53 protein-coding genes (2 of these 53 cut by a window edge) are annotated in these 57,487 nt (G+C 71.5%); 30 read left to right on the top strand and 23 right to left on the bottom strand.

The features are described from left to right. Both AB0878_RS19235 and AB0878_RS19230 read left to right on the top strand, forming a co-directional pair. Positions 1–232, top strand: the 3' end of a protein-coding gene (locus AB0878_RS19235; RefSeq protein WP_366581537.1) for a Na+/H+ antiporter. It extends 1,643 nt beyond the left edge of the window; the window shows 232 of its 1,875 coding nt (coding positions 1,644–1,875); its start codon lies beyond the left edge, outside the window; its stop codon occupies positions 230–232. A gap of 40 nt (positions 233–272) precedes the next feature. Then, on the top strand, positions 273–959 hold the full coding sequence (locus AB0878_RS19230) for a histidine phosphatase family protein (RefSeq protein ID WP_366581535.1): 687 nt from the start codon (positions 273–275) through the stop codon (positions 957–959). Here the strand turns inward: AB0878_RS19230 and AB0878_RS19225 are convergent. The 3 genes from AB0878_RS19225 to AB0878_RS19215 form a co-directional block, all read right to left on the bottom strand. Further along, a complete protein-coding gene (locus AB0878_RS19225) occupies positions 935–1,741 on the bottom strand; it encodes an ABC transporter permease (protein WP_366581533.1) in 807 nt (268 codons plus the stop codon). The genes AB0878_RS19230 and AB0878_RS19225 overlap by 25 nt on opposite strands. Positions 1,742–1,777: 36 nt before the next feature. Further along, positions 1,778–2,275 carry an MmpS family transport accessory protein gene (locus tag AB0878_RS19220; RefSeq protein WP_366581531.1) on the bottom strand — a complete coding sequence of 166 codons (498 nt, stop codon included), beginning with the start codon at positions 2,273–2,275 and terminating at the stop codon, positions 1,778–1,780. A gap of 194 nt (positions 2,276–2,469) precedes the next feature. Next, positions 2,470–2,868: an NUDIX domain-containing protein gene (locus tag AB0878_RS19215; RefSeq protein ID WP_366581529.1), complete on the bottom strand. Its 399-nt coding sequence runs from the start codon at positions 2,866–2,868 to the stop codon at positions 2,470–2,472. A gap of 39 nt (positions 2,869–2,907) precedes the next feature. Here AB0878_RS19215 and AB0878_RS19210 point away from each other — a divergent pair, with 39 nt between their 5' ends. Then, positions 2,908–3,573, top strand: coding sequence for a helix-turn-helix domain-containing protein (locus AB0878_RS19210; protein WP_366581527.1), 666 nt, complete (start codon positions 2,908–2,910; stop codon positions 3,571–3,573). Here AB0878_RS19210 and AB0878_RS19205 read toward each other — a convergent pair. Further along, positions 3,561–5,066 carry an FGGY-family carbohydrate kinase gene (locus AB0878_RS19205; protein ID WP_366581525.1) on the bottom strand — a complete coding sequence of 502 codons (1,506 nt, stop codon included), beginning with the start codon at positions 5,064–5,066 and terminating at the stop codon, positions 3,561–3,563. The two genes, AB0878_RS19210 and AB0878_RS19205, sit on opposite strands and share 13 nt — an antisense overlap. Before the next feature lie 90 nt (positions 5,067–5,156). On the opposite strand from AB0878_RS19205, the gene AB0878_RS19200 reads away from it, so the two are divergent. From AB0878_RS19200 to AB0878_RS19180, 5 genes are all read left to right on the top strand, one after another. Further along, positions 5,157–6,140: a LacI family DNA-binding transcriptional regulator gene (locus AB0878_RS19200; protein WP_366581524.1), complete on the top strand. Its 984-nt coding sequence runs from the start codon at positions 5,157–5,159 to the stop codon at positions 6,138–6,140. Positions 6,141–6,228: 88 nt separating this feature from the next. Continuing rightward, positions 6,229–6,678: a hypothetical protein gene (locus tag AB0878_RS19195; RefSeq protein ID WP_366581523.1), complete on the top strand. Its 450-nt coding sequence runs from the start codon at positions 6,229–6,231 to the stop codon at positions 6,676–6,678. Continuing rightward, positions 6,675–9,341, top strand: coding sequence for a hypothetical protein (locus tag AB0878_RS19190; protein ID WP_366581521.1), 2,667 nt, complete (start codon positions 6,675–6,677; stop codon positions 9,339–9,341). Before AB0878_RS19195 ends, AB0878_RS19190 begins: the two co-directional genes overlap by 4 nt. A 341-nt stretch (positions 9,342–9,682) precedes the next feature. Continuing rightward, a complete protein-coding gene (locus AB0878_RS19185) occupies positions 9,683–10,264 on the top strand; it encodes a DNA-binding protein (RefSeq protein ID WP_364185642.1) in 582 nt (193 codons plus the stop codon). A gap of 50 nt (positions 10,265–10,314) precedes the next feature. Then, complete coding sequence (locus AB0878_RS19180) at positions 10,315–10,971, top strand: RES family NAD+ phosphorylase (RefSeq protein ID WP_366581519.1); 657 nt, start codon at positions 10,315–10,317, stop codon at positions 10,969–10,971. Between the two features lie 4 nt (positions 10,972–10,975). On the opposite strand, the gene AB0878_RS19175 is transcribed toward AB0878_RS19180, so the two are convergent. Both AB0878_RS19175 and AB0878_RS19170 read right to left on the bottom strand, forming a co-directional pair. After that, a complete protein-coding gene (locus AB0878_RS19175; protein WP_366581517.1) occupies positions 10,976–12,934 on the bottom strand; it encodes a S9 family peptidase in 1,959 nt (652 codons plus the stop codon). A 38-nt stretch (positions 12,935–12,972) separates the two neighbouring features. After that, positions 12,973–13,938: a TerC family protein gene (locus AB0878_RS19170; protein WP_366581515.1), complete on the bottom strand. Its 966-nt coding sequence runs from the start codon at positions 13,936–13,938 to the stop codon at positions 12,973–12,975. Positions 13,939–14,355: 417 nt separating this feature from the next. Here AB0878_RS19170 and AB0878_RS19165 point away from each other — a divergent pair, with 417 nt between their 5' ends. The 5 genes from AB0878_RS19165 to AB0878_RS19145 all read left to right on the top strand — a co-directional run bounded on the left by AB0878_RS19165 (position 14,356) and on the right by AB0878_RS19145 (position 21,006). Next, positions 14,356–17,247, top strand: coding sequence for an alpha/beta fold hydrolase (locus tag AB0878_RS19165; protein ID WP_366581513.1), 2,892 nt, complete (start codon positions 14,356–14,358; stop codon positions 17,245–17,247). Next, the gene (locus AB0878_RS19160; protein WP_366581511.1) at positions 17,244–18,182 is read left to right on the top strand and encodes an ABC transporter permease subunit; all 939 of its coding nucleotides are present in this window, start codon (positions 17,244–17,246) and stop codon (positions 18,180–18,182) included. Before AB0878_RS19165 ends, AB0878_RS19160 begins: the two co-directional genes overlap by 4 nt. A gap of 58 nt (positions 18,183–18,240) precedes the next feature. Next, positions 18,241–18,993 carry an enoyl-CoA hydratase/isomerase family protein gene (locus AB0878_RS19155; RefSeq protein WP_366581509.1) on the top strand — a complete coding sequence of 251 codons (753 nt, stop codon included), beginning with the start codon at positions 18,241–18,243 and terminating at the stop codon, positions 18,991–18,993. A gap of 109 nt (positions 18,994–19,102) precedes the next feature. Beyond that, a complete protein-coding gene (locus AB0878_RS19150; RefSeq protein WP_366581508.1) occupies positions 19,103–20,506 on the top strand; it encodes a S28 family serine protease in 1,404 nt (467 codons plus the stop codon). Positions 20,507–20,604: 98 nt separating this feature from the next. After that, positions 20,605–21,006, top strand: a complete 402-nt coding sequence (locus AB0878_RS19145) for a VOC family protein (RefSeq protein WP_366581506.1) — start codon at positions 20,605–20,607, stop codon at positions 21,004–21,006. A gap of 4 nt (positions 21,007–21,010) precedes the next feature. On the opposite strand, the gene AB0878_RS19140 is transcribed toward AB0878_RS19145, so the two are convergent. The 3 genes from AB0878_RS19140 to AB0878_RS19130 all read right to left on the bottom strand — a co-directional run bounded on the left by AB0878_RS19140 (position 21,011) and on the right by AB0878_RS19130 (position 24,951). After that, the gene (locus tag AB0878_RS19140; RefSeq protein WP_366581504.1) at positions 21,011–21,370 is read right to left on the bottom strand and encodes an MmcQ/YjbR family DNA-binding protein; all 360 of its coding nucleotides are present in this window, start codon (positions 21,368–21,370) and stop codon (positions 21,011–21,013) included. Between the two features lie 123 nt (positions 21,371–21,493). Next, positions 21,494–23,653: an excinuclease ABC subunit UvrB gene (gene uvrB, locus AB0878_RS19135; RefSeq protein ID WP_366581503.1), complete on the bottom strand. Its 2,160-nt coding sequence runs from the start codon at positions 23,651–23,653 to the stop codon at positions 21,494–21,496. A gap of 80 nt (positions 23,654–23,733) precedes the next feature. Next, complete coding sequence (locus tag AB0878_RS19130; RefSeq protein WP_366581501.1) at positions 23,734–24,951, bottom strand: DUF5685 family protein; 1,218 nt, start codon at positions 24,949–24,951, stop codon at positions 23,734–23,736. 154 nt (positions 24,952–25,105) lie between these two features. On the opposite strand from AB0878_RS19130, the gene AB0878_RS19125 reads away from it, so the two are divergent. From AB0878_RS19125 to AB0878_RS19090, 8 genes are all read left to right on the top strand, one after another. Then, a complete protein-coding gene (locus AB0878_RS19125) occupies positions 25,106–25,624 on the top strand; it encodes a DUF402 domain-containing protein (protein ID WP_366581499.1) in 519 nt (172 codons plus the stop codon). A 141-nt stretch (positions 25,625–25,765) separates the two neighbouring features. Further along, a complete protein-coding gene (locus AB0878_RS19120; protein WP_366581497.1) occupies positions 25,766–26,671 on the top strand; it encodes an ABC transporter ATP-binding protein in 906 nt (301 codons plus the stop codon). A 26-nt stretch (positions 26,672–26,697) separates the two neighbouring features. After that, positions 26,698–27,423 carry an ABC transporter permease gene (locus tag AB0878_RS19115; protein ID WP_366581495.1) on the top strand — a complete coding sequence of 242 codons (726 nt, stop codon included), beginning with the start codon at positions 26,698–26,700 and terminating at the stop codon, positions 27,421–27,423. A gap of 2 nt (positions 27,424–27,425) precedes the next feature. Then, entirely contained in the window at positions 27,426–28,937 is a 1,512-nt protein-coding gene (locus AB0878_RS19110; protein WP_366581493.1) for a glycosyltransferase family 39 protein, read from the top strand. Positions 28,938–29,098: 161 nt separating this feature from the next. Beyond that, positions 29,099–30,634, top strand: coding sequence for a glycosyltransferase family 39 protein (locus AB0878_RS19105; RefSeq protein WP_366581491.1), 1,536 nt, complete (start codon positions 29,099–29,101; stop codon positions 30,632–30,634). Then, complete coding sequence (locus AB0878_RS19100; RefSeq protein ID WP_366581489.1) at positions 30,631–31,977, top strand: sensor histidine kinase; 1,347 nt, start codon at positions 30,631–30,633, stop codon at positions 31,975–31,977. Before AB0878_RS19105 ends, AB0878_RS19100 begins: the two co-directional genes overlap by 4 nt. Then, positions 31,974–32,600 (top strand): response regulator transcription factor, encoded by a 627-nt coding sequence (locus AB0878_RS19095; protein ID WP_366581488.1) that lies wholly within the window; start codon positions 31,974–31,976, stop codon positions 32,598–32,600. Before AB0878_RS19100 ends, AB0878_RS19095 begins: the two co-directional genes overlap by 4 nt. Positions 32,601–32,621: 21 nt before the next feature. Beyond that, a complete protein-coding gene (locus tag AB0878_RS19090) occupies positions 32,622–33,197 on the top strand; it encodes an HD domain-containing protein (protein WP_366581486.1) in 576 nt (191 codons plus the stop codon). A gap of 4 nt (positions 33,198–33,201) precedes the next feature. Here the strand turns inward: AB0878_RS19090 and thrS are convergent, their stop codons facing one another. Both thrS and coaE read right to left on the bottom strand, forming a co-directional pair. Then, positions 33,202–34,443, bottom strand: a complete 1,242-nt coding sequence (gene thrS, locus AB0878_RS19085; RefSeq protein ID WP_366581484.1) for a threonine--tRNA ligase — start codon at positions 34,441–34,443, stop codon at positions 33,202–33,204. Positions 34,444–34,594: 151 nt separating this feature from the next. Beyond that, entirely contained in the window at positions 34,595–35,782 is a 1,188-nt protein-coding gene (gene coaE / locus AB0878_RS19080) for a dephospho-CoA kinase (protein WP_366581482.1), read from the bottom strand. Between the two features lie 215 nt (positions 35,783–35,997). Here coaE and AB0878_RS19075 point away from each other — a divergent pair, with 215 nt between their 5' ends. Continuing rightward, on the top strand, positions 35,998–36,213 hold the full coding sequence (locus AB0878_RS19075; RefSeq protein ID WP_220242033.1) for a hypothetical protein: 216 nt from the start codon (positions 35,998–36,000) through the stop codon (positions 36,211–36,213). 16 nt (positions 36,214–36,229) lie between these two features. Here the strand turns inward: AB0878_RS19075 and AB0878_RS19070 are convergent, their stop codons facing one another. Together AB0878_RS19070 and AB0878_RS19065 are read right to left on the bottom strand one after the other, a co-directional pair. Continuing rightward, entirely contained in the window at positions 36,230–37,219 is a 990-nt protein-coding gene (locus AB0878_RS19070) for a DJ-1/PfpI family protein (RefSeq protein WP_366581480.1), read from the bottom strand. A gap of 17 nt (positions 37,220–37,236) precedes the next feature. Beyond that, entirely contained in the window at positions 37,237–37,677 is a 441-nt protein-coding gene (locus tag AB0878_RS19065; protein ID WP_366581478.1) for an OsmC family protein, read from the bottom strand. Positions 37,678–37,901: 224 nt separating this feature from the next. Here AB0878_RS19065 and AB0878_RS19060 point away from each other — a divergent pair, with 224 nt between their 5' ends. Beyond that, entirely contained in the window at positions 37,902–38,534 is a 633-nt protein-coding gene (locus AB0878_RS19060; protein WP_366581476.1) for a TetR/AcrR family transcriptional regulator, read from the top strand. Between the two features lie 157 nt (positions 38,535–38,691). On the opposite strand, the gene rpsA is transcribed toward AB0878_RS19060, so the two are convergent. Next, a complete protein-coding gene (gene rpsA, locus AB0878_RS19055; protein WP_364060441.1) occupies positions 38,692–40,194 on the bottom strand; it encodes a 30S ribosomal protein S1 in 1,503 nt (500 codons plus the stop codon). Between the two features lie 302 nt (positions 40,195–40,496). Here rpsA and AB0878_RS19050 point away from each other — a divergent pair, with 302 nt between their 5' ends. The 6 genes from AB0878_RS19050 (at position 40,497) to AB0878_RS19025 (ending at position 46,761) form a co-directional block, all read left to right on the top strand. After that, entirely contained in the window at positions 40,497–41,357 is an 861-nt protein-coding gene (locus tag AB0878_RS19050) for a class I SAM-dependent methyltransferase (protein WP_366581474.1), read from the top strand. A gap of 19 nt (positions 41,358–41,376) precedes the next feature. Beyond that, a complete protein-coding gene (locus AB0878_RS19045; protein WP_366581472.1) occupies positions 41,377–42,294 on the top strand; it encodes a GNAT family N-acetyltransferase in 918 nt (305 codons plus the stop codon). Between the two features lie 153 nt (positions 42,295–42,447). Then, on the top strand, positions 42,448–43,164 hold the full coding sequence (locus tag AB0878_RS19040) for an ABC transporter ATP-binding protein (protein ID WP_366581470.1): 717 nt from the start codon (positions 42,448–42,450) through the stop codon (positions 43,162–43,164). 26 nt (positions 43,165–43,190) lie between these two features. Next, positions 43,191–45,086, top strand: a complete 1,896-nt coding sequence (locus AB0878_RS19035; protein ID WP_366581648.1) for a YhgE/Pip domain-containing protein — start codon at positions 43,191–43,193, stop codon at positions 45,084–45,086. After that, positions 45,083–45,655, top strand: a complete 573-nt coding sequence (locus tag AB0878_RS19030) for a TetR/AcrR family transcriptional regulator (RefSeq protein ID WP_366581468.1) — start codon at positions 45,083–45,085, stop codon at positions 45,653–45,655. The genes AB0878_RS19035 and AB0878_RS19030 overlap by 4 nt, the downstream gene beginning before the upstream one ends. A 278-nt stretch (positions 45,656–45,933) precedes the next feature. Continuing rightward, entirely contained in the window at positions 45,934–46,761 is an 828-nt protein-coding gene (locus AB0878_RS19025) for a DUF72 domain-containing protein (protein WP_366581647.1), read from the top strand. 103 nt (positions 46,762–46,864) lie between these two features. Here the strand turns inward: AB0878_RS19025 and AB0878_RS19020 are convergent, their stop codons facing one another. The 3 genes from AB0878_RS19020 to polA form a co-directional block, all read right to left on the bottom strand. Beyond that, the gene (locus AB0878_RS19020) at positions 46,865–47,362 is read right to left on the bottom strand and encodes a MarR family transcriptional regulator (RefSeq protein WP_366581467.1); all 498 of its coding nucleotides are present in this window, start codon (positions 47,360–47,362) and stop codon (positions 46,865–46,867) included. Positions 47,363–47,419: 57 nt separating this feature from the next. Further along, positions 47,420–47,974, bottom strand: a complete 555-nt coding sequence (locus AB0878_RS19015; RefSeq protein ID WP_366581465.1) for an EF-hand domain-containing protein — start codon at positions 47,972–47,974, stop codon at positions 47,420–47,422. A 195-nt stretch (positions 47,975–48,169) separates the two neighbouring features. After that, the gene (polA, locus tag AB0878_RS19010) at positions 48,170–50,932 is read right to left on the bottom strand and encodes a DNA polymerase I (RefSeq protein ID WP_366581463.1); all 2,763 of its coding nucleotides are present in this window, start codon (positions 50,930–50,932) and stop codon (positions 48,170–48,172) included. A gap of 62 nt (positions 50,933–50,994) precedes the next feature. Here polA and AB0878_RS19005 point away from each other — a divergent pair, with 62 nt between their 5' ends. Then, positions 50,995–51,438, top strand: a complete 444-nt coding sequence (locus AB0878_RS19005) for a hotdog fold thioesterase (protein ID WP_366581461.1) — start codon at positions 50,995–50,997, stop codon at positions 51,436–51,438. A 58-nt stretch (positions 51,439–51,496) separates the two neighbouring features. Here the strand turns inward: AB0878_RS19005 and AB0878_RS19000 are convergent, their stop codons facing one another. The 6 genes from AB0878_RS19000 to AB0878_RS18975 form a co-directional block, all read right to left on the bottom strand. Further along, positions 51,497–52,210: an ABC transporter ATP-binding protein gene (locus tag AB0878_RS19000; RefSeq protein ID WP_366581459.1), complete on the bottom strand. Its 714-nt coding sequence runs from the start codon at positions 52,208–52,210 to the stop codon at positions 51,497–51,499. Then, a complete protein-coding gene (locus AB0878_RS18995; protein WP_366581457.1) occupies positions 52,197–53,126 on the bottom strand; it encodes an ABC transporter ATP-binding protein in 930 nt (309 codons plus the stop codon). The genes AB0878_RS19000 and AB0878_RS18995 overlap by 14 nt, the downstream gene beginning before the upstream one ends. Next, positions 53,123–54,271 carry a branched-chain amino acid ABC transporter permease gene (locus tag AB0878_RS18990; protein ID WP_366581455.1) on the bottom strand — a complete coding sequence of 383 codons (1,149 nt, stop codon included), beginning with the start codon at positions 54,269–54,271 and terminating at the stop codon, positions 53,123–53,125. The genes AB0878_RS18995 and AB0878_RS18990 overlap by 4 nt, the downstream gene beginning before the upstream one ends. Then, positions 54,268–55,278 carry a branched-chain amino acid ABC transporter permease gene (locus tag AB0878_RS18985; RefSeq protein ID WP_366581453.1) on the bottom strand — a complete coding sequence of 337 codons (1,011 nt, stop codon included), beginning with the start codon at positions 55,276–55,278 and terminating at the stop codon, positions 54,268–54,270. Before AB0878_RS18985 ends, AB0878_RS18990 begins: the two co-directional genes overlap by 4 nt. Before the next feature lie 93 nt (positions 55,279–55,371). After that, on the bottom strand, positions 55,372–56,550 hold the full coding sequence (locus tag AB0878_RS18980; RefSeq protein ID WP_366581646.1) for a branched-chain amino acid ABC transporter substrate-binding protein: 1,179 nt from the start codon (positions 56,548–56,550) through the stop codon (positions 55,372–55,374). Between the two features lie 449 nt (positions 56,551–56,999). Further along, on the bottom strand, positions 57,000–57,487 hold the 3' portion of the coding sequence (locus AB0878_RS18975) for a response regulator (RefSeq protein WP_220242049.1). 124 nt of this gene lie beyond the right edge of the window; the window shows 488 of its 612 coding nt (coding positions 125–612); the start codon falls outside the window, past its right edge; the stop codon is at positions 57,000–57,002.

Genomic DNA, 57,487 nt, shown 5'->3' with positions numbered 1-57,487 from the left:
GTGGCGCGACGTCGACCCGAGCTCTCCCGACGTCTGCGCCGCGTGCATCGCGGAAGGCACGACCTGGGTTCATCTGCGCATGTGCCTCAAATGCGGCAACGTCGCGTGCTGCGACTCCTCGCCGCGCAAGCACGCGACACTGCACTTCCACGACAGCCGCCACCCGGTGATGCGCAGCTTCGAACCGGGTGAGACGTGGCGCTGGTGTTTCGTGGACAAACAGCTGGGCTGAGGACCCCGGCTCGCAACCCGGCCCGGATAGGGTCGGGGCCATGAGCACGCCCGAGCAGGAAGTCGAATACCGCCAGCACCGGTTCAGCCCCCCGCCGGGAGCGACCGAGATCTTCCTGGTGCGCCACGGAGAATCCGCGCCCGCGCGGATCAGCGCACCGTTCGACCTCGTCGACGGCCAGGCCGACCCCGACCTCGCACCCGAAGGCCGCGACCACGCCCTCCGCATCGGCGAACGGCTCGTCGGCGAGCGCATCGACGCGCTCTACGTCACGACGCTGCGGCGCACCGTGCAGACCGCCGCGCCGCTCGCCGAGAAGCTCGGCCTCACGCCCGAGGTCGTGCCCGAACTGCGCGAAATCCACCTCGGCGACTGGGAGAACGGGCTCTTCCGCCAGTACACGACCGAGGGGCACCCGATCGTCGACCGGCTCTGGACCGAGCAGCGCTGGGAAGTGATCCCGGGCGCGGAGTCCGACGAGGCGTTCGGCCTGCGCATCCGCCGGGCACTCACGCGGATCGCCGAGGCGAACCCCGACCGCCGCGTCGCGGTGTTCACCCACGGCGGCGTGATCGGCGAGGTGTTCGCGCAGGCGAGCCGCGCGGTCGACCGCTTCGCGTTCCTGGGCGCGGACAACGGGTCCATCTCCCACCTCGTGGTGCACGGCGACCGGTGGCTCGTGCGGCGTTTCAACGACACCGCTCACCTGGCGGCGCCGCTCGGCTGACGCCGGGGCACCCACGCGAAGGTCCACCGGCGGCGCACCGGCTCGTCGCGGCGGATGAACCCCGCCGCGACGAGCTGCACGGTCGTCAGGACGGCAACGGATTCCGCGGCCAGCAGCCCGATCAGCACGAGCGCCTGCGCGATGCCGGCCTGAATCGGGCCCGCGCCGCCGAGCAGCAGACCGACATACGCGCCCGGCAGCGTGACCAGCCCGACCGTGCGCGTCTGGTCGAGCGCCGGGATCAGGGCCTGCCCGGCCGACGGACGGCAGATCTCCAGCGCGGCCAGCCGGGGCAGGAAACCCAGCGCCAGCGCGGCTTCGTACTCGCCGTGGCGCAGGGCGAGCTCGTCGAGCGCGCGGCGCGCCGACTGCGACGTGGCGGTCATCGTCCCGCCGATCACGATGCCGGCGATCGGCACGACCGTGATCGGTTCCGGCGGCACAACTCCCGATGCGAGCACCAGGGCCAGCACGGGCGCGACACCCGAGGCCAGCGCCAGCGCGACCCAGCCGATCCGGCGCGGCACCCCGATGCGAGAGGCCGACGTGACGACGGCGATCGCGAACATCAACAGCACGAACAGGCCGGTGAGCCAGCCCGACCGCAGGATCAGCGTGATCACCAGGGACACGAGCGCGAGCTGCGCGATCGCGCGGACCGCCGCCACCAGCACCGCCCGGCCCTGCCCCAGCCCGCCGAAGCGCACCACCGCGCCTCCGGCCAGCGTGAGCACCGCGAGGACGATCACCAGGGCGGGCCCGAACCCGATCGCACCGTTCACGCCCGTGATCCTGCCCCAGGCAGGCTCACCCGGACCTCATGCGGTGCAGCTGAGCTGCGCGCCCTCCCCCGACACGGACTTCTCGGCGACGACGGCGCCGTCCACGGTGATCCGGCAGGTCAGCGCGCCCGGCCCGGCGCTCTGCGCGGCGAGGCTCGCGAACTCGGCTTCGCCGGCGGGCGCGGTGCGCGTGACGGTGACCGACCACGGCGTGGTGACCTCGGTCTGCTGCTCGAGGCCCGCGTCGGCGGCCACGTAGGTGAGGTTGCGGGCGCCGCCTTCGCCTTCGAGCGCGTAGACGATGGTGCGGGTGACGTCCTGGACGGCCACGGGCTCGGCCTGCGCGACCTCGGTCGGGGACGCCTGGCCGGGTTCGCCGGCCCTCGGCGCCGCTTTGGGCGTGACGTACGAGGCCACGGCGATCGCGACGGCGATGACGCCGACCACGACGACCACGCTGCCGAGCGGCTTGAGCCGGCCCGGACCACCCGCACCCGGCGGCGATGCCGGAGGGGTCGCGGCAGGAACACTCATGGAGAGGTCTTCTCTCGTTCGAGCGCACTTCTGACGAGTACGATGCCTGGTTCTCGTCCGAACGTCACTCGGCGTTAGCCAACCGCGCAAAGTTGGTGAAACTTCACCCTTACGGGTGCCCCAGTGGACCAGTCACCGATGTGGTCACCACGGACGATGCCCATAACACCGTCGTGATAGCCGGTCACGGAGAGTCAGTCCACGACCCCCTGTTCGGCCAGCATCCGCAGCACGCGCTGCCCGGCGGGCGGGCACACCGCGGCGTCGGCGGAGCCCAGCCACGCCGCCTCGGCGATCTCGGCCGACGGCGCCGGCTCGCCCGTGTGTTCGGCCGTGTAGCAGGTCATGCGCACGCGGCGGCCGTCGGCGAACCCGTCGGCCTGCTCGTCGAGCAGCGCGAAGAACCGGAAGGTCAGCGGGTCGAGCTCCACGCCGAGCTCTTCGCGGATCTCGCGGCACAGCCCCGCGACGTCGCCCTCGCCCGGCTCGCGTTTGCCGCCGGGCAGGTAGAACTTCTCCTTGCCCCGCGTGCGCACCGACAGCAGCCGCCGGTCGCGGACGTGAACCCAGGCCAGCGCGTCGATCGGGGTCATGGGTCGCATTCTGTCGTATCCGGAGGGGAGAATCGGGGCGTGTACTCGGAGACGCTCGCGCCCGAGCCGGTGCGCGCCGTGGTCCGCTGCCTGTGGCGGTCGGTCCAGGCGGGCCCGAAGCGGATCGTGCCCGACGGCTGCGTGGATCTCGTCGCCGGCGACGGCGAAGTCTTCGTCGCGGGCCCGGACACCGCTGCGTGGTCGTCGGTCACCTCACCCGGCGCCACGCTGAACGGCCTGCGGTTCCACCCCGGCGCGGCGCCGGCGGTGCTCGGCGTCGCGGCCGACGAGCTGCGCGACCGGCGGCTCCCGCTGGCCGAGGTGTGGGGCCGCCGCGGCGAGCTGCTGACCGACGCGGTGCTCAGCGGCGCGCGCAGCCTCACCGACGTCGTCGCCGGCCGGGAAGCCGACCCCGACCCGACCGTGGCCGAGCTGCTGTCACACCTGCACACTGCGCCGGCCCGTGTGGGCGCCCCGGCGACGGCCGTGGGCGAACGGCAGCTGCGGCGCCGCTTCACCGTGGCGGTGGGCTACGGACCGGCGACCTACCTGCGCGTGCTGCGCTTGCAACGCGCCATCGCCCTCGCTCCGCGCGCGCCGGGGCTGGCCGACCTCGCCGCCAGTGCCGGGTACGCCGACCAGGCCCATCTGTCACGGGAGTGCCGGGCGCTGACCGGGCTCACGCCGAGGGCCTACTTCTCCTGAGTCTGAGCCTGGGCCGCGCGTTCCTGTTGCGCGGCAAGGAAATGCGCGATGTCGGCTGTCGCCGGGTACAGGGCGCGGTAGCGGGCGTAGAACTCGTCGTAGACGTCGGCGCGCGCCGGATCGGGCCGCACGACGGTGGCGACCGGGTTCCACGCGTCGATGTCGGGCTCCAGCCCCACGGCGAACGCGGCCAGCAGCGGGTCCCCGAAGGCGGCGCCGATCGTCTCGGTGGGCACGTGCTGCTCCGCACGCGTCACGTCGCTCACGATCTGCGTCCACACGCGACCCTGCGTGCCGCCGCCGACCGCGACGAGACGGCGGCCCTCTCCGGAGCCCATCGCCTCCAGGTTGTGCCGGACGCCGTACGCGGTGCCTTCCAGCGCGGCGCGGTAGAGGTCGGCCCTGGTGTGCGACAGCGTGAGCCCGGCAAGCACCCCGCGCGCGGCCGGGTCCGGCACCGGCGTGCGTTCGCCGGCGAAGTACGGCAGCATCAGCAGCCCGCAGCTGCCGGCGGGCACCTCGCCCGCCTCGGCGACCAGGTCGGCGAACTCGCCGCCGACGAGGTCGCGCAGCCAGTCGGTGATCGCACCGGACGTCGCCATCCCGGCGGCGAGCGAGTAGGTGCCCGCGAACGCGCCGCGCGTGGCCCACAGGCCCGGCACCGGCCGCGGCTGGGCGGCGGTCTGCACGAGGAACATCGTGGTGCCGTACATGAGCATCGTGTCGCCGGGCGCCCGCACCCCGGCGCTCGCCGCCTCGGCCCACGCGTCGACCGTGCCGCAGGTGACGGGCAGGCCCGCGGGCAGCCCGGTCGCCGCTGCCGCCGGGGCGGAAACCGTGCCGGCCACTTCCGTCGGCCACGCCAGCCGCGGCAGCTCCACGCCGGGCGCGACCAGCCGGGCCCAGTCCTCGGCCCACGCGCCGGCGCGCAGGTCGTACATCGGGTCGCACTGGCTCGCCGAGTGGTGGTCGAGCACGTACTCCCCGGTCAGCCGCAGCACGAGGTACGAGCTCGCCATGAGGAACAGCTTCGCGCGCTCGGCCACCTCGGGCTCGTGCCGGAACAGCCAGCGCCACTTGGGTCCCACGGCCTGACTGGACAGCGCGCTGCCACCACGCTCCACAATGGACTCCTCGCCCAGCTCCGCCGTGAGCTCGGCGATCTCCGCGCCCGCGCGCGTGTCCACACCGTAGAGGATCGCCGGGCGCAGGGGCCGGCCGTCGGCATCGGCGGGCAGCAGTACCGGCCCGATGCCGCTCACGGCCAGCCCGGCGAGTGGCCGGTCGCCGGCCGCCGCGGTGAGCTCGCGCACGAGCGCGGTGAAGTCGGCCCACCACACCGTTTCCGCGTCGTGCTCGAACCAGCCGGGCCGCGGGCGGGAGGTGGTGTGCGCGCGGCCGGCGCGCGCCAGTATCGTCCCGTCGGCACCGCCGAGGACGCCCTTGGAGCTGGACGTGCCGATGTCGATGCCGAGCAGCAGGCCCGGATCCACCGCGACTCCCCGTATGCGGACGGTAAACGATTACCCGGGACGCTATTCTTCGGGGGACGAGGGTGTCAAGGACAGCCGGAGGAGGTCACGGTGGCCACGATCAGCGACGTCGCCGCGCGCGCCGGCGTCTCCACCGCCACGGTGTCCCGGGCCCTCAACGGCAAGTCCACAGTGGACCCGGAGCTCGCGGCGCGGGTGCTCGTGGCGGCCGAGGAGCTGGGCTACCACCCCAACGGCCTGGCCCGGAACCTGCGCCGCCAGGAGACGGCCGTGCTGGCGCTGATCATCTCCGACGTCGAGAACCCGTTCTTCACGGCGATCGCCCGCGGCGTCGAGGATCTCGCGCAGATCTCGGGCTACTCCGTGGTGCTGTGCAACTCCGACGAGAACGAGGACAAGGAGCGCCGCTACATCGACGTCGCGCTCCAGGAACGCGTCGCCGGCGTGGTGCTCTCCCCCACGGGCCGCTCCACCAACGTCGACCGCCTGCGCCGCCAGGGCACGCCGGTGGTCGCGGTCGACCGGCCGCTCACCGGCCCGGACGGCGACCAGGTCCTCGTGGACACCCGCCGCGCCGCCCGCGACGCGACCCGCCACCTCGTGGCCGGCGGCTACCGCCGCATCGCGTGCCTGACCGGTCCCGCCGGCGTCCGCACGGCCGACGACCGCCTCTCCGGCTACCTCGACGCCGTCGGTGAGGAGAACGCGCTCTTCCGCCGCGCCGAGTACCGCGCCGAGGGCGCGCGCGTGGCCGCCACCGAACTGCTCGAACTGCCGGATCCCCCGGACGCGCTGCTGGTGGCCAACAGCACCATGACGATCGGCGTCCTCGAGACCCTCGCGAGCCGCGGCGTGCGCCCCGGTCGCGACGTCGGCATCGTCTCCTTCGACGACGCCCCCTGGACAACCCTGATCGACCCGCCGCTGACGGTCGTCGCCCAGCCCGCCTACGAGGTCGGCCGCGTCGCCGCGCAGCTTCTGCTCGCCCGCATCACCGACGGCACCCGCCGCCCCACCACGACGACGCTGGAAGCGCGGCTCATCGAACGGCAGAGCTCGCGCCGGCGGGGGTGACTTCCGCGGAGGTCACCCGGCCGCGGCCGCTTCGGTATAGATTTTTCGCGTTGGCCGAACGGGGAGGGGTCGTCCGAACATGGAACCCGTGTCACTGATCGTCGCGGCAGTGGTCGCCGGTGCGACGGCCGGGCTGAAGGAGCAGGCGCACTCGGCCGTGCGCGACGCCTACGGTGCGCTGAAGCAGTTGATCACGGGTCGCCACAAGGTCGACGTCACTCCGGTGGAGCGCCGGCCCGAATCCGCGGCGAAGCAGCAGTCGCTCGAGGAGGATCTCGCCGACGCCAGCGCCGCCGAGGACGCGGAGGTGCGCGAAGCGGCGCAGCGGGTGGTCACCGCGGTGCGGGAGCACGACGCCGCGGCCGCGCGCGCGGTCGGTGTCGACCTCGACGACGTGGCGGCCCAGCTGATCAGGATCAGCAATGTCTCCGTTCGCGGCAACGCCACCGGCGTCGAGCTCAGCCGCGTCGAGGCCCAGGGCAGCATCGTGATCGAGGGCATCCGGGTCGAAGAAGGTGACAACCGGGCCCGCCCTTGAGAGCGACCGGTCTTGCGACGCCCTCCTTCGGGCTCCGCGAGGTCCGGGCCGGTCGCGACATCAGCGTCACGGTCAACCAGCAGTTCGCCGCTCCTGAGCAGTCGCGGGACGAGTGGCCGAAGCTCGTCGGCTTCGTGCCCCCGCGCGCCGCGGGTCTCCGGCACCGCGGGATCGCCGGCGAACTCGGCACCGGCGGGACCGTGGTGCTCGCCGGGATGAGCGGTGCGGGCAAAACCCAACTGGCCGTGGGCCACGCCGGACAGCTGCTCGAACGGGGTGACCTCGACCTGCTCGTGTGGCTCACCGCCGAATCGCGCGAGGCGGTGCAGCTCGGCTACCTCGCGGCCGCCGCGGCCGTGTTCGGCGAGGAAGCCGTTGGCGAACAGGCGATCCGGCGGTTCCTGACGTGGCTGGCCGAGACGAGCCGAAGCTGGCTGGTCGTGCTCGACGGCCTGATCGAGGTCGAGGACCTGCGCGAGCTGTGGCCACCGCGGCACAAGACCGGGCAGACCGTCGTCACCACGCGGGAAGACGACGCCGTCTTCTCGCCCGGCGTCCGGCGCATCCGGGTGGACCCGTTCGACGAGACCGAAGCGGTGGCCTACCTGCGGTCGAGACAGGCCGGCAGCCCGGGCCGCGCCGCGGGCGCGGACGAGCTCGCGAACGCGCTGCTGGGGTTTCCCCCAACCCTCGCGCACGCCGCCTCGTGGGTCGCGATGCGCGATGCGACCTACGCCGAGTTCCTGCACTCGTGGTCGGCGCGCCGCGATCGGCTCCGCCCCGTGCACAGCGCGCTCGCGCACACGAACATGCCGTTGCAGAACGGCTTTTCGGAGACCGTGCACCTTGACGTGGTCGCCACCTGCGCGCTGATGCTCGACCTGGCCGACGGGCTCGTCAGGCCGGTGCTGGACCTCGCCGCGCGGGTGGCCGGCGGTCCCGTCCCGATGGCGTTCTTCGAATCGCCGGCGCTTTCCCGGTTCCTGGCCACGAGCACCGGCCGCGACGTGACGACCGACGACGTCCGGCACGCGGTGAACCAGGCGGCGCGCCTGGGGCTGGTCACCGTCGACGATCGGCGCTCGGTCCGCCTCGACGGCTGGGTGCGCCGGATCCTCCTGGAGCACCTGTACTTCGCCCGGGAACAGGCCCGCGAAGCACTGGTGGACCAGTGGTCACCGCCACCCGGCGTCAACGACGTGACGGCGGCCTGGCTGGCAGCGGCGAGCGCGCCCGACCCACCCGCCTTGGGCGAACGCGCCGCCGGCGACGCCCTGCTGGACGCGTGGCCGGAGCCTCGTGGCGAAGCCGGGCCGCACCAGGTGTTCTTCTCCGCCGCCCGCGCACTGCGTTCGTGGGCGGAGGAAGAGCTGTGGCGGGGCCGATGCCACCCGGTCCTGATCCGGGCGGGCACGGCCCTCAAGGACGCCGGCCTGACGCAGCCCGCGGCCCTCTACTTCCAGTACCTCCATCGCAAGGCGGTGCGCCGCCTCGGCCAGGACCATCCGGACACCCACGAGATCCGCGGTCACCTGCTCGTCGTGCGCGGCCTGCTGGTGCACGACGACGCCGACCCGTTGCGGGAGCTGCTGGCGGAGCAGACCCGGACGCTCGGTCCCCTCAACCGGGCGACGCTGTCCACCCGCGGCAAAGTCGCGTTCGCCCAAGCCTCCACCACGCCGGGTGATCGCGGCGGCGAGGAGGAACTCGCGAAGGTCCTCGACGACCAGCGCAGGATCCTGGGACGCACCGACGCCGACACCCTCCTCACCCGCTACTTCCTCGGCTGTCTGCGCTTCTGGTCGGGCGACCTCGATGGCGCGCTGCGCGAGCTCAAGAAGCTGGAGAAAGACCAGCGGCGAGCGCTCAAGCACGATCATCCGTACACGCTGTACACCCGGCAGCTGGTCCTCGAGACGCGCGCGGCGAAAGAGGAGACCGGCGTCCTCGGTGCGCTGGAAGAACTGATCGCGGACCAGCGGCGGGTGCTCGGCCGGGACAGCGAAAAAACACTGGTGACGCGCCACAACCTCGCGGTGCTCCGGCTTCCGGGCAACGATCCGCTCGACGGCGCGGACGAACTGGGCTCCGTGCTCGCGGATTTCACGAGGGTGTTCGGCCCCGATCACCGAGAGACCTTGGCCGTCCGGCGCAACCTCGCCGCGACGTGGGCCGAAGCCGGTGACGAAGTCGGCGCGCTGGCGCAGCTCGAGGGCGTGCTCCGGGACGCGGTCAGGGTGTTCACGCCGGACGACCGCGACCTCGAAGGCCTCCGCCGCCTGCACGACGAACGCCGGCACAGCGCCTGCTGGGAAGTCTTCGACGAGTTCGAACGGATCTGGGGTCCCGGTTGGCACCTGTCGCAGCGGAAGGCGGCCGTCAGCTCGGCCTCCTCCGCCGGCGACGCCCTGGCGATGGCCCGGTTCTGGCGGGAGATCCTGGAGTCACCCGAAGCAGCGGCGTCCCGTGAAGCGGAGGGCGAGCTGTCCGTCCGCCGCATCCTGGCGTGCTGGCTCGGGATCGCCGGCTACCCGGCCGACGCGGCCGCCCAGCTCGGGCAGGTGCTCGAGGAGGCGAGCCGGACGTGCGGACCCGACCACCGCCTCACGCGGACCGCCCGCCACAACCTGGGTTTCTGGCGGTCCCGGGCCGTGAACCCGTGAGCGGCCGAAACCCTGAAAAAGACGACGTGCCTGGTGGACCGGCCAGTACCGGTGCACCAGGCACGTCCCACCCCCTGTCCCCCCAGCACCGGCGGCCGAGACCGCCGGAGCCCGCAACAGCACGAGGCGGGAAATCGATTACCAACCGAACGTAAAGGGGCCGCGGCGGAGTGTCAAGGGCACGAAAGCCTGGACAGCACCACCACCGGCCGGGCAGACTGACGCGAAATCGCCTACGCCGCGTGTTGGGTTCTGTGCACTGAGTGTCGATCTCTGGTGAATTCACCCACAGATCCGGTGACCAACCGCACGAACCCGCACACGCGAGCTAGTCTGAGCGCATGTCAGTCGCGCTCGAGAACGTCCTCGCCAAGGCGGGGCTCAAGGCCGACGCTACGGAGTTCCTCACGCTCGTCGAGGACGCGGCGCGCAGGCTGTCACCGCCGAACCCCGATCCGTCGCACTACTTCTCGCCCGACCAGCAGGCCGCGCTGGCGGACGTGGGGCTCGACCTCACGCCGCACGGCGACGACGAACCCGACTTCCGCGCGCGCACCGTGGCCGCCCACGCCGTGCTCGCCGACTCGGCGCTCACCGTCACCCAGGCCGCGAAGGCGCTGAAGATCGACGACAGCCGCATCCGCCACCGCCTCAAGGAAGGCCGGCTCACGGGCTGGAAGGACCAGGGCTGGCGGCTGCCGTCGTGGCAGTTCAACGGTTCCGGCGTACTGCCCGGCCTCGAGGCGGTGCTGCGCGCGATCCCCGAGGACCAGCCCGCGCTCGTCGTCGCCGCCTTCATGAACACCCCGCAGGACGATCTGGTGATCAGCGACCGGCCGGCCACGCCGCGCCAGTGGCTCCTCTCGGGCGGTGATCCCGAGCAGGTCGCGCGCCTCGTCGCCACGCTCGGCTCGCCGTTCTAGGCTGTCCCGACGCCCAAGATCACCGACACAGGACGGACGACCCCCGACGCATGGCCCGGCTCCCCCTGCCGCCCGCGCGATCCGTGCTGGTCAAGGAGCTGGACCGCGCCCACGACGTGGTGGCGGTACAGCCCGAGACCAGGCTGGTCCGCATCTTCACCGCGCACGGCAACCACCCGCAGCAGTGGAACTCGTTCCGCTACACCGGCCCGCTCCCGCACGGCCGGTTCGACCAGCAGCCGCCCGGCCGCGGCGGCCAGCCCGTGACCGACCCGGGCAACGGCGTGCTGTACTTCGGCCTGACCGTGCGCACGAGCGTCGCCGAGGTGTTCCAGACGAGCTCGACGGTCGACCGCAAGACGCGCGGGCCGCGGCTCGTGGTCGTGCGCCCCGTCCGGCCGTTGAGGTTGCTCGACCTCACCGGCCTGTGGCCCACGCGCGTGGGCGCGTCGCAGGAAATTTCCAGCGGGCCGAAGAAGATCACCCAGGCCTGGGCGCGCGCGATCCGCAGCGCGCTGCCCGACCTCGACGGGCTCTGGTACCGCTCGTCGATGGACTCCGGCGACCCGTCCGTGTGCCTGTGGGACCCGCCGGCGGGCGCCGCGCTGCCGATCGCCCCGGATGTCCTGCTGCCGCTGGACCACCCGGGGCTCGACGTCCCGCTCGGCCGGGTCTGCGAAGAGCTGAACTACACGCTCCTCAACTGAGCGCTCAGCCCAGGTGGCGCGACCACCACTCCAGCACCGCGTCGAAGCGCTGCACGCGGTGACGCGGGCGCCCCGCGCGCGACAGCTCGTGGCCCTCGCCCGGGAACAGCAGGAACTCCGCGTCGGCACCCGCGCGGCGCAGCGCCACGAACATGCGCTGCGCCTGCTCCAGCGGACAGCGCCAGTCCTGTTCGGAGTGGACGACCGCGAACGGGATGGTGATGTCGGCCGCGTAGGTCAGCGGGCTGCGGTCGCGCAACACCTCCGGGTCGGTACCGATGTAGGAGTCGACGAAGAAGTAGCCGATGTCGGAGCTGCCGACCATCGAGTCCCACGCGTTCACCGCGCGCTCGCTCCACGCCGCCTTGAACCGCTCCGGGTGGTGGGAGGCGACCCAGCTGGTCATGAACCCGCCGTACGAGCCACCCATGATGCCGACGCGCGAGGAGTCGAGGTCGGGGCGTTCGAGCGCCTTGTCCAGCAGCGCGAGCACGTCGTCGACGTCGACGGTGCCGAAGCCGAACGTGATCGCGCGGCCGTGGCCCTGCCCGTAGCCCGCCGAACCGCGCGGGTTGCCGAGCACCACGGCGTAGCCGGCCGCGGCGTAGACCTGGGCCTCGTCGAACACGGCCCAGTCCTGCTGCGCGAACGGCCCGCCGTGCACGACCCGCAGCACCGGGTGCGGGCCTTCGCCCTCGGGCAGCACGAGCCAGCCGTGCACGGGGTAGCCGTCGGGCGAGGTCGTGGTGAGCTCCTCGACAGGCCGCAACCCCTTGTCCCGCAACGGCTTCGAGTAGTCGGTGAGCACCCGCGGGCCGCCGGCGTCGAGCACGACGACGTCACCTGAGGTCTCCGGCGTGGCGACCACCGCGACAATCGTGTCGCCGTCGGCCGCGAAGCCGCGCACCACCACGTGGCCGTCGTGCAGCACGCGCAAGTCGGCCAGCACGGCGGCGTCGGCGGAAGCCGGGACCGCGCGCAGCTCCACCGCGCCGCGGTTGCGCACGGCCACGAGCACTTCGCCGTTCACGGGAATCGCGGGGCCGGAGCCGCTCTCCACGTCGACGGTCTCGATGTCGGTCATCCGCCGCGCCTTCGCCGGACCGCCGGTGCCGATTGTGGCGGCGTAGAGGCCGGTGTTGCAGGCCTCGCGGTGACCGTCCTCGTAGGACGAACCGTAGAAGAACAGGGTGCCGTCGGGACCGAACACGGGCTGCTCCGCGTAGCCGTGGCACGCCACGAGCAGCTCGGGCTCCCCGCCACCGGCCGGGAACGCGACCAGGTCGCGGTAGTCGGTCTCCACGCGGTCCCAGTCCTGCGCCACCGTGACGACCACGCGCTCGCCGTCGGGCGTCCACGCGGGATCGTCGACGTCGTAGGCGACCGGCGAGATCGGCTCGAGCTCGGGCAGCGCGGCGGCGTCCAACGCGCTGACCGCGTCGAGCACGAACAGCCGCTTCATCCGGTCACGCAGGAACCCGACGTCGTCGATGCGGTAGTCGAAGCGGGTGATCCGGCGCGGCGCCTCGGCGGGCGGCTCCGGCTTCTCACCGTCTGCGTCCTCGGTGCCGTAGCGGCCCGCCTCCGGCACGCGCGCGGTGAACGCGAGCCGCCGCGAGTCCGGCGCCCACACCGGCGCGTCGGCGCCCAGGTGCAGCGACGTCAGCCGCTTCGCTTCGCCGCCCGCGGCCGGCATCACGTGCACCTGCGCACTGCCGTCGGCGCCTTCTCCCTCGCCCGCCCGCAGGAACGCGACCCAGCGCCCGTCGGGCGAGATCGCCGGGGCCGCGTCGTGCGGACCTTGCGTCCAAGCGGTGTCCCCTCCCCCGAGTCCCACCCGGCGCAACGCGCTGTGGTTGGCATTGGACTCGAGGTCGGGGTGCTTGACCGCGGTCAGGAGCAGGTCACCCCGGAGTGCGGGGCGGCCGGGGACGACGAGGGCTTCGATGTCGGCTGGTCGCATGCCGACGACCGTACCGGATCATTAGCAAAGCGAAAGACTTATTCCGCCGGGACGCGCGCCCGTTCGTCCTTTTTCGCCTTGGCCAGGCTCGCCACCGTGGTGATCGCCAGCACGACCACGATCACGCCGAGGGACACCCAGTTGTTGATGTCCAGCCAGTCGGGCGCCACGTGGTACTCGTGCAGCGCGTGCACCACGAGCTTCGCGCCGATGAACGCGAGAATCACCGCGAGGCCGTAGGACAGGTACACCAGCTTCTCGACGAGACCGCCGAGCAGGAAGTACAGCTGGCGCAGGCCCATCAGCGCGAACGCGTTGGCGGTGAACACCAGGAAGGCCTCCTGGGTGATCCCGAAGATGGCCGGGATCGAGTCCACCGCGAACAGCAGGTCGGCCGAGCCGATGGCGACGATCACCACGAGCATCGGCGTGATCATCCGCTTGCCGTTGACCTTGACCGTGTACTTGTGGTCGTGGAAGTCGTCGGTCACCGGGGCGACCTTGCGGACCCACCGGGTCACCGCGTTCTCGTGGTACTCCTCTTCCTCGTCCTTCTTGCGCAGCATGCTGATCGCGGTCCAGATCAGCACCGCGCCGAAGAGGAAGAACACCCACACGAACTGCGCGATCAGCGCCGCACCCACCGCGATGAACACACTGCGCATCGCGAGCGCGAGCAGGATGCCCACGAGCAGCACGCGGTGCTGGTGGATCGCCGGCACCTTGAACGACGCCATGATGATCATGAAGATGAACAGGTTGTCGACGCTCAGCGAGTACTCGGTGATGTACCCGGTGAAGAACTCGACGCCCGGGTCGTGCCCGGCGAAGACCCACACGCCGATCCCGAACACGACGGCGCAGGCGATGTAGAAGATCACCCACCGCGCGGCCTCGGCCGGTTTGATCGCGTGGGGCTTGTGGTCGACGATCACCAGATCGAGTGCGATCAGGGCCAGCAGGCCGCCGACCGTGGCGATCCACAACCACAGGGGGACAGTCATCACAGCAATTACCTCCGGATAGCGCGTAGCAGCAACTAACCGGAGGTCTCTTCCGCCGGTTCCTTTCTACCGGCCGACGGTGCCGGGGGCCACGCCACCGTGCTGACGACACCGCCGCGAAGGAATACTCCCCTCACAGCGCGTCCAGTTTGCCGGTTACGGCGCGCGAACGCCAGCGGAGGTTGCCCTCGTCACCGAACCGGTGGTGTTACCTCCGTCACCGAGGCCGAAAATCGCCCGTGCTCGCGTGAACTGTGCCGATCGTTGCCGATCCGACCACAGTCACGGCCGAATGGCTTCGTGGCAACGGTTACGTGCTGCGTGGGGGCGGCCTGCTTTGGTCGGATTGGCATGAAGATGTCTGATCCGTGTGAGCCCCGCGCGCGGCTCTCAGCGAAGCTCAAATAACGTCAGCACGTGCCCCGAATCCCGTTACCGCGCACGCGCGGTGCCCGGCTGACCGCGCTGGCCGCGGTCGTGGTGGTCGTCGCCGCCGTCGTGGCCGTCTGGACCACGAGCGGCTCGCAGCCCGCTCCCGTCCGGACCCAGGACGCCTTCCTGGCGATGCCGGCCGCGCCCGGCTCGGCCGAGCAGGTCCGCATCGACACCACCACCTACTACCCCGAGAAAACGCCCGCCCCCGCCGTGCTGCTGGCCCACGGTTTCGGCGGCGACAAGTCCAGCGTGGACCCCCAGGCCCGCGAGCTCGCCCAGCGCGGGTTCGTCGTGCTGACCTGGTCGGCGCGCGGTTTCGGCCGCAGCACCGGCAAGATCGGCCTCAACGACCCCGACGCGGAGGTCGCCGACGCGAGCCGGCTCATCGACCACCTCGTCGCGAGCCACGAAGTCGCCACCCGCGCGGGCGGTGCGCCGGAGATCGCCGTCACCGGCGCGTCCTACGGCGGCGCGCTGTCGCTGCTGCTCGCCGGCACCGACAAACGCGTGGCCGCCGTCGCCCCGGTGATCACCTACAACGACCTGGCCCAGGGCCTGATCCCCAACGCCGGCGCCACCACGCCGCCCGCAGCGAAGACCCCGGCGGCGGGCGAGTTCGCGCCCGACGGCGTGTTCAAGAAGAGCTGGGCGGGCATCTTCTTCTCCTCCGGCTCGGGCGCGCCGAGCGCGGGAGCATCCTCTTCGGCCGAGGCACCCGAGGCCGGGCAGGAGACCGAAGACAACGGCGGCTCGGTCGGCGGCACCGGAGGCACCGGAGGCGGCGGCGACGCGCAGGCCGCCCTCGCCCCGGTCCCCGGCCAGGCCCAGCCGGGCCAGGCGCCGGCCGCCGACCCGTGCGGCCGCTTCACCGCGCAGGTCTGCCAGGCGTACACGGAGCTGGCGACCACCGGGAAGGTGAGCGCGCAGACCGTCGCGCTGCTGCACCGCGTCTCACCCGCGTCGGTCACGGACAAGATCACCGTGCCGACGCTGCTGGTGCAGGGTGAGAGCGACACGCTGTTCGGCCTGGACCAGTCCGACGCCACCGCGCGCCAGATCTCCGCGGCCGGCGGCAAGGTCCGCACCATCTGGTACACCGGCGGCCACGACGGCGGCGTCCCCGGCCCGCAGCTGCGGGCGAAGATCGGTGACTTCCTGTGGTCGGCGCTGACCGGCGACGGCGACCCGGGCACCGGCTTCAGCTACGACGTGCAGGGCACTTTGCGGGCCAACGGCGCGCCGTCCGTGCGCACGGTCAGCACCGACGCGTACCCGGGCCTCGCGGGCGCGGGCACCGAACGCCGCCAGATCGCGCTCGCCGGTCCTCCGCAGCCGGCCGTGCGGCCCGCGGGCGCCAACCCCGCGGCCGTGAGCGGCATCCCCGGTCTCAACGGGCTGGCGGCGGGTTCGTCACGCCTGGCGCCGTTGTTCAGCACCGACCCGCCGGGCCAGGCCGCGCAGTTCCGCAGCGCGCCGTTCGACAGTCAGGTCCTGATCGCGGGTTCCAGCACCGTGCGGCTGCAGGTCGCCACCGATCCAGCGCATCCGCTGCCGGAGGCGGTGCTGTTCGCGAAGCTCTACGACGTGGGTCCCGACGGCACCCGCGTGCTGCCGGCCAACGCCGTGGCACCGTTCCGCGTGGCGAACCTGCCGGCGAACGGCACCCCGGTGGACGTGACGGTGACGCTGCCGGGCATCGTGCGCCCGATCGAGGCCGGGCACTCGCTGCGGCTCGTGGTCGGCACCACCGACCAGTCGTTCTCGACGCCGACCGCGCCGGGCGTGTTCCGCATCGCGCTGGCTTCGGGCTCGGCGCTCGCCATGCCGGTCGTGCCCGGCACGTCGGTGGGCACGCCGGCGCCGAAGGGCCAGCTGATCGGCATCGGCGTGACGCTGCTCGTCGGCATCATCGCGCTCGTGTTCGCGGCGATCCGCCGCCGGCGCGCGCACGACGTCGACCCGGACCTGGCGGACACGCCACTCGTGATCAAGGGGCTGCGCAAGCAGTACGCGGGCGGGTTCGTGGCCGTGAAGGACCTGTCCTTCCGCGTGGAGCCGGGCCAGGTGCTCGGCCTGCTCGGCCCGAACGGCGCGGGCAAGACGACGACGCTGCGCATGCTGATGGGCCTGATCACGCCGACCGCGGGCGAAATCCGCGTGTTCGGCCACAAGATCTCGCCCGGCGCGCCCGTGCTGTCGCGCATCGGGTCCTTCGTGGAGGGTTCCGGCTTCCTGCCGCACCTGTCGGGAAAGGCGAACCTCGAGCTGTACTGGGCGGCGACCGGGCGGCCCACCGAGAAGGCCCACTTCTCGGAAGCGCTCGAGATCGCGGGCCTGGGCGACGCGGTGAACCGCCGCGTGAAGAACTACAGCCAGGGCATGCGCCAGCGCCTCGCGATCGCGCAGGCGATGCTCGGGCTGCCGGAACTCATGGTGCTCGACGAACCCACCAACGGGCTCGACCCGCCCCAGATCCACCAGATGCGCGAGGTCCTGCAGCGCTACGCCGCCACCGGGCGCACGGTCGTCGTCTCGAGCCACCTGCTGGCCGAGGTCGAGCAGACCTGCTCGCACGTGGTCGTGATGCACCGCGGGACGCTCGTGGCCTCGGGCGAGGTCGGCGAGCTGGCGGCCGCGAGCGGCGAGGCGACGTTCCGCGTCGGCGACCCGGCGGCGGCCTCGGCGGCGCTCAAGGGCCTCAGCGGCGTCACGGACATCGACGTCGAGGGTGACCTCGTGCACGCGAACCTCGACGGGATGCCGCGCGCCGACGTGGTGGCGGCACTCGTGCGCGCGGGTGTCGCGGTGGAGCAGGCCGGGCCCCGGCGCCGGCTGGAAGACGCGTTCCTGCAGCTGGTCGGAGACAACTCATGAGCAACACCAACGGTTCGGGCGGGGTCCACACCGACCCCGCCGCCCTGCGGGAGCTGAGCGAGCTGGCGACGGCCGAGCAGGCCGAAGTCGGCCCGGACGGCGCCGTCGCCGGCTACCGCGCCGAGCGGACGCTGCGCCTCGGCGTGGAGCTGAAGCGGCAGTTCAAGCGGCGGCGCACCCAGCTGGTGCTGGGGTTCGTGGCGATCCTGCCGTTCATCCTCGTGGTGGCGTTCGAGGTCGGGCAGTCGAACCCGAACCGCCGCTCGGGCGGGTTCGTGGACCTCGCGACGGCGAGCGCGCCGAACTTCGTGGTGCTCGCCCTGTTCGTGTCCGGCACGTTCCTGCTGCCGATGATCGTGGCGTTGTTCTTCGGCGACACGATCGCGAGCGAGTCGTCGTGGTCGAGCCTGAAGTACCTGCTGGCGATCCCGGTGCCGCGCCACCGGCTGCTGCGGCAGAAGGCGATCGTGTCGGGCCTGCTGTCCGCCGCGGCGCTGGTGCTGCTGCCGCTGGTGTCGCTGCTGGTGGGCGTGATCTGGTACGGCGCGGGCGACGCGATCAGCCCCACGGGCGACGCGGTCACCTTCGGCGACAGCATGATCGCGCTCGTGCTGTCCACTGTGTACATCATCATCCAGCTGGCGTGGGTGGCCGGGCTGGCGCTGCTGCTCAGCGTCTCCACCGACGCCCCGCTGGGCGCGGTGGGCGGCACGGTGCTGGTGGCGATCCTGTCGCAGATCCTCGACCAGATCACGGCGCTCGAAGGGCTGCGCAACTACCTGCCCACGCACTACTCGTTCGCCTGGATCGACCTGATCTCCACCGACATCGACTGGTCGAACATGGCCAGTGGGGTGCTCTCGTCGCTCATCTACACCACGGTGTTCCTGCTGCTGGCCGGTCGCCGGTTCGCCACGCGGGACATCACGAGCTGACCCGCCCGGCGTCCGGCCGTCCCGCACGGGCGGCCGGACGCCGGTAACGTCTCCTCGCGTGACCATCCACCTCGCAGTCGACGACGGCGTCGCCGTGCTCACGCTGGAGCACGGCCGCGGCAACACCCTCGACACCGCCACCTGCCGGGAGCTCGTGCTCAAGCTCGAGGAGGCGGCCGACGGCGCGAAAGCCGCGGTGCTGACCGGGTCGGGCGACATGTTCTCCGCCGGCGTCGACCTGCTCAGCCTCGATGCGGGTGGTGCGAGCTACGTCGGCGGGTTCCTGCCCGCGCTCTCCGACGCGCTGCTGGCGGTCTTCGGCTTCCCGCACCCGCTCGTCGCCGCGGTCAACGGGCACGCGATCGCGGGCGGAATGGTGCTGGCCGCCGGGTGCGACCACCGGGTGGCCGCCGCCGGCCCCGGGCGCGTCGGCGTGACCGAGCTGCTCGTGGGCGTGCCGTTCCCGCTGGCCGCGACGGAGATCCTGCGCTGCGCGTACGGCACGAACCCGCTCGCCGCGCTCATGTACAGCGGCGCCACGCTGACCATCGACGACGCGCTCGCCCGCGGCCTGGTCGACGAGGTGGCGGCGCCGGAGGAGGTGCTCGGCCGGGCGCGTGAGCTCGCCGCCCGACTCGGCGAGCTGCCGGCGGAGGCGTTCGCCCACACCAAGGCGCAGCTGCGCCAGCCCTACCACGAACGGATCGCGGAGAACCGCGCCGCCGACGACGTGCACGTGGACCGGATGTGGCGTTCGGCGGAGTCGCTGGCGCGCATCAAGTCCTATGTGGACCGCGTGCTGACGCGCTAGCCGCGGACCCTACGGAAGTCGGCGCCCGACCGGATGGCGCGCCTTGCCGGGCGCGGCCGGGTCTGTGAGGATCCGGAAGTTGATCTCGGGGCCGTCGAGGGGGAACCACGTGCGCAGGCTGCTCACCGTCCTGTCCACCGTCGTGCTGGCTGCCGTGGGGCTCACGCCGGTCGCGAGCGCGGCCGGCGAGGAGGACATCGCGGCCGCGCTGGCCACGATCCCGGGCCTGACGGTGGTGAAGGAGGACCCGGCACCGGCGGGGTACCGGTTCTTCGAGCTGACGTTCACGCAGCCGGCCGACCACCGCCGGCCCGACGGGCCGAAGTTCGAGCAGCGGTACACGCTGCTGCACCGCGACTTCTCCGCGCCGACGGTCGCGTTCACCAGCGGGTACAACGTGTCCCTGTCCCCGAACCGCTCCGAGCCGACGCGGATCGTGGACGGCAACCAGCTTTCGATGGAGTACCGCTACTTCACCCCTTCGCGGCCGCAGCCGGCGAACTGGTCGCGTGACCTCACGATCTGGCAGGCCGCGGCCGACGAGCACGCGGCCGTGCAGGCGTTCAAGAAGATCTACCCGGGCAAGTGGCTCGCGACCGGCGGCAGCAAGGGCGGGATGACCGCCACGTACTTCCGCCGCTTCTTCCCGGACGACGTCAACGGCACGATCCCCTACGTCGCGCCCAACGACGTGATCGACCCGATCGACAAGTACAACCGGTTCCTCGCGAACGTCGGCGACCCCGCGTGCCGCGCATCGTTGAGGGCGATCCAGCGCGACGCGCTGAAACGGCGTGACGAGCTGGGTGCGCTGGCCAAGGACGACGCCGCACGCAAGGGCTACACGTTCACCACCGTGGGGTCGATCGACGAGTCGCTGGAGATCTCGGTGATCGACTCGTACTTCGCGTTCTGGCAGTACCAGCCGGCGTCGGCGTGCGCGTCGATCCCCCGCGCGGGTGCGCCGGCCGCCGACGTGTGGGCGTGGTTCGAGCAGGTGGAGAGCCTCAACACGTACTCCGACCAGGAGCTCGAGCCGTTCGTGCCGTACTACTACCAGGCCGCGGTGCAGCTCGGCTCGCCCGAGGCGTACGACAGCTACCTGCGCGACCTGCTGCGCTACCCGGGCACGGACGTGCCTTCGACGTTCGTGCCCGCGTCGGTGAGGCTGCCGCGCTTCGACTTCCTGGCGATGCCGGACGTCGACTTCTGGGTGAAGGCGCACGGCCGGCAGCTGCTGTTCGTGTACGGCTCGAACGACCCGTGGGGCGCGGAGCCGTTCGAGCTCGGGTACGGCTCGCGCGACTCGTACCGCTACTTCGTGCCGGGCGGCAACCACGGTTCGACGATCGCGCAGCTGCCCGCCGCGCAGGCCGCGGAGGCGACCGCGACGATCCGCCGCTGGGCCGGCCTGCCGGCCGCTTCGTCGCGATCGCTGGCTGCGGCCACGGAGCCGGCGGGGTTCCCGGACTTCGACGCGAACCAGGTTCTGGCGGACCGCCCTCGCCTGTGAGTCCTTTGTGGATCTTGGCCGGCTCGCTCGCCGGGTGAGGACCGGCGGGGGCGCGTAGTCTCGGGCGCGCCCTGTCGGCCCGGTCTGAGGAGGCAGCCATGCCCCGGCCCGTCCACTTCGAAATCCACGCCGGCGACCCGCAGCGCGCGGTCGCCTTCTACACCGCGGTGTTCGGCTGGCACATCGAACAGTGGGGCGAGGTCCCGTACTGGGTCGTCTCCACCGGCGACGGCGAAGGCATCGACGGCGGCCTCCTCCCCCGCCGCGGCCCCGCCCCCGCCGAGGACGCCCCGGTCTCCGGCTTCATCAACACGATCGAGGTCACCGACGTCGACGCCACCATCGACGCCGTCGCCCAAGCCGGTGGCACCATGGCGCTGGCCAAGGACCCCGTCCCGGGCGTCGGCTGGCTCGCGTACTGCAAGGACACGGAGGGGAACATCTTCGGCGTCCTTCAGCCGGACGAGAACGCTCCGGCTCCGGATCGCCCTGTCTCCTGACCGCTCACGGCCGGCGCGCCTTGGGCAGCTTCGCCCGCACCGCCTCGTAGGACGCGTCGAGCAGCTCCTTGAGCTCCTCGTCGGGCACCGCAGCGGCTGGGCCCGCACCCAGGTCCACGCGATTCCAGCCGTACCGCCCGAGATAGTCGAGTACAGCCACCGACTCCGGATAACGCTCCCGCAGCTCGGCCGCCTCCTCCCGGTTCGCGCCGCCCTTGAGCCCCACCGAGCCCGGCCGCTCCAGCCCGATGAACGCGAACGCCCTGCCCACGACCTTCACCACGAGCACGTGCTCCCCGAACGGATAGGTCTCCACGGCCCCCGGCTTGCCCAGGCAGTGCTCGATCACCTCGTCGACCCGCACGCCGCTCACCTCCGTCCAACCCCGGCGAGACCCGACCGAAGCAGTCGCGCCCTCCGCCCGCGGCCCGGGGCGGCCTTCCCCGCGGCCCGCCGCACCCGAAGGGCAGCGGACCGCCGGAGGGTGTCAGCGGATGCCGGCCGCGTCCATGCCGCGGAGTTCCTTCTTCAGGTCCGACACCTCGTCGCGCAGGCGGGCGGCGAGTTCGAACTGCAGGTCGCGGGCGGCCTGCATCATCTGGTCGGTCATCTGCTGGATGAGGTCGGCCAGCTCGGCGCGCGGCATGCCCGACACGTCCTTGTCCACGAGCATGCCGGAGCTGCGGACGCGGTCGCCCTGTTCGGGTTTCTTGCCGCGCGAGGTGTTGCGACCCGAGCCGCCGACGGCGACGGCCTGGTCGGAGTCGTCGGCTTCGCTGTAGACGCGGTCGAGGATGTCGGCGATCTTCTTGCGCAGCGGCTGCGGGTCGACGCCGCGTTCCTCGTTGTATTCGACCTGCTTGGCGCGGCGGCGGTCGGTCTCGTCGATGGCGTGCTGCATCGAGTCGGTGATCTTGTCCGCGTACATGTGGACCTCACCGGAGACGTTTCGCGCCGCGCGGCCGATCGTCTGGATCAGCGAAGTGCCACTGCGCAGGAAGCCTTCCTTGTCCGCGTCGAGGATCGCCACCAGCGACACCTCCGGCAGGTCGAGGCCCTCGCGCAGCAGGTTGATGCCGACCAGCACGTCGAAGTCGCCCGCGCGCAGCTGGCGCAGCAGCTCGACGCGGCGCAGCGTGTCGACCTCCGAGTGCAGGTACCGCACGCGGATGCCGAGCTCCAGCAGGTAGTCGGTGAGGTCCTCGGCCATCTTCTTGGTGAGCGTGGTGACCAGCACCCGCTCGTCCTTCTCGGCGCGCTCGCGGATCTCGTGCACCAGGTCGTCGATCTGGCCCTCGGTGGGCTTCACGACGACCTTCGGGTCGACCAGGCCGGTCGGGCGGATGACCTGCTCGACGAACTCGCCGCCGGTCTGGCCCATCTCGTACGGGCCCGGCGTGGCCGACAGGTACACCGTCTGCCCGATGCGGTCGGAGAACTCCTCCCACGTCAGCGGCCGGTTGTCGACCGCGCTCGGCAGCCGGAACCCGTAGTCGACGAGGTTGCGCTTGCGCGACATGTCGCCCTCGAACATGCCGCCGATCTGCGGCACGGTCTGGTGCGACTCGTCGATCACGAGCAGGAAGTCGTCCGGGAAGTAGTCGATCAGCGTCGCGGGCGCGGACCCGGCCTCGCGGCCGTCGATGTGGCGCGAGTAGTTCTCGATGCCGGAGCAGAACCCGACCTGGCGCATCATCTCGATGTCGTAGGCCGTCCGCATGCGCAGCCGCTGCGCCTCCAGCAGCTTGCCCTGCTTCTCCAGCTCGGCGAGGCGCTGTTCCAGCTCCGCCTCGATGCCCTTGATCGCCTTCTCCATGCGCTCCGGCCCCGCGACGTAGTGCGTGGCCGGGAAGATCCGCACCTCGTCGACCTCACGCACGATGTCGCCGGTCAGCGGGTGCAGGTAGTAGAGCTTCTCGATCTCGTCGCCGAAGAACTCGACGCGGATCGCCAGCTCCTCGTACGCCGGGATGATCTCCACCGTGTCGCCCCGCGCGCGGAAGGTGCCGCGCGCGAACGCGATGTCGTTGCGCGTGTACTGCACGTCGACCAGCGCGCGCAGCAGCACGTCGCGGTCCACCTGCGCACCGACCGCGAGCTTGGTCGAGCGGTCGAGGTAGGACTGCGGGGTGCCCAGGCCGTAGATGCAGGACACACTGGCCACCACGATCACGTCGCGGCGCGAGAGCAGGTTCATCGTGGCCGAGTGGCGCAGCCGCTCGACGTCGTCGTTGATCGACGAGTCCTTCTCGATGTAGGTGTCCGTCTGCGCGATGTACGCCTCGGGCTGGTAGTAGTCGTAGTAGCTGACGAAGTACTCGACCGCGTTGTTCGGGAAGAGTTCCCGCAGCTCGTTGGCCAGCTGCGCGGCCAGGGTCTTGTTCGGCGCCATGACCAGCGTGGGCCGCTGCACGCGCTCGATCAGCCACGCGGTGGTGGCCGACTTGCCCGTGCCGGTGGCGCCCAGCAGCACGACGTCCTTCTCGCCCGCCTTGACCCGGCGTTCGAGCTCGTCGATGGCCGCCGGCTGGTCGCCGGCGGGCGTGTACTCGCTGATCACTTCGAACCGGCCGCCGGAACGGGGGACGTCGGAAACCGGCCGGAAGTCGGACTGCGCGAGGACGGGGTGTTCGGTTGCGAAAGCCACGTCCACCAGAGTAGGCCGACCCACCGACAGTTTTCAGCCGAGGCGCCACCACAGGCCCGCTGACCTGGCCGGAACCCCGTTCAGCAACCGTCGCAGCAGGCGCAGAGCAGCACGCACGGGTCGCAATCGCAGTGGTTCTGCCGCACCTTGCCGCTCCACGGGCCCGGGAACGGGTCCCGGCAGCAGAACTGGCAGCTGCAGCACATGTAGGTCGCGACCGCGCAGCCCTCGAAGAACCCGCGCGGCCGGGGCGGCACGGCGAACCTCGGCACCCAGCAGCCACCGCCGTCGCCGTCCTCGGGCCCTTCCCCCGGCTTGCGCTTCTTCTTCGGGGGCTTCGGCGGAGGCGGAGGCGCCGACGAGTGCGGCCCCCACCCGGGGTGACCGGCCGGAGCGGGCGGCACCCCAGGCGGCACCGGTCCCGGCCCGAGCCATCCGGGCGGCGGCTCCTGCCGGTGCCCGAACGCCCGGTTCACGGCCTGGCGCAACTCGTGCACCAGCAGCGCGTGGACCAGCTCCGGCTGCGCGAACGACGCGTCCCGCACCGCGAGCTCGACTCCGAGCACCGCGTCCACGGCGAGCCGCCGCGCCTCGGCGAGCGCCGTTCCCGTGACCGTCAACGGGTTCCAGCTCCCCGCCGCGTCGTCCGCAGGCTGGTCCTCCACCGCGTCGAGCAGGTGCGCTACCCGCCCGAACAGGCGTCCGGCCTCGGCGAGCGGCGCCACGTTGCCGGGGCGCCCCGCCAGCACCGCCGTCTGCGCGAACGCCGCCGACGCGGCCGCCTCGGCCGGCCCGGTGACCAGCAGCAGCGAGTCGCCCGCGGTCACCTCGTCCTCCAGTGCGCTCTGCCGCGAAACCGCGGCCACCAGGACCGACGTGTCGAAGCCGATGCGCGCGCCGGTGCGGGCGCCCTGCGCGGACCACCGGGCCGCGAGCTTCTTCGCCGGTGTCCGCAACGCACCTCGGCCGAGGGCACCGTCGCCGTCGGCCACGTGGTCCTCGACCTTGGCCGAGGCCAGCACCAGCGACACGGCCGCGGCGAGCTGCGCCCCTTCGCCTCGCGCTACGGACGCCGAACGCATCCCGCGCAACGCACACGGCCCCGCGAGCCGGCGCCGGCCCGCGGCCTGCGCCTCCACGAGAGCGGAGATCACCAGCGAGTCGTAGTTCGTCACGACCCGCGCGAGGTGCCCGTGCTCGTCGCGCAACGCGAGGCACAGCCCGCACAGGTGCGCGAGCCAGTCGGCGTGCAGCCGCGCGGACAGCCGGTGCCGGCACGGCCGGATGATTCCGAACACGATCCCTCCCCAGGTCCGGGTCAACGTAACCGGCGAACCGGACATCCGGTGCGGAAGTGGCCGAGCCGTGACCGCCCCCGGCAACCGGGTGGATTTCGCGGACACCGGCCCCGGCGAACCGCTCGGATCGCCCCGCGCCCGGCAGGATGGGCGGATGACCGACGTGCACCCGCCGAAGGTGGAGAGCTTCGACCCGGCCGCCGGCGTCAACGTGGACCCCAAGGGCATCGAGCGGCAGGTGGAGGAGTTCCGGACCGAGCCGTTCGGGCTGTACCTCGCGCGCCCGACGCCGGGGCGCGCCCAGTTCCGCTACCTGGAGTCCTGGCTGTTGCCCGACCTCGGCCTGCGGATCACCGACTTCTGGTTCAACCCCGGCCACGAACGCGATCAGACCTTCTACCTCGACGTGGTGCGCGTGCGCCGCGAGGGCACCCGGTGGTTGTCCACGGACCTCTACCTCGACCTCGTGCTCAAGGACAAGGTCTCCGTGCGGGTGATCGACTCCGACGAGCTGCTCGCCGCCGTCTCCGCGGGTCTGCTGCCCCAGGCCGAAGGCGAGTACGCACTCGAAACCGCCTACGCCACCGTGGAAGGGCTGGCCGCGCACGGCTACGACCTCGCGGCCTGGCTGTCCACAAAGGACATCACCGCGACCTGGCGCCGCCACCCCTAGGGGCCACCGGGTCCACCGATCGGTGGATGCCCGCCGCCTGGCGGTGGATGCCGGATCTGGCCGTTCCGGCGATCCGCCGCACCCCTTCCCCACGGGACTCTTCTTCACGACGGAAGAAGAGCTCGAGAGGGGACGGCGGACATGCCGGTGATCGAGGTCCAGCACCTCCACAAGACCTACGGGGACAAGGTGGCGGTGGACGACGTGCCGTTCACCGTCGAGCCGGGCGAGATCTTCGGGATCCTCGGCCCGAACGGCGCGGGCAAGACCACCACGGTCGAGTGCCTGGAAGGCCTGCGCACGCCCGACGGCGGCACGCTGTCGGTGCTCGGGCTCGACCCGCGGCGCGAGCGCCACGAGCTGCGCCAGCGCCTGGGCGTGCAGCTGCAGGAGAGCCGGCTGCCCGAACGGCTGCGCGTGAGCGAGGCGCTGGAGCTTTACTCGTCCTTCTACCGCAAGCCGGCCGACACCGAGCGGCTGCTCGGCCTGCTCGGGCTCACGCACCAGCGCGACACCGCCTACAAGAAGCTCTCGGGCGGGCAGCAGCAGCGTTTGTCGATCGCGCTCGCGCTCGTCGGCAGCCCCGAGATCGCGGTGCTCGACGAGCTCACCACGGGCCTCGACCCGCAGGCCCGCCGTGACACGTGGGACCTGGTCGAGGCGGTGCGCGACGAGGGCGTGACGGTCGTGCTCGTCACCCACTTCATGGAGGAGGCCGAGCGCCTCTGCGACCGCATCGCCGTGATCGACTCGGGCCGGGTGGTCGCCATCGACACGCCCGCCGGGCTGGTCCGCCAGGTCGGCGACGAGCAGCGCATCCGGTTCCGCCCGTCGGCGCCGGTCGAGCTCACACAGCTGAAGGCGCTGCCCGACGTGCTCGAGGTCGAGCGCCACGGCTCGCAGCTCGTGGTCACGGGGCGCGCCAGCGCGCTGCAGACCGTGACGTCGTTCCTCGCCCGCAAGCAGGTGCTCGCGGGCGACCTGCGCGTGGAGCAGGCGAACCTCGACGACGCGTTCGTCGCGCTGACCGGCCGGAAACTGGACTGAGGGGACTCGAAGACATGCTCACGAAGATGACCACCGTCGAGGCGAAGCTGTTCCTGCGCGACCCGGCGGCACCCGTCACCGTGGTCGGCATCCCGCTCGCACTACTGCTCGTGTTCGGTCTGATGCCGGGTTCGGGCAAGCCCAGCGCCGAGTTCGGCGGGCACGCGCCGCTGCCGACCCTGATCGCGCCGATGGCCGTGGCGATCCTCATCGCGATGCTCGCGGTGATGATGTTCCCGGCCGCCGTGGCCACTTACCGCGAGAAGGGCGTGCTCAAGCGCCTGTCCGCGAGCCCGGTGCCACCCGGACGGCTGCTCGCCGCACAGCTGCTGGTGAACCTCGCCGCCGCCGCGGTCGCGATCCTGCTCGTCCTGGGGGTGGGCAGGATCGCGCTCGGGATGGCGCTGCCGGAGAACCTCGGCGGGTTCCTGCTCGTGATGGTGCTCGGCGCGCTGGCGTTGTTCTCCGTCGGCACGCTGATCGCGGCGCTCGCGCCCACCAACCGCGCGGCCAGCGGCATCGGTGCCGCGGCGTTCTTCCCGATGCTCGCGCTCGGGGGCGTCTGGGTGCCGAAGGAGCAGCTGCCTCCGGTGCTGCAGCACGTGGCCGACGTCCTCCCGCTCGGCGCGACGATCAACGGCCTGCGCGAAGCGGCCGCGGGGAACTCGCCCGAGCTGCTGCAGCTCGGTTCGCTCGGCGCCTTCGCCGTGGTCTGCTCGGCGATCGCGGCCCGCACCTTCCGGTGGGAGTGACCATGTCCGTGACGACGCTGCCGGCCGCCCAGCGCGTGGCCGCCCCGTTCGCCCGGGTCCCGGTGTTCGTGCTCGCCGGCTTGCTCGGCGTGGCGCTGCTGCTCACCGCGAGCCGCTACGGCTACATGGGCGACGAGCTCTACTTCCTCGCCGCCGGCAGGCACCTGGCCTGGGGTTATGTGGACCAGCCGCCGATGCTGCCCCTGATCGCGCGCGCCATGGACACGATCGCCCCGGGTTCGGTGTTCGTGCTGCGGCTCCCGGCGATGCTCGCGATGGTCGCGTCGGTGGTGTTCGCCGCGCTCATCGCCCGCGAGCTGGGCGGCCGCGCGAAGGCCCAGACGCTGACCGCGGCGACGTGCGCGGTCAGTACGCAGTTCATCGCTTCGGGCCACTACCTGGCCACCTCGACGCTGGACCCGTTCCTGTGGACCGTGGTGATCTGGCTGCTGGTCCGCTGGATCCGCACCCGCGGCGACAACCTGCTGTTGTGGGCCGGCGTGGTCACGGCGGTGGCGCTGTACGTGAAGTTCCTGATCGGCGGCTTCTGGGCCGTCGCGATCGTCGCCCTGCTGGTCTTCGGGCCGCGCGAGCTGCTGCGCCGGCCGAAGCTGTGGGTCGGCGCGGCCATCTCGGTGGCGGCGCTGGTCCCGACGCTGATCTGGCAGGCCACGCACGGCTGGCCGCAGCTCGGCATGGGCGAGGCGATCTCGGCCGAGGTGCAGCAGACCTGGGGCGGGCGCCTGCTGTGGCTGCCTTCGGCGCTGCTCACCGCCGGGTTCCCGATCGGGATCGCGCTGCTCTGCTACGGCGTGTGGCGCCTGCTCCGGTCGCCGCAGCTGCGGCCGTACCGCTTCCTGGCGTGGACCACGCTCGGCCTGGCCGTAGTGTTCATCGCGGTCAACGGCCGCTCCTACTACATCGCCGGCATGTTCGCCCCGTGCTGGGCGGCGGCCGCCGTCGAGCTGGAGACCGGCCGGGCCTCGCGCTGGTGGCGCTGGCTCGCGACCTGGCCGGTGTACGCCGTCGCGGCACTGCTGGCCCTGCCGATCTCCCTGCCGGTGTGGCCGCAGCCGTGGCTCGTGGCGAACCCGAACCTGCCCTCGCCGACGTTCGCGTTCGCCGAGATCGGCTGGCCGGAGGCCACGCGCTCGGTGGCGAACCAGTTCGCGCAGCTGCCCGACCCGGCGCACACGGCCCTCGTCGGCGAGTCCTACTGGTCGGCCAGCGCGCTCGACCACTACGGCCGCCCGCTCGGCCTGCCCGAGCCCGCCAGCCCGAACCGCGGCTACGCGACGCTCGTCGTGCCGCCGGACTCCGACACCAGCGTGCTGTTCATCGGCGCGGACCCGCAGCCGCTGCTCGGCCACTTCGCCGACCTGCACCGGATCGGGAAGGTCGACACCGGCACGGCCCTGCCGAGCGTCGCCGACGACACGCCGCTGTGGCTCGCCACCGGGCGCCTGCAGCCGTGGCAGCAGATCTGGCCGCACCTGGTGAACACGCACAACTGACCCCGGGGTGTGCCCGGCGCCACACACCAGCCGGTGGCGCCGGGCCCCGGCCCGTAGGGTGCCGCGCAACAGGCCCGACCCGGCGACTGTGCCCGAACAAGTGACGGTGCCCGACCGACTTGCCCGACCGATGACTTGCCCGACCGAGGACAGGGAGCACGATGGAAGCCGTGACCACGGCAGGCGCGCCCACCAGGCCGGACGTGGCCGTCGCCGAGTTCGCGCGGCGTCCGGTGACGCTGCTCGCGGCCGGGACCGCGGCGGTCCTGCTGGCCACGGCCGGCCGCTACGGCTACTTCGGCGACGAGCTGTACTTCCTCGCCGCCGGCAAGCACCTGTCGTTCGGGTACGCCGACCAGCCGCCGGTTCTGCCCCTGCTCGCCGCGCTGATGAACGCGATCGCGCCCGGCTCGCTCGTCGTGTTCCGGATCCCGGCGATCCTCGCCACCGCCGCCGGGGTCGTGGTGACCGCGCTGATCGCGCGCGAGCTCGGCGGCCGTCGCAAGGCGCAGACCCGAGCCGCCGCCGCGTTCGCGATCTGCGGCCAGTTCGTGGGCAGCGGCCACTACCTCGCCACGTCGACCGTCGACCCGCTGCTGTGGACGCTCGTGCTGTGGCTGCTCGTGCGCTGGCTGCGCACCCGAGACGACAACCTCCTGCTGTGGCTGGGCCTGGTCACCGCGGTCGCGCTGAACGTCAAGTTCCTCATCGGCGCGTTCTGGGCGATCACCGCCGTGACGGCGCTCGTCTTCGGCCCGCGCGACCTGCTGCGCCGGCCCAAGCTCTGGGCAGGAGCGGGGATCGCGGCGCTCGCCTGCGTGCCGACGTTGCTGTGGCAGTCGCTCAACGGCTGGCCGCAGCTGGGCATGGGCGACGCGGTCTCGCGCGAAGTCACCGAAGGCGGCGGCCGCACCGAGTTCCTGCCGGGCCTGCTCGCCGGCGCCGGGCTCGTCATCGGCGCCCTCGGCGTCTGCTACGGCCTCGGTGTGCTGCTCGCCGCGCGAAGCCTGCGGCCGTACCGGTTCCTCGGCTGGACGGCGATCGGCGTGGTCGCGGTGTTCCTCGTGGCCAACGGCCGGTTCTACTACGCCGCCGGCATGTTCCCGATCCTGTGGGCCGCCGCGGCCGTGCACCTGCAGGACCGCCGCCCCGCGCTGTGGTGGCGGTGGGTGCCGACGTGGCCGGTCTTCGTGCTTTCCGCGCTCTACAGCCTCCCGTACGCGCTGCCGGTGTGGCCGGTGCAGTGGCTCGTGGAGCACCCCGACGCACCGCATCCCGCGTACGCGACCGAAGAGGTCGGCTGGCCGGACCTGGCCGGCTCCGTCGCGGACGTCTACCGGCTGCTGCCGCCCGAGCAGCGCGCCCACACCGCGCTCGTGACCGCGGGCTACTGGCAGGCCGGCGCGCTCGACCGCTACGGCCCGGAAGCCGGTCTGCCCCAGGCGTACAGCGGCAGCCGCGGCTTCTGGTACTTCGGGCGGCCGGGCGAGAACTCGGTCGACGCCGACACGGTGCTGTTCGTCGGCGCCGACCCGGCGAAGCTCGCGCCGCACTTCCGCGACGCCCGCGTCGTGGGCTCGGTGCAGAACCGCCTGGGCGTGCTCAACGCGAGCGAGCACCTGCCGATCTGGCTGCTCACCGGTCGCACCGAAAGCTGGCCGGCGATCTGGCCTCAGGTGAAAGATCTCAAGGCATGAAGCCGGAGGACGTGCGGGACGTGAAGCTCGACTGGCGGGGCTCGCTCCTGGCGCCCCTGTCACCGCGCGAAGGGGATCCGCCGCTGCGGTGGCATTCGTGGTTCAACCGCGCCGAGACGACCGCCCCGTTCGTGCTGCTGGCGATCCCCACCGTGCTGAGCCTGCTGCGCATCGACCAGACGGGCGCCCACCGGCTCACCACGCTCGCGATCGCCGCCGGCGCCGCGGTGTGGCTCCTGCTGACCCACAAGCTGCCCGGCGACAAGCTACGCGAGAACGCTGCCTTCGCGGCGCTGAGCTTCGCGGGCGTCGTGAGTTTCGGTTCCGCGCTCGAAGCGCGCGAGACGTACTTCCTCATCTTCATGGTGCACGGCTTCTTCGCGGCCATGCGGATGCGGCCGTTGGTGATGTCGATCCTCGGCGTGGCCATCACGTCGCTGCTCATCAACACCGTCGCCAACGGCGGCCCGATCGAGGCGCTGGCCACGGCCCCGGCGATCTGGGTGACGCTGGTGATCGTGCAGACGGCCGCGATCGGCGGTGGCGGCGCGGTGTTCGCGGCCGTCGGCCGGCAGAGCGCGGAACGCAAGCGGGCACTCGACCAGCTCGCCGCCGCCGAGGCCGAAAACCGGGGCCTGCAACGGCAATTGCTCATCCAGGCGCGCGAGGCCGGGGTGCTCGACGAGCGGCAGCGGCTGAGCCAGGAAATCCACGACACGCTCGCCCAGGGCTTCACCGGGATCATCACGCAGCTCGAAGCCGCCGCGCAGGCCCGGGAAAACCCCGCCGAGTGGCAACGGCACCTCGACACCGCGAAGGCGCTCGCGCGCGAGAACCTGACGGCGGCGCGGCGGTCCGTGCACGCGTTGCGGCCGGAGCCGCTGGAGTCGGCGACGCTGCCCGACGCGCTCGCCGAGGTGGCGCGGCTGTGGAGCGAGCGCACCGCGGTGCCCGCCAGGTTCTCGACCACGGGCACGGCTGAGGCGCTGCACCCCGAGATCGAGGCGACACTGCTGCGGATCACGCAGGAGGCACTGTCCAATGTGGCCAAACACGCCGAGGCCGGCCGGGTGGGGCTCACGCTGTCGTACATGGGCGACGAGGTCACGCTCGATGTGGTCGACGACGGCGTCGGCTTCGACCCCGACAACCCGCCCCCGAGCGAAGGCGGCTTCGGGCTGCCCGGGATGCGAAGCCGCGTGCAACGGCTCGCGGGCACGCTGCACGTGGAGTCGGAACCCGGTGGCGGCACGGCGATCTCGGTGAACCTGCCCGCCGTCCCGGCTGCCACACTGGGCGGGCTGAAAGACGGCGGGATCGACCACCAGGGGGCGTCAGCATGACCGTCACGCTGCTCATCGCCGACGACCACCCCATCGTCCGCGACGGCCTGCGCGGCATCTTCACCGGCGAGCACGGCTTCGAGGTGCTCGGCGAAGCCGCGAACGGCGCCGAGGCCGTGACGCTCGCGGAGTCGCTCAAACCCGACGTCGTGCTGATGGACCTGCGCATGCCGGGCACCGACGGCGTCTCCGCCATCACCGAGCTCGCCCGCCTCGGCAACCCGGCGCACGTGCTGGTCCTGACCACCTACGACACCGACTCGGACGTCCTGCCCGCCATCGAGGCCGGCGCCACGGGCTACCTGCTCAAGGACGCGCCGCGCGAGGAGCTGTTCCGCGCCGTGCGCGCGGCCGCCCGCGGCGAGGCCGTGCTCTCCCCCGCCGTCGCGAGCCGGCTCATGGGCCAGATGCGCGCGCCGGCGAAGGAACCGTTGTCGCAGCGCGAGATCGAGGTGCTCACGCTCGTCGCGCGCGGCTCCACGAACAAGGACGCGGCGAAGAAGCTCTTCATCAGCGAGGCGACGGTGAAGACCCACCTGATCCACGCGTACGCCAAGCTCGGCGTGAAAGACCGCGCCGCCGCGGTCGCCGTGGCCTTCGAACGAGGCCTGCTCGGCAGCTGATTCCTGTGCGAAGCTGAGCCCATGTTCCCGGAGACGCCCGCCGCCGCGGCCGCGCTGGCCGTGGCCACGCGGTTCTGCTCGCCCGCCCTGCTCAACCACTCCGTCCGCTCGTACCTCTGGGGCGCGCACTACGCGGCGGCCCACGGGATCGCGTTCGACGACGAGCTCTACTACGTGTCGGCGCTGCTGCACGACCTCGGGCTCACCGCCGAGTTCGACAACCACCGCCTCCCGTTCGAGGACGCGGGCGGCCACCTGGCGTGGGTGTTCGGGGCCGCCGCGGGATGGTCGGTGGACCGCGCCGCACGCGTCGAGCAGATCATCGTGCTGCACATGCGCGCCGACGTGCCCGCGAGTGCCGACCCCGAATCCCACCTGCTCCAGGTCGCCACGAGCTGGGACGTCTCCGGCAGCCGCCCGGAGGAGTTCCCGCTCGAGGTGCGGGCGGAGGCCCTCACCCGCTACCCGCGGCTGGACTTCGACCCGGAGTTCCTGGCGTGCTTCGAAGACCAGGCGGCGCGCAAGCCGGACAGCGCCGCCGGCGGGGCCGTCGCACACGGCATCGAGGGCCGGATCGCGGCGAACCCGCTCGGCTGAGGCGTCAGGGCCAGAGCACCGCGCCACGGGCCGCGACTCGCTCCGCGACCGCGGCCACGAACTCCGCCGCGGGCAAGGGATCCGGGCGCCGGGCATCACGCAGCCGGGGTGCGACGAGGTCGGACTCAGCTTCCCGGGCGCCGATCACCGCCTGGTACGGCACGAGCCGGTGGTCCCGGACCCGGGCACCGAGGCTTCCGCGATCGGGTGCGGCGAGCTCCACCCGAAGACCGGCTTCCTGACCGCGCCGCACGAGCGCGTCGGCCTGCGGGAGCTCGGCGTCGGACACCGGCAGCACCACCACCTGCACCGGCGCGAGCCACGGCGGCAGGGCGCCGCCGTGCTCTTCGAGCAGCTGAGCCATCGCGCGTTCGAGGCTGCCGAGCAGGCTGCGGTGCACCAGCACGGGCCGGTGGACGGCGCCGTCGGGGCCGACGTAGCCGAGGTCGAACCGCTCGGGCTGGTGGAAGTCGACCTGGACGGTGGAGAGGGTGGCCGAGCGCCCGGCGCTGTCGATGACCTGGACGTCGATCTTCGGGCCGTAGAACGCCGCTTCGCCCGGCGCCACGTCGTAGTCGAAGCCGTCCAGCGCCTCGACGAGCAGCGCTTCGGCACGCGCCCAGTGTTCTGCGGAACCCACGTAGTCCCCCGAGCCGCCGGCGAGCGAGAGCCGGTAGCGCGCCGGACGCAGCCCGAGGTCCGCGTGGACGCGGCGGATGAGCTCCAGCGCGCCGCGGGCCTCGTCGGCGACCTGGTCGAGGCAGCAGAACAGGTGGGCGTCGTTGAGCTGGATGGCGCGCACGCGGCCGAGCCCACTGAGCACCCCGGACAGCTCCGCCCGGTACATCCCGCCCAGCTCGGCGATCCGCAGCGGCAGCTCGCGGTGACTGCGTGACCGGGAGCGGTAGATCAGCGCGTGGTGCGGGCACAGGCTGGGCCGCAGCACGAGCTGCTCGCCGCCCACGTCCAGCGGCGGGAACATGTCGTCGCGGTAGTGCGCCCAGTGCCCGGAGATCTCGTACAGCTCGCGTTTGCCGAGCACCGGCGAGTACACGTGGCGGTAGCCCGCGCGGCGCTCGACGTCGCGGACGTACTCCTCCAGCTCGTGCCGGATCACGGCACCGTCGGGCAGCAGGTAGGGCAGACCGGCGCCGAGCAGCGGGTCGGTGCCGAACAGGCCGAGCTCACGGCCGATCCTGCGGTGGTCGGGCATCGGGGTCTCCTCGTGGACGGCCGAGGCGGGCACCCGGGGACACGACGAAGCCCCGGGGTGACCACCCCGGGGCTTGGTTCGCTCAGGTTTCAGCGCGCCGGGACGGTGTCCGGCGTCGTCGTGCTGGCCGAGCGCTGCATGCCGGCGACGCTAACAGCGCCGCCACCGGCCGCGCACCCGGTTTTCACGGCTGCCACGACGTCTGCCCGGCCCAGACCTCCGCGCGGGTGAACGCGTCGTTGACCCAGCCCTGCTTGGCGTCGGCGTACGGCGCGACGGTGCCGTCGGCCGCGTGCTCGCGCGCGAGCTGCTCCTTCACCGCCGCGTACGCGTCGCGCTCGGCCGGGTTCGCGCGGATCCAGTCGCGGAACAGCAGCGCGAGGCGCCACGCCGGCGTCTCGGGCGTGCGGACGTGCAGGTTCACCGGGCGCTTCGGGTCGGCGCCCACGTGCAAGCGCTTCGGCCACGGTGACGCCGAGCCGTCCTGCGGGTCGTCCCACCAGTCGCCCTCCAGACGAGGGAAGCCGGCGTCGGCCAGAGGCTCGGCGAGCGCGTCGGCGTCGGCCAGCGTGGGGACCGTGAGCTGCAGGTCGAGGACGTCCTTGGCGGGCAGCCCGGGTACGGCGGTGGAGCCGATGTGGTCGGCGCGCAGCAGGCGCTCCCCCGCGATCTGCCGCAGGCGCGCGAGCCGGCGTTCGGCCTGCAGCGGCCACGTCGGGTCGGACGGCGCGATCATCGGCGACATCGGCGGACGCGGCTTGCGCAGCCGCAGGTTGGCCTCGTACGGCACGAGCCGGTCGGCCCACAGCGCGTCGACCTCGGCGAGCACGGCGTCCTGCGCGCCGCCGTTGTCGAGCCAGACGTCGGCGACCGCGCGGCGCTGCTCGTCGCTGGCCTGCGCGCGGATCCGCGCCCGCGCGTCGGCCTCCGCCATGCCGCGCACCTCCACGAGCCGGCGTACGCGGACCTCCACGGGCGCGTCGACGATCACCACGAGGTGGTACGCCGGCGCCAGGTTGCCCTCCACGAGCAGCGGGATGTCGTGGATGATCACCGCGTCTTCGGCGGCCTCGGCCATCAGCTCGGCCGTCCGCTTGCCGACCAGCGGGTGCACGATCCCGTTGAGGCGCTTGCGCGACTCGTCGTCGGCGAACGCCCTCGCGGCCAGCGCCGGCCGGTCGAGCGACCCGTCGGCGGCGAGGATGTCCTCGCCGAACGCCTCCACCAAGGCCGCCAGCCCGGGCGTGCCCGGCTCCACCACCTCGCGCGCGATCCGGTCGGAGTCCACCAGCACGGCGCCGTGTTCCGCGAACCGGTTCGCCACCGTCGATTTCCCCGCGCCGATCCCGCCCGTCAGACCCACTCGCAGCATGACCTCACCCTAGCCAGACCCGGGCGCCACCCGATCAGGGGACGTCAGAGCCCTGCACGTGCACTCGCACGGGTACACGCACACCCCCAGTCGAAAATCAAGAACATTGTCCGGAACTCGCTGACTGATCCGGGTGACACGCCGGGCGGCTCCGCGGATTTACCGGCGCGATTGCGTACCGTGCGCGGCGGAAGGGTCGCCCACACGGAGGAACGATGGCGGAAAAGCACGTCGGGAAGCACCGGCTCGGAACGCCGGGACTGGTGCACTGCGTCGGCTACCGCCCCGTGGCGGAAGCCCTCGCCGAATACCGGCGAACGTGGCTCAGCGCCCTGCTCGTCCCCGCCCAGCACAGCTTCGCCGGCCTCCGCCGCCGCGCCCGCGCCGCGGCTCTGGAACGCATCTGGGTTCCGGTCGTCTCGACGTCTTGAGCGGTGCCCGCCTGACCTACCGACCCGCACCGGCCAGCGCCGGTGTGCCCGTGGTGCGGAAGCGCGCGCGGTAGGCGCTCGGCGGCACCCCCAGCTCACGCGTGAACACCCGGCGCAGCGTCTCCGCCGAGCCGAAGCCCGTGCGGCGCGCGACCACGTCGAGCGGGTCCGTGCCCGTCTCCAGCAGCTGCTGCGCCGCCTCCAGGCGCGTGCTCTCCACGAACCGGGCGACCGAGGTGCCCATCTGGTCGCGGAACAGCCGCGTGAGATGGCGGACGCTGACGCCCGCGTCGTCGGCCAGCAGCGACAGGCTGTGGTCGGCCGAAGGGTCGGCGGTGATGCGGTCCATGATCCCGCGCAGCAGGTCGTTGCGCGCGGGCTGGGCGGCCAGGCGCACGCTGAACTGCGACTGCCCGCCGGGCCGCTGCAGGAAGACCACGAGGTGCTTCGCGACGAGCCGCGCGGCCTCGGAGCCGAGGTCCTCCTCCACGAGGGCGAGCGACAGGTCGATGCCGGAGGTGACGCCGGCCGAGGTGATCACCGGACCGTCGCGCACGAAGATCGCTTCGCAGTCCACCTCGACGCCCGGGTAGCGGCGCGCGAGCTGGTCGGCGAGCTCCCAGTGGGTGGCCGCGCGGCGACCCTCCAGCAGGCCCGCAGCCGCGAGCGTGAAGGCGCCCGCGCACACCGACGCGGTGCGCCGCGCCTGGCGGGACAGGCGGCGGACCTCGTCGAGCAGGTGCTCGTCGGTCACGGTGATCTGCCAGTTCGGGCTGCCCGGCACCACGAGCGTGCCGCCCTCGACGTCGACGTCCTCGAGCGCCACGTCGGCACCGAGGCGCGTGCCGGTGGTGGTGCGCACGTCGGTGCCGCCCGGCGACGCGGTGAGCAGCTCGTACCGCGCGCCGTGCTCGTTGGCCATCCCGAACACCTCGAGCGGCCCGGTCACGTCCAGGAGCCGCACCGCGTCGTAGACGACCACGACGACCCGCTCGCTCCGCTCCATGGCGCGCACCCCGTTCCTCAGACCAGCTTGGTCTGGACGTCGATCTCGTGCTCCAGCGTGCGGTGCACGGGGCACTTGTCCGCGATCTCGAGCAACCGCGCGCGCTGCTCGTCGTCGAGGTCGCCCTCGAGCTCGATCTCGCGGGTGATGCGGCTGACCATGCCGACCTCGGTCTCGCAGCGCTCGCAGTCACGAGCGTGGATGCGGTCGTGACGCAGCCGGATGCTCACGTTCGCCAGCGGGATGTTCTTGCGGTCCGCGTACATCCGCAGCGTGATCGCCGTGCAGGAGCCGAGGGCGCCCAGGAGCAGGTCGTACGGAGTCGGGCCGGTGCCGTCGCCGCCGACCGACTTGGGCTCGTCCACGACGAGCTCGAAACCGCCCGCGGTCACGTGCTGGGTGAAGCGGCCTTCGCCTGCTTCGCTGACGACAACAGTGCCCGGTTCCGGCTCAGTCATCCGGTCTCCTCCTGCTCGGGGTTCTCGACGGCGCCACCGCGCCGCTCCACCTAACCGAACGTCGCTTGTGGACGAAGTGGTGCCACGCCGTGGCGAGGTCCACAGGACGAAGATCCCACAGATCCGGCCGCATGGCGAAGTTCCCAAGCGAGCGTGAATATCGTATCTTCGGCAGGCGAGACGCGGATCTGTCCTGCGCGGCACGGGCGAAGGGGGGAACGGTCGTGGCCACCCGCCATCTGTCGACGCAGCCTGCCGACCAGCACAGCCGGAGCCGGTTCCTCGACGCCGCCTTGACCGTGCTCACCGACCGCGGCGTCGGCGGCCTGACCGTGCGCGGGGTGGCCGAGGCGGCCGGCGCGTCCACCATCACCGTCTACACGCGCTTCGGCGGCCGCACCGGTCTGCTCGACGCGCTGTACGAGCGCGCGTTCGACCTCCTGCGCGACGAGCTGCTCGACGTGCCGCCGGAGACCGACGACGGCGTCGCGGACCTCATCGAGGTCGCGCTGGCCTACCGCCGGTTCGCGCTGGAGAGCCCGGCCCGCTACGCGATGATGTTCGAACGCTCGGTCCACGGCTACGACCCGGACCCGGAGCTGCGCACGGCGGTGCTGCGCACGACGTTCGCGATGTTCGTCGGGAAGATCCGCCGCGTCAGCGATCCCGGCACGGACTCGCGTGACTACGGCTATCTGCTGTGGACGGCCATGCACGGCCTGGTGAGTGTCGAGCTCACGATCCGCTCGCAGACGCCGCTGAGCGACTGGTTCATCGAGCCGACGGACGAAGCCAACGAGGCCATGTACCGCACCGGTGTGCTGTCGATGATCACCGGGCTCGGCCTCCACAACTGACCTCGCCCCACGCCGGCCTTCCGGCAACTCCGCCTTCCGGCAACCCCTCGGGGTGGTCCACTTCGCACACCTCACACGCGAAAACACCGCGGCCCCGGTCCGAACTGGACCGGGGCCGCGGTGTCAGAGCTCAGTGCTGCTCGGCGTCAGGCTTGACTCAGCCCTGGCCGCCCGAGAGCTTCTCGCGCAGAGCCGCGAGCTGCTCGTCGCTGGCCAGCGTGCCGCCGCTCTTGGCCTCGGCCGGAGCGGAGGTGTAGGTCTGGTCGCCCCCGCTGCCACCCTCGATGCCGGTGGCGGCGTCGGCAGCGGCTTCGGCGTCGGCCTCGGCAGCCTTCTTGACCTGCGCCATGTGGGCCTCGTAGCGCGTGAGGGCCTCGGCGTACTGCCGCTCCCACTCCTCGCGCTGCTTGTCGAAGCCGTCCTGCCACTCCTGGGTGTCCGGGTCGAAGCCTTCGGGGTAGATGTAGTTGCCCTCGGCGTCGTACTCGGCGGCCATGCCGTACTGGGTCGGGTCGAACTCGGTGTCCGGCGTGACGCCCTCGTTGGCCTGCTTCAGCGACAGCGAGATGCGACGGCGCTCGAGGTCGATGTCGATGACCTTGACCATGACGTCGCCGTTGACCTGCACGACCTGCTCCGGGATCTCCACGTGGCGCTCGGCCAGCTCGGAGATGTGCACCAGGCCCTCGATGCCCTCCTCGACGCGCACGAACGCACCGAACGGGACGAGCTTGGTGACCTTGCCCGGCACGATCTGGCCGATCGCGTGGGTGCGGGCGAACTGACGCCACGGGTCTTCCTGCGTCGCCTTCAGCGACAGCGAGACGCGCTCGCGGTCCATGTCGACGTCGAGGACCTCGACCGTGACCTCCTGGCCGACCTCGACGACCTCGGACGGGTGGTCGATGTGCTTCCAGGACAGCTCGGAGACGTGCACCAGGCCGTCGACGCCACCCAGGTCCACGAAGGCACCGAAGTTGACGATGGAGGACACGACGCCCTTGCGGACCTGGCCCTTGGCGAGGTTGTTGAGGAACTCGCTGCGAACCTCGGACTGCGTCTGCTCGAGGTAGGCGCGGCGGGACAGGACCACGTTGTTGCGGTTCTTGTCCAGCTCGATGATCTTCGCCTCGAGCTCGCGGCCGACGTACGGCTGCAGGTCGCGCACGCGGCGCATCTCGACCAGCGAGGCGGGAAGGAAGCCGCGGAGGCCGATGTCCAGGATGAGACCACCCTTGACGACCTCGATGACGGTGCCCTTGACGGGCTCGTCCTTCTCCTTGAGCTCCTCGATCGTGCCCCAGGCGCGCTCGTACTGAGCGCGCTTCTTGGACAGGATCAGGCGGCCTTCCTTGTCCTCCTTCTGGAGAACGAGAGCTTCGACCTCATCGCCGACGGAGACAACCTCAGCCGGGTCGACATCGTGCTTGATGGAAAGCTCGCGCGAGGGGATGACGCCCTCGGTCTTGTAGCCGATGTCGAGCAGGACCTCGTCGCGGTCGACCTTGACGATCGTGCCCTCGACGATGTCGCCATCGTTGAAGTACTTGATGGTCTTGTCGATAGCCGCGAGGAAGTCTTCCTCCGACCCGATGTCGTTGATGGCGACCTGCGGGGCCCCGATGGGGGCGGTCGGGGCGGTGGCGGTGTCGGTGGTCATTAGGCGGGTTGCTCCGGTGGATGGGATCGTAGGGTGTCCAGTTGGCGGCGCGATGGGGCGTGAGACGGGAACATGCGACGACCCCACGAGCAACGTCCACCAGTGAACGACCGCGGCATGACCCGCAAACGGTGCGCTCCCCCGGCAAGTGAAGACCCAGGCAGCGCGAACCCACTGCGCTAACACGTATCGTACGCGGGCCCCGGTAGGGCACACAATCAGGGTCCCCACAGCTCCCGGTACCCTTCCGGCAACGTTTCGGCCGGTGCCGGCATTCCCCGTCATTCCCGGAAGGACCCCGCATGTCCGACCACTCGGCCGCCCCCGCGGGCACAGCCGACCGCCACGCGCACGCCGAGCTGCAGCTCGGCACGGCCGGCGTCGCGTACCGCGCGGTCGGCGGCGGCGAAGCGGCGGCCGCGAACCTCGCCTGGTGGGACGCCGACGCCGACGACTACCAGGCCACCCACGGCGAGTTCCTCGGCGACGCCGACTTCGTGTGGTGCCCGGAGGGCGTGCGCGAGGAGGACGTGCGGCTGCTCGGCGACGTCCGCGGCCGGCGCGTGCTGGAGGTCGGCTGCGGCCAGGCGGCGTGCTCGCGCTGGCTCGCCTCGGCGGGGGCCGACGCCGTGGCGACCGACCTGTCCGGCGGGATGCTGCGCCACGCGCGCGAGGGCAACGAGCGCACCGGCGTCGCCGTGCCCCTGGTCCAGGCCAACGCCGAGTACCTGCCGTTCGCCTCGGGCAGCTTCGACGCCGCGTGCTCGGCGTTCGGCGCGCTGCCCTTCGTGCCCTCGCCGGCGACGGTGTTCGCCGAGGTGCACCGCGTGCTGCGCCCCGGCTCGCCCTGGGTGTTCTCGGTGACCCACCCGATGCGGTGGATCTTTCCCGACGACCCGGGCCCGCTGGGCCTCACCGTCACGCAGCCGTACTTCGACCGCACGCCGTACGTGGAGGTCGACGACGAAGGCGAGGCCACCTACGTCGAATACCACCGCACGCTCGGCGACTATGTGCGCGCGCTGGCCGCCGGCGGGTTCGCGCTCGAGGACCTGCTGGAGCCCGAGTGGCCCGAGGGCCACACGCGCACCTGGGGCCAGTGGAGCCCGTTGCGCGGCAAGCTCTTCCCCGGCACGGCGATCTTCCGCACGCGCCGCTCCTGAGCGGCTACGCTGCGCTTCCGTGGCCACCACCGAACCCGCGGCGCGGTTCGCCGCGCTCGACCCGCTGCTGCCGCCGCCCGCGCCGTCGCTCGCCGACACCGCGGGCGAGCGCGTCAGCGCGGTGACGGGGGCGGGCGAACGCGTGTCCGGGATCGTGCAGCGCCACCGCCACGGCCCGGGCGACACTCCCCTGCTGTGGTCGGCCGCGCAGGTGTGGCAGCTGTTCCCCGACGCGGACACCGCCGGAACCGGGGGATTCGACCTCCTGCTGGGCGAGCTGCGGTCCCTCGTGGACACCGAACCGGCCGAAGCCGACTCCGCGTGCGTCGTGAACTGGCCGAGCCGCGACGCGGAGGCGATCCGGGCGTTCCTCGACCACGGGCTCGCCCCGATGTCCGCGCTCGCCGTGCGGACGGACCCGCCGCCCCGCACGCCCGCCGGAACCGACGGGATCGCCGTGCGCCTGGCCGGGCCGGCCGACTTCGACACCGTGCTCCGGCTGTGCGCGGCCACGTTCGACTACACCGGCCTGGTGGCGCACCGCCGCCGGGACCAGACCGCCGAACTGCTCGCGCCCGCGTTGCGCCGCGCGCTCGACGAACCGGCCACCTGGCTCGCGGAAGCCGGCGGGCGGCCGGTGGCCCTCGCCCAGTGCGCGTGGGTGGACTCGGCGCCGGGTACCGAGGCGGCCGAGCTCCTGCCGCCGGGGCTGTGGGCGTATGTGAACAACGTCGTGACCGCGCCCGGCCACCGCGGCGGCGGGATCGGGCGCGTCCTCATGGACCACGTACACCGCGAACTGCTGCGTCCCGGCACGGTCGGCGCGTACCTCTACTACAACCCGATGAACCCCCTCTCCTCGGTGTTCTGGCACCGGCAGGGCTATCGTCCACTGTGGACGTCGTGGGAAGCCCACCCGGCGACCGCGCTGCGCTGACCAGGACCGCCGACCGGCACCGCTGACCGGGACACCACCACCCCGTCGTGTGACGTGCGACCACCCGCCTTGCCGCCCGTTGATCATGTGCGCTAACTTTTTGCACTGACCGGTCAGTTCAAAAGTCCGGTCAGTGGAGAAATTGGAGTCCCCGTGCAGGTACGAGCCGACCGGGTGTCCCTGGAGGGACCCCACGGCACACTGTTGCCACCCACCTCGCTGACCGTCGAGGACGGCTGCGTGACGCTGGTCCACGGCGAGCCCGGCGTCGGGATCACCGCGCTGGGCCTCGCGCTGGCCGGCCGCGTCAAGCCGAGCACCGGCACGGTCACCGCCGACGTCCCCGGCCTGCCGCGCGACCTCGTCGCCGTGGTCGACGCCCCGGGCGTGAGCGAGCCCGACGAGGCGCTGACGCTGCGCGTGGTCGCCGGCGAGGAGCTCGCGCTGGCGCACCGGCCCGCGGGCAAACAGGACGTGGCGCGCTGGCTCACCGAGCACGACGCCGCCCCCTTCGCCGGCACCCGCTTCGAGAACCTTGAGCCCGCGATGCGCACGCGGCTGCTCGCCGAGCTGGCCGCGGAGCGCACCGGCGTGCGCGTGCTCGTGCTCGACACCCCCGACCGGCACACGAGCCTCGTCGAGACGTGGACAGCGGTCGCCGAGGAGCACGCGAAGCGCGGCCTCGCCGTCGCCGTGCTCACCGCGACGACACCCGCGTCCGCCCTCCCGTATCCCCCGGCCCGCATCGGGTCGACCGACCAGCCCGCGCCGGTGCGCCTGCTCGCCCTCACGGAAGAGCCGGCTGCCGAAGATCCCGCCGTCGAAGAGCCCGTCGCCGAACACGTCAGCGCTGAAGGAGAACCGGCATGACCGCCCCCGACAAGCGTGCCGGCGGCCTGAACGCCTTCCGCATCGCGCTCAACGAGCTGCGCCGGCTCTCGGCCGGCACGCTGCCGAAGCTGGCGATGGCCGCGCTCGTGCTGGTGCCGCTGCTCTACGCGTCCTTCTACCTGTACGCGAACTACGACCCGTACGGCCGCCTCGACAAGCTGCCCGCCGCCGTGTTCACCAGCGACGCCGGCGCGAAGGACTCGACGGGCGCCACGCGCAACGTCGGGCGTGAGGTGACCGACGAGCTGGTCAAGTCCGGCACCTTCCAGTGGCACGAAGTGTCCGAACAGGACGCTCGCGACGGCGTGCGCGACGACAAGTACTCCTTCGCCATCGGCATCCCGCGCGACTTCTCCACCGCGCTGCTGTCGTCGGGCAACTTCACGCCGCAGCAGGCCACGATCACGCTCACCACCAACGACGCCAACAACTACCTCGCGGGCACCATCGCGAAGCAGGTGGCCGACCAGGTGCGCAAGACCATCGCCGAGAAGGTGGGCGGCGAGGCGGCCGACCGGTTCCTCGTGGGCTTCTCCACGATCTACGGCAAGATCTCCGACGCCGCCAACGGCGCGAAACAGCTCGCCGACGGCGCCGCGCAGCTGCAGACCGGCCAGCACCAGCTCGCCGACGGCGCGAGCCGGCTGGCCACCGGCTCGGGCACGCTCGCGACCGGGCTGAACACGCTGAAGACGAGCACCGCGCAGCTGCCGAGCCAGACGCAGCAGCTCGCGACCGGCGCCGGCCAGGTCGCCGACGGCAACCAGCAGGTGGCCGACGCCGCGTCGCTCGCCGCGTCCGCGTCGGCCGACATCCAGGGCAAGCTCGACGGCTACCGCGCCCAGCTGAACACCGACCTGCATAACGCGGGCCTGTCCGACACCCAGGTCAACGGCATCCTGGCGCAGCTCGACCAGCTGCGCTCGCCCGTCGACCAGGCGAACACCAAGATCCAGGCCGCCAACGGCGACCTCGCCAAGCTCGCGAGCGGCGCCCGCCAGGTTTCGGACGGTGCCCACCAGCTCGCCTCGGCCACACCGCAGCTGACCAGCGGGATCGCGCAGGCGTCCGACGGCGCGAACCAGCTGCGCGACGGCGCGGCCAAGCTCGACGACGGGGAGAAGACCGCCGTCACCGGCACCGACCAGCTCGCGAGCGGGGCGAACCAGCTGCGCGACGGGCTGTCGTCGGGCCTGTCGCAGATCCCGAACCCGGACGACCCGACGCGCACGGCCACGGCGAACACCATCGCCGACCCGGTCGCGGTCACGGCCAACGGCGTCGCTTCGGCGGGCACGTACGGCGCGGGGCTGGCCCCGTTCTTCATCTCGCTGGCCACGTGGATCGGCGCGTTCGTGCTGTTCCTGCTCATCCGGCCGCTGTCCACCCGGGCGCTCACCGCGGGCGCCGCGCCGCTGCGGGTCGCGCTCGGCGGCTGGCTGTCCTCGGCCGTGCTCGGCATCGCGCAGGTGATCGTGCTGTTCGCCGCGGTGACGTGGCTGGTCGGCATCCACATCGCGCATCCGCTGGGCGCCATCGGGTTCGCGATCCTCGTCTCGCTGGCGTTCACGTCGGTGGTGCACGCGCTCAACGCGTTCTTCGGCGCCGTCGGCAAGTTCCTCGGCCTGGTGCTGCTGGTGCTGCAGCTGGTGAGCGCGGGCGGCACGTTCCCGTGGCAGACGATTCCCGACGCCCTCTACCCGCTGCACGTCGTGCTGCCGATGGGCTACGCCATCGACGGTTTCCGGCACCTGCTCTACAGCGGCGCGTCGCTGCAGATCCTCGGCGACGTCGGGGTGCTGCTGGCCTACCTCGTCGGCGGGATCGTGCTGTCGACCCTGGCGGCGCGCAAGCACCGGGTCTGGACGGTGTCCGCCCTCAAACCCGAGCTCAGCCTGTGAGGGAGACGACCAAGCGGAAGCTCTTCGAGGCGACCCTGCGGCTTTCGGCCAGCAGGGGCCTCGTGGGGCTGACGGTGGACGAGATCGCGACCGAAGCCGGCGTCGCCAAGGGCACGGTGTACTACAACTTCGGGTCCAAGGACGGGCTGGTCGACAGCCTGCTCCGGTTCGGCGTCGACCTGCTGGCGGGGCGCCTGCGCGCCGCCGTGACGGACGGCGAGCCGCTCGACGTGATCGAGGCGCAGGTCGACACGACGCTGCAGTTCATCGCCGAGTACCCCGGGTTCTCGCAGATCGTGGTGAGCGAGTTGTGGCGCACGCCGGGCCAGTGGCACGACACGCTGGCGCTGTTGCGCGAGGAGATCATCTCGATCGTGAAGGGGCAGCTGCACCGGCTCGACGAGGCCGGCCGGCTGCCCGCGGGCGTCGCCATCGAGACCGCGGCGGCGGGCCTGTTCGGCACGATGCTCGTCGTCGCGCTCGACTGGCAGGTCTTCCAGCCCACCCGCACCCGGGCCGACGTGCGCGACTCGGTGATGGTGCTGATCCGGGGCCTCGGCCGTGGCTGAGACCCCGGACGGTTCTTCCGCGCGCCGGGTCAGCCGCAGTTGGCGCAGCAGCCGCAGCCCTTGCCGGTGCACGCGGCGCAGCAGCCGTGGCGCATGACGAACTTGAAGAGCCGCTTGATCATCTCTCGGTCCTCCGCTATCGATCGACACCAACGCATGTCACGCTAAGTGAGGCGACCGTGACGCGGGTACCGCTGACCGGGCGGGTGACACGGGTGAATCACCCCACCGTGGTGCCCCACTAGGCTGGCGCCGTGAAACTCCACGTCGGCTGCGCGATGTGGACGCACGCGCCCTGGCAGGGCCGGCTCCTGCCGCACCCCCTGGCACCTCGGGAGCGCCTGCGCGCGTACGCGACGTGGTGCAACGCGGTCGAAGGCAACACGACGTTCTACGCCACGCCGTCGCGCGCCACGGTCGAGACCTGGGCCGAGCAGACGGCGGCCGATTTCCGGTTCGTGCTCAAGCTGCCGAAGGCCATCACGCACGAGCGCGGTCTCGGCGACGTCGACGCGGTGCTGGCCCCGTTCCTCGCGGCGATCGAGCCGCTGGGCCAACGCGCCCACACGCTGTGGATCCAGCTCCCGCCGTCGTTCTCACCGGAGGCCCTCGGCGCCCTCGCCGGGTTCCTGCGGCGCTTGCCCCGCGAGTACCGCTACGCCGTCGAGGTCCGCGACCGCGCGTTCTTCGAAGACGCACGCGCCGCCCAGGCTCTGGAACGCGTCCTCGCCGGCGCCGCAGCCGAGTGGATCACCTTCGACACCACGGTGTTGTTCTCCCGGCCGCCGACGTCCGAAGCCGAACAAGAGGCGTGGCTGAAGAAGCCCCGCATGCCGCGGCGCATCCGCGCGCTCACCGCGAACCCCGTGGTCCGCTACCTCGGCCGCGACGACCCCGAGGAAACCGCCGCGGGCTGGCACCCCTGGGCCGACGCCGTGGCGCACTGGCTGCGCGAAGGGCGCTCCCCCACGGTCTTCCTCCACACCCCGGACAACGCCGACGCGCTGCTGCTGGCCCGCCGCTTCCACGACGACGTGCGGGCGCGCGTGCCCGAGCTGGCGCCCCTGGCCGAACCGATGCCGGTGGGACCGCCGACGTTGTTCTGAGCCGCACTGTCCACACCGGACGTTCGGTCTGCACCGTGGCGGCGCCATTTGGTGCTCGGTCTCGCGCGGTCGCTCCACACGCACCTTCACGATCACCGCGCACTCACTCGTCCGGCGCCGCCCGCAACGCTTCCTCGGCGGTGAGTGGTCCGGACCTTCCGCGGCGTTCCGCGACGGAGCGGAGCTCGCGGGCCAGCCGTTCCGCGGCGGGACCGAAGAAGGCGCTGTCGAACTCGGTCGCGATGGCCGCGGCGTCGGCCGCCAGGTCGCGGCCCGCGGGGGTGAGGGAGACGCGGACGGCGCGGGCGTCGCGTTCGTGGGCGGTGCGGGTGAGCAGGCCGCGGACTTCCAGCGCCCGCAGGACTTTCGACGTCATCATGCGATCGGCGCCGGCGTGCTCGGCCACTTCCTGCTGGGTGGCGGGGCCGGCGGTGCGCTCGAGGCGGGCGGCCGTGGACAGCAGGAGGAACTGCGTGGGCGTCAGGCCCAGCGGGCGCAGCCGGACGTCGAGCGCGGCGCGCCAGGCCAGGGCCGCCTGGTGGAGCCAGAAACCGGCGCCGGAGGCCGCGCCGTTGTCCGCGATGTCGGAGATCTCGTACATCGTGTCTCCCGTTCGCGGGCCGCGGCCGCCGCAGGTGCGGCCGCGGCGCGCGGGTCGTCAGCGGGCGGCCAGCGGCAGGTCGAACCGGCCGAACACCCAGGTGCCCGGGGCGTCGGCGTTGTCGCCGGCCCAGAACTCGAGCCAGTGCTCGGTGAACTCGTCGGCCGTGAGGTAGCCGTCGCCGTTGAGGTCCAGCACCGGGAACACGGTGTCGGTGTCGGTGGCCGTGCCGCTCCAGGTCTCGATGAGCCGCCGGTACTCCTCGCGCGAGATGCGCTCGTCGCCGTTCTCGTCGATGGCCTCGAACATCGCGGCCGCGGTGCCGCGCACCGAGTCGGGCATGTCCCCCAGCTGGTCCACCACGAGCAGGACCTCGTCGAGTGTCACCTTCTCGTCGCGGTCGATGTCGGACGCGGCGAGCAGCGTGGTCCACCAGCCCATCATGATCTCGCTCAGACGGGCGGCCTGCGGCGAGTCGGGGGCGAGGCCGCGCGCCTTCGTCCAGCGGTCGGTGAGCGCCTGGAAGTCGGCCTCGGTCAGGAATCCGTCGCCGTCGACGTCCATCGCCCCGAACACCGTGGAGATCTTGCGTCTCTGCAGTTCACTCGCCATCGTTCGCCGTCCTTTCTCCGATCCCCCTTGGCCGGGGACCCCGTGGGCGAAGCTCAGCGTTGTCGCGACTCAAGATCACCTGCACCGGCACCCGGGTTCTCCCCCGGCCCGACCCGGTGATTTCGTTAGTGACGCGAAGTAACCAAAAAGGCTCCTCCCCCGCGGGGAAGGAGCCTCTCTGGTCCGTTCGGAGTCCTAGTGCGCCGCTTCGTTCCACGAACGGCCGTAGCCGACCGAAACCTCCAGCGGCACAGCCAGGTCGTATGCCGACCCCATGCCCTCGCGCACGAGCTTCTCGACCTCGGCGCGCTCGCCTTCGGCGACCTCCAGCACGAGCTCGTCGTGCACCTGCAGCAGCACGCGGCTGCGCAGCTTCGCCTGCACCAGCTCGCGGTGCACGTTGAGCATCGCGACCTTGATGATGTCGGCCGCGCTGCCCTGGATCGGCGCGTTGAGCGCCATCCGCTCCGCCATCTCGCGGCGCTGGCGGTTGTCGCTGTTGAGGTCGGGCAGGTAGCGGCGGCGGCCGAAGATCGTCTCCGTGTAACCGGTCTTCCCGGCTTCGCCGACCACGGACTGCAGGTAGTCGCGCACGCCGCCGAAGCGGTTGAAGTACGCCTCCATCTGCGACTTCGCGTCCTCGGTCGAAATGCGCAGCTGCTGCGAAAGCCCGTAGGCCGACAGCCCGTAGGCCAGGCCGTAGGACATCGCCTTGACGCGGTAGCGCTGCTCCGCCGTGATCTCGTCGGCCGGCACGGAGAACGCGCGCGACGCGACGAACGTGTGCAGGTCCTCGCCGCTGTTGAAGGCCTCGATCAGACCGTCGTCCTTCGACAGGTGCGCCATGATCCGCATCTCGATCTGGCTGTAGTCCGCGGTCATCAGCTCGACGTAGCCCTCGCCGACCACGAACGCGTCGCGGATGCGCCGGCCTTCTTCCGTGCGCACCGGGATGTTCTGCAGGTTCGGGTCGACCGACGACAGCCGTCCGGTCGCGGCGATGGTCTGCTGCAGCGTGGTGTGGATGCGCCCGTCGTCGGCGACCGACTTGATCAGGCCTTCGACGGTGGTGCGCAGCCGCGTGGCGTCGCGGTGCTCCAGCATGTGCTGGAGGAACGGGTGCTCGGTCTTCTCGAACAGGCTCTGCAGCGCCTCGGCGTCGGTGGTGTAGCCGGTCTTGGTGCGCTTGGTCTTCGGCATGCCGAGCTCTTCGAACAGCACGACCTGCAGCTGCTTCGGCGAACCCAGGTTGATCTGCTTGCCGATCACCTTGTACGCCTCTTCGGCGGCCTGCGTGACCCGGCTCAGGTAGTGGGCCTCCAGCTCGGTGAGCTGCTCCACGTCCACGGCGATGCCCGCGGCCTCCAGCTCGGTGATGACCTCGAGCAGCGGCAGCTCCAGCTCGGCGAGCAGCTTGGCCCCGCCGAGGTCCTCCAGCTCCTTGCCGAGCGCGCCGGCGAGCTCGAAGATCGCGCGGGCCTTCACCAGCTCGTCGGAGATCTCCTTCTGCTCCAAGCCTTCCGCGCCGCCGTCGAGCAGCGACAGCTGGCCGTCGCCTTCGGCCGCCTCGGAGCGCAGCTCGCGGTGCAGGTAGCGCAGCGCGAGGTCGTCGAGCTCGAAGGTGCGCTGGCCGGGCCGCACGAGGTAGGCCGCGAGCGCGGTGTCGAGCACCAGCCCCGCGAGCGTCCAGCCGCGGGCGCGCACGGCGTGCAGCGCCACCTTGAGGTCGTGGCCGATCTTGCGGATCTTCTCGTCGGCCAGCCACGCGGCGAGCGCCTTGTCGTCGGCTTCGTCCATCGCCGTGACGTCGACGTACGCGCCTTCGCCGTCAGCGCACGCGAAGGCCAGCGCGCGCAGGTCGGAGCGGATCGACGTGCCCGTGGCGCGGAACGCGAGCGCCACCGGCTCGCCCTCGCCGGCGTGCGCGGCGAGCCAGGCGCCGAGCGCGCCGGGCGCGAGCGCTTCACCGGAGACGTCGAAGCCTTCCTCGGCCTCGGGCTCGGCGCTGCTGAGCGTGGCGAAGAGCCGGTCGCGCAGCACGCGGAACTCCAGCTCGTCGAACAGGCGGTGCACCGCGTCGCGGTCCCACGGCCGCAGCTCCAGCTGGTCGGGGACCAAATCCAGCGGCACGTCGCGCACCAGCTCGGTGAGCTGGCGGTTGAGGGTGACCGACGTCAGGTTCTCGCGCAGCGCGTCGCCGACCTTGCCCTTCACCTCGTCGACGCGGTCGATGAGGTCGGCCAGCGTGCCGAACTGGCGGATCCACTTCGCCGCCGTCTTCTCCCCCACGCCGGGGATGCCCGGCAGGTTGTCCGACGGGTCGCCCCGCAGTGCCGCGAAGTCGGGGTACTGGGCCGGCGTGAGGCCGTACTTCTCTTCCACCGCGTCGGGCGTGAAGCGGACCAGGTCCGACACGCCGCGCTTCGGGTAGAGCACGGTGACGTGCTCGTTGACCAGCTGCAGCGCGTCGCGGTCACCGGTACAGATCAGCACGTCGAAGTCCGACGCGCCGGCCTGCGTGGTGAGGGTGGCGATGATGTCGTCGGCCTCGAAGTTCTCCTTCACCAGCGACGGGATGCCCAGCACGTCGAGCACCTCCTTGACCAGGTCGACCTGGCCGCGGAACTCGTCGGGCGTGGTGCTGCGGTTGGCCTTGTAGTCGGCGAACGTCTCCGACCGGAACGTCTTGCGCGAGAGGTCGAAAGCCACCGCGAGGTGCGTGGGCTCCTCGTCGCGCAGCAGGTTGATGAGCATCGAGGTGAACCCGAACACCGCGTTGGTGACCTGGCCGGTCTTCGTCTTGAAGTTCTCCGCGGGCAGCGCGAAGAACGCGCGGTAGGCCATCGAATGACCGTCGATGAGCAGCAGGCGGGGCCGCTCGGCCGTGCTTTTCAGCCGCTCCGCCGTGGTCGTGGCTGCTGTGGCGTTCACTACGGTTCGGTTCTCACTCGGGCTCACGGGAGCGAGTCTAAGGTGAGGGTCCGACACTCTTACGTGTCGCATAGGTTGAGGAGCATTGCGTGACCGAGCAGGCCGGCGACTTGGCGCTGGAAACCCGCGCGGGGATCGACCCCGCCGCCGCCGACCAGCAGCTGAACGACAAGATCGGGCTGAAGATCCTCGAGGCCACGCCCGAGCGCGTCGTCGGCACGATCCCCGTCGAGGGCAACCTCCAGCCCTACGGCCTCCTGCACGGCGGAGCCAACGCCACCGTCGCCGAGGCGCTCGGCTCGTACGTCGCCGCGCTCAACGCGGGCGCCGACCGCGCCGCGATGGGCCTCGAGCTGTCCTGCACCCACCACCGCGCCGTCCGGTCGGGCGTCGTCACCGGCGTCGCCACCCCGTTGCACGTCGGGCGCGGCACCATCACCGCGGAGATCGTGCTCACCGACGACCAGGGCCGGCGCACCTGCACGGCCCGCCTTACGTGCGTCGTCCGGGACAAGCCGCCGGGCGCGAAATAGGAAACCGGCCCCGAGCGCCGAAGCGCGCGGGGCCGGTCCGTGGAGCGGGTCGCCTCCCTCAGCCGACGCCGAGGTAGGCCTCCTTGATGCTGGTGTCGGCCAGCAGTTCCTTGCCGGTACCGGACTTCGTGATGCGCCCGGTCTCCAGCACGTACGCGCGGTGCGCCCGCGAAAGGGCCTGCTGCGCGTTCTGCTCCACCAGCAGCACCGTGGTGCCCTGGCGGTTGATCTCCGTGATGATCCGGAAGATCTGCTGGATGAACTGCGGCGCGAGCCCCATCGACGGCTCGTCGAGCAGCAGCAGCCGCGGCTTCGCCATCAGGGCGCGCCCGATGGCGAGCATCTGCTGCTCGCCGCCGGACATCGTGCCGCCCATCTGGGTCTTGCGTTCCGCGAGCCGCGGGAACAGCTCGAAGACGCGGTCGAAGTCCGGCTGCAGGTTCTTGCGGTCCTTGCGCGCGTACGCACCCATGTCGAGGTTCTCGAGCACCGTCATGCCGGGGAAGATCCCCCGGCCCTCGGGCGACTGCGAGATCCCGCGGACCACACGCAGGTCACCGCGCAGCCGCGAGATGTCCTCGCCGTCGAAGCGGATCGCGCCGCCCGAGATCGGCCGGATGCCGGAGATGGCCCGCATGGTGGTGGACTTGCCCGCGCCGTTGGCCCCGATCAGCGTGACGATCTCGCCCTCGTCGACCGTGATGGACAGGTCCGACACGGCCTGGATCCGGCCGTAGTGGACGGAGACCTCGGACAGCTCAAGCAACGTCATCGTCGGGCACCCCCAGGTAGGCGGCGATCACGGCGGGGTTCTGCCGGATGGCGGCAGGCACCCCTTCCGCGATCTTCTTGCCGAACTCCAGCACCACGATCCGGTCGGTCACGCCCATGACCAGCTTCATGTCGTGTTCGATCAGCAGGACGGTGTAGCCGTCGTCGCGGATCGTCCGGATCAGCCCCATGAGCTCTTCCTTCTCCGCCGGGTTGAACCCGGCGGCCGGCTCGTCGAGGCACAGCAGCTTCGGCTCGGTCGCGAGCGCCCGCGCGATCTCCAGGCGCCGCTGGTAACCGTAGGGCAGGTTCTTCGCGCGGTCGGCCGCCCGGTCGGCGATGCCGACGAACTCCAGCAGCGCCATGCCCTTCTCGATCGCCTGCTTCTCCTCGCGGTGGTGGCGGGGCGTGCGCAGCAGGGCGCCGACGAGGCTGGTCTTGTGGCGGGCGTCGGTGCCGACCACCACGTTCTCCAGCGCCGTCATCTCGGAGAAGAGCCGGATGTTCTGGAACGTGCGCGCGATGCCGAGCTGCGTGATGGCGTGGCGCGAGGCCTTGCCCAGCGGCTTGTCCTCCAGCAGTACCTGGCCCGAGGTGGGCCGGTAGACACCGGTCATCGCGTTGAAGCACGTGGTCTTGCCGGCACCGTTGGGCCCGATCAGGCCCAGGATCTCGCCGCGGCGGATGTCGAACGACACGCCGTCGAGCGCGACGAGACCGCCGAAGCGCACGGTGACGTCGTCGACCTTCAGCAGCGTCTGCCCGACCGCGACGTCGATCTCACGGTCCGGTGCGACGACCTCGGCGACCTCCGCCTCGTGCTCGGCGAGCTGCTCCGCGCTCATCTGGGCGACCTCCGCCACGAGGCCGCCCTCGGCCGGGACCTCGGGGCCCGTGCCGTTGCCAGGGCCGGTCATGCCTTCTCTCCCGGGGTCTCGGAGGCCAGTGAGCCGTCGCTGCTGACCTGCTCGCCGCGGCCGAGCAGCCGCTGGTACGCCTGCCTGCCGTACGTGAGCAGCCGTTGCCGCGCACCGAGCAGGCCCTGCGGGCGAAAGATCATCAGGATGATCAGCGCCAGGCCGAAGATCAGGTACTTGTACTCGGCGATCGCCTGGAACCGCAGCGGGATGTACGCCACCACGATCGCGCCCAGCAGCACCCCGACCTTGTTGCCCGCGCCGCCGAGGATCACCGCGGCCAGGAACAGCATCGAGGTGACGACGTCGAACTTCTGGTTGTTCACGAAGCCCAGCTGCCCGGCGTAGAGCGCGCCGGACAGGCCGCCGACCGCCGCGCCGGACACGAACGCCCAGATCTTGAACTTGTACGTCGGCAGGCCCATGATCTCGGCGGCGTCCTCGTCGTCGCGGATCGCGACCCAGGCCCGGCCGACTCGGCTGCGTTCCAGGTTCCCGACGAGGAACAGCACCAGGATGATGAGCGTGACGCACAGCCAGTACCACGGCGTGCCGTCGGAGTTGTTGAACAACGCGCTGCCGTCGGCGTTGGTGCCCGGTGGGTGCCCCACCGACTGGAACCCGCGGTTGCCGCGCAGCGGGTCGACGTTGTCGGCCAGCAGGCGCACGATCTCGCCGAACCCGAGCGTCACGATCGCGAGGTAGTCCCCGCGTAGTCGCAGTGTGGGTGTCCCGAGGATCACGCCGAAGATCATCGTGACGACCATGGCGATCGGGAGCACGACGAGGAACGGCAGCTTGTGCAGCGACGAGTCGGGACTCGTGAACAGCGCCATCACGTACGCGCCGACCGCGAAGAAGCCGACGTACCCGAGGTCCAGCAAGCCGGCCTGGCCGACCACGATGTTGAGCCCGATGGCGACCAGCGCGTAGCGGGACACCTCGAACATCGCGATCGGGAAGTCGTACCCCGGCTGCGTGGTGAGGATCGGCGGGTTGATCACGGGCAGCAGGTAGATCAGCGCCACGAGGGGCACGAGCACGAGCCACTGCTGCACGCGCGGCAGGTTGTTCCACCAGTCCGAGATCGGCCGCTTGCGCTTCACAGGGGCGGTCGCGGCCGGTGGCGTCGAGGTCACCGTCATACCCGTGCCTTTCCGAGCGATTCGCCGAGGATGCCGGTCGGGCGGACCATCAGGATCAGCACGAGGAGCACGAACGCGACGACGTCGCGCCACTCCCCGCCGAACAGCGTCTGGCCGTAGTTCTCGACGACACCCAGCAGCAGGCCGCCGAGCAGCGCGCCGCGCAGGTTGCCGATGCCGCCCAGCACCGCGGCGGTGAACGCCTTGATGCCGAGGATGAACCCGCCCTGATACGAGGCGCCCTGCGGGATCTTCATCATGTAGAACAGGGCCGCCGCGCCGGCGAGCAGGCCGCCGATGAGGAACGTGAGCGTGATGACGCGTTCCTTGTTCACGCCCATGAGCGTGGCGGTGTCCGGGTCCTGCGCCACCGCGCGGATGCCGCGGCCGAACTTGGTGCGGTTCACGAACATGTTGGCGGCGATCATCAGCACGACCGACGCGACGATCGTGATGATCGTGACGTTGGTGACGTCGGCGCCGAAGATCTGGAACACCGGCTCGTTGCGCAGCAGGCGGATGCCCTGCTCGGCGTTGCCGCCGCGCCAGATGAACAGGATCTGCTGCAGCACGAAGGAAGCGCCGATCGCGGTGATCAGGAAGACCAGCTTCGGCGCTCCGCGTTTCCTCAGTGGACGGTAGGCCACGCGTTCGAGGAGCACCGCGGTGCCGCCCGAGACGGCCATCGCCGCCAGCAAGGCCAGCAACAGGAACCCGATCAGCTCGGCGACCGACAGCTCAGGCGTGTCGCCGGGCCGGAAGCCGAGGCCGAACAAGGTGAACCACACCGCGTAGGCGCCGTAGATGAACACCTCGGAGTGGGCGAAGTTGATGAGCTTCAGGACGCCGTAGACGAGGGTGTAGCCCAGCGCCACGAGCGCGTAGATGCTGCCGTAGGCAAGACCGTCGATCGTGTTGGCCCAGAACTGGTCAACAAAGCCTTTCACGTCGAAGGTGATCCAGCTGTCGCCCTGCGCGAGGACGAGCGAGCTCAGGTCATGGGTCATCGACACACTAGTTCTCCATGTGGGTCCGGGGTGCGGGTCCGGCGGGATCGAGCCGCCGGACACGCACCCCGGTAACTGGAACGGAAGCGGGGACTACTTGATCTCGGTGTTGCGGACGATCTTCCCGTTCTCGACCTTGTAGGTCCACACCGTGGTCGCCGACAGCTCACCCTTGTCGTTCCACTTGAAGTGCTTCGTGAGGCCCTGACCGTCGTAGGTCTTGACGAAATCGAGCAGCGCCGGACGCGTGGTCTTGCCGGAGTCGATGCCCTTCAGCAGGATCGTCGCGAGGTCGTAGGCCTCGGGCGAGTAGGTGCCCGGGTCCTTGCCGGTCGCGGCCTTGTACGCGTCGGTGAACTTGGTGAACTGGTCCGCCGGCACACACGGGCAGGTGAAGTACGCGTTCTTGGCGGCGTCGCCGGCGCCCTTCACGAACTCGTCGTCCTTCACGCCGTCCGGGCCCACGAACTTCGCGGTGACGCCGGCGTCGTTCAGCTGCTGCGCGAACGGAGCGGCTTCCTGGTAGTAGCCGGAGTAGAACACCGCGTCGGGGGCGGCGGCCTTGACCTTGTTGACCACGGCCGAGAAGTCGGTCTGCTTGCTCTTGACCTTGTCCTCGCACGCCAGGGCGCTGCCAAGGCCCTGCTTGGTCGTCGCGGCGAGACCGGTGCCGTACTCGGAGTCGTCCTCGATGACGCAGACCTTCTTGGCGCCGAGCTCACCCGTCATGAACTTCGCGGCGGCCGGGCCCTGGCTGTTGTCGTTGCCGAGGCCGCGGAAGAAGGTCTTCCAGCCGTTGTCGGCCAGCGTGGGAGCCGTGGCCGACGGGGTGACCGTGACGAGGCCGGCGGTGTTGAAGATGTTGCCCGCGGCCTTGGACTCACCCGAGAACGGGAGGCCCACGACGCCGATGATCGCCGGGGTGTTCACGATCTGGGTCACGATGCCGGGCGCCTTGTCGGGCGTGCCCTCCGTGTCGTACTGCTCCAGCTTGACCTGGCAGCCCGGGTTCGCCTTGTTGTGCTGGTCGACCGCGAGCTTGGCACCGTTCAGGATGTTGATGCCGAGGGCCGCGTTGTTGCCGTTGATGGTGCCGGCGTAGGCGATGGAGGTCGGCGAACACTGCGCCTTGCCGTCGCCCGCCGGGTCGGCGGCGTCGGCGGCGGCCGACGGGGCCGCGGCCTGCGGCGCGCTGCTGTCGGATCCGCCGGATCCGCTGTCGGTACGCGCCGCGCACGCGCTCAGGGAGATGGCCCCCGCAGCCGCCAGCACGAAGATCTTCGTGAGTCGTGCTCTCTGCACTCTTCCTCCAAATGCCACCCAACCGTTCGAAGTGAACGGCTCGTCCCTATGTGGGAACTGACTGGCCGCTGAAAGTAGCCGCCCCGTGAGGTGTTGCACAGAGTTACCCGCTGTCTTGTATCCACATCGTGACGGTCGTCACCGGCAGTAATGGACGTTCTCCACCCGATTGTCGCAATCTGACAACCGGGCGATGACACTGAGTACTCGGATCACGCCTCGATCGGGGCACTTGACTTACGGCCAGATCGATGTAGGCAGTCTAGGGGCTCCGCTCAGCAGGGGAAGAAGCAATGGGCCAAGATCAGACTCGAAGGTAGCAAACTTGCCCTCCCGGACCGCGCAGAGCGACGGAAGACCACACCAAAACGGGCGCGACCCCCTGGTCACGCCCGTTTTGCCACCCGGATGGGTGAGGCCTAGCCGATGCTCTCCACCACGGCCTCGGCCACCGCCTTCATCGTCGTGCGGCGGTCCATCGCGGTGCGCTGTATCCACCGGAACGCGTCCGGCTCGGTGAGCCCCTGGCGGCTCATCAGCAGGCCCTTCGCGCGGTCGATGACCTTGCGGGTCTCGAGCCGGTCGGTGAGGCCCGCGACTTCGGCCTCCAGCGCCTGCAGCTCGGAGAAGCGGCTCACGGCCAGCTCGATGGCCGGCACGAGGTCACGCTTCGCGAACGGCTTCACCAGATACGCCATCGTGCCCGCGTCGCGGGCCCGCTCGACGAGGTCGCGCTGGCTGAACGCGGTGAGGATGACGACCGGCGCGATCCGGTCGCTCGTGATCTTGGCGGCCGCCTCGATACCGTCGAGTTTCGGCATCTTGACGTCGAGGATGACGAGGTCGGGCTTGAGGTCGGTGGCCAGGTTGATGGCTTCTTCACCATCGCCGGCCTCGCCGACCACCT

This window comes from Amycolatopsis sp. NPDC047767 (assembly GCF_040704195.1).
Taxonomy (GTDB): domain Bacteria; phylum Actinomycetota; class Actinomycetes; order Mycobacteriales; family Pseudonocardiaceae; genus Amycolatopsis.
The sequence above is the reverse complement of the archived record's forward strand: the minus strand, read 5'-3'. Positions and strand labels throughout refer to the sequence as shown.

Bases quoted from the DNA above. Each gene is read 5' to 3' on its own strand.
- AB0878_RS18995 (WP_366581457.1), bottom strand. From the start codon at position 53,126: ATGACCGGCCCTGGCAACGGCACGGGCCCCGAGGTCCCGGCCGAGGGC.
- AB0878_RS19050 (WP_366581474.1), top strand. From the start codon at position 40,497: ATGTCCGACCACTCGGCCGCCCCCGCGGGCACAGCCGACCGCCACGCG.
- AB0878_RS19215 (WP_366581529.1), bottom strand. From the start codon at position 2,868: ATGACCCCGATCGACGCGCTGGCCTGGGTTCACGTCCGCGACCGGCGG.
- AB0878_RS19015 (WP_366581465.1), bottom strand. From the start codon at position 47,974: ATGGCGAGTGAACTGCAGAGACGCAAGATCTCCACGGTGTTCGGGGCG.
- AB0878_RS19125 (WP_366581499.1), top strand. From the start codon at position 25,106: ATGACCGACGTGCACCCGCCGAAGGTGGAGAGCTTCGACCCGGCCGCC.
- rpsA (WP_364060441.1), bottom strand. From the start codon at position 40,194: ATGACCACCGACACCGCCACCGCCCCGACCGCCCCCATCGGGGCCCCG.
- AB0878_RS19000 (WP_366581459.1), bottom strand. From the start codon at position 52,210: ATGACGTTGCTTGAGCTGTCCGAGGTCTCCGTCCACTACGGCCGGATC.
- AB0878_RS19090 (WP_366581486.1), top strand. From the start codon at position 32,622: ATGTTCCCGGAGACGCCCGCCGCCGCGGCCGCGCTGGCCGTGGCCACG.
- AB0878_RS19065 (WP_366581478.1), bottom strand. From the start codon at position 37,677: ATGACTGAGCCGGAACCGGGCACTGTTGTCGTCAGCGAAGCAGGCGAA.
- AB0878_RS19025 (WP_366581647.1), top strand. From the start codon at position 45,934: ATGTGGACGCACGCGCCCTGGCAGGGCCGGCTCCTGCCGCACCCCCTG.
- AB0878_RS19175 (WP_366581517.1), bottom strand. From the start codon at position 12,934: ATGCGACCAGCCGACATCGAAGCCCTCGTCGTCCCCGGCCGCCCCGCA.
- AB0878_RS19170 (WP_366581515.1), bottom strand. From the start codon at position 13,938: ATGACTGTCCCCCTGTGGTTGTGGATCGCCACGGTCGGCGGCCTGCTG.
- coaE (WP_366581482.1), bottom strand. From the start codon at position 35,782: ATGCTGCGAGTGGGTCTGACGGGCGGGATCGGCGCGGGGAAATCGACG.
- AB0878_RS19070 (WP_366581480.1), bottom strand. From the start codon at position 37,219: ATGGAGCGGAGCGAGCGGGTCGTCGTGGTCGTCTACGACGCGGTGCGG.
- AB0878_RS19185 (WP_364185642.1), top strand. From the start codon at position 9,683: ATGTCAGTCGCGCTCGAGAACGTCCTCGCCAAGGCGGGGCTCAAGGCC.
- AB0878_RS19220 (WP_366581531.1), bottom strand. From the start codon at position 2,275: ATGAGTGTTCCTGCCGCGACCCCTCCGGCATCGCCGCCGGGTGCGGGT.
- AB0878_RS19120 (WP_366581497.1), top strand. From the start codon at position 25,766: ATGCCGGTGATCGAGGTCCAGCACCTCCACAAGACCTACGGGGACAAG.
- AB0878_RS19105 (WP_366581491.1), top strand. From the start codon at position 29,099: ATGGAAGCCGTGACCACGGCAGGCGCGCCCACCAGGCCGGACGTGGCC.
- AB0878_RS19230 (WP_366581535.1), top strand. From the start codon at position 273: ATGAGCACGCCCGAGCAGGAAGTCGAATACCGCCAGCACCGGTTCAGC.
- AB0878_RS19110 (WP_366581493.1), top strand. From the start codon at position 27,426: ATGTCCGTGACGACGCTGCCGGCCGCCCAGCGCGTGGCCGCCCCGTTC.
- AB0878_RS19020 (WP_366581467.1), bottom strand. From the start codon at position 47,362: ATGTACGAGATCTCCGACATCGCGGACAACGGCGCGGCCTCCGGCGCC.
- AB0878_RS19160 (WP_366581511.1), top strand. From the start codon at position 17,244: ATGAGCAACACCAACGGTTCGGGCGGGGTCCACACCGACCCCGCCGCC.
- AB0878_RS18985 (WP_366581453.1), bottom strand. From the start codon at position 55,278: ATGACCCATGACCTGAGCTCGCTCGTCCTCGCGCAGGGCGACAGCTGG.
- AB0878_RS19100 (WP_366581489.1), top strand. From the start codon at position 30,631: ATGAAGCCGGAGGACGTGCGGGACGTGAAGCTCGACTGGCGGGGCTCG.
- AB0878_RS19095 (WP_366581488.1), top strand. From the start codon at position 31,974: ATGACCGTCACGCTGCTCATCGCCGACGACCACCCCATCGTCCGCGAC.
- AB0878_RS19145 (WP_366581506.1), top strand. From the start codon at position 20,605: ATGCCCCGGCCCGTCCACTTCGAAATCCACGCCGGCGACCCGCAGCGC.
- AB0878_RS19075 (WP_220242033.1), top strand. From the start codon at position 35,998: ATGGCGGAAAAGCACGTCGGGAAGCACCGGCTCGGAACGCCGGGACTG.
- AB0878_RS18990 (WP_366581455.1), bottom strand. From the start codon at position 54,271: ATGACGGTGACCTCGACGCCACCGGCCGCGACCGCCCCTGTGAAGCGC.
- AB0878_RS19180 (WP_366581519.1), top strand. From the start codon at position 10,315: ATGGCCCGGCTCCCCCTGCCGCCCGCGCGATCCGTGCTGGTCAAGGAG.
- AB0878_RS19115 (WP_366581495.1), top strand. From the start codon at position 26,698: ATGACCACCGTCGAGGCGAAGCTGTTCCTGCGCGACCCGGCGGCACCC.